The following is a 54786-nucleotide window of genomic DNA, read 5'->3' as shown; positions in this document are numbered from 1 at the left end:
AGGTGTCCCTCCTTTACTAAGATGGTAAAAGAATAAGGTTGCGCAACAAATGTACAACCCAATAAATATAAAATGTATATTTATACGAAACGTATTTTAAAACCTAAAAACGTCGTTTGTATATGAGATAGGGTTTTCGACAAAAAAAGCAAATGTGGACAACTATTTACCCACATGTGATTAAAACTGTCCACATGTTATACACAAATTGTGGATAAGATAAAGGTGTGGAAAACTTATTCAAAGTGAAAACACAACTATAATATCAAAAAAAAGTGGCTATAGCAATGAATTTAAGAAAGTTATCCACAAAATCAATACCTTGTGGAATAAACTTGTCCACAACACGATATACTGTGTAAAAGTGTGAAAAAAGTTTGTGGATATAAAAAACGTAAAAAAACATTTATCCACAAGGAAATATAGATGCTGTGAAAAAGTATGTGAATAGGTTCAAAATGAATATTTGATGAAAATTTCTAGAACCATTGACATTTTCCTAGTTGATTAACTATAATTTATAGGACTGTCTTTAACAGATATTCCTCAGGGAGGTGTCATATAATGAAAAGAACTTACCAACCAAATAAACGTAAGCGCAGCAAAGTACATGGTTTCCGCAGCCGTATGAGCACAGCGAACGGACGTAAAGTGCTAGCAGCTCGTCGTCGTAAAGGAAGAAAAGTATTATCTGCGTAGACCACTGATCGTTCAGTGGTCTTTTTTTCTAATAATAGTGAATTTCCGCTGATGAAATACAGGAGTGTCAATTGATATGAAGAAAAAACATCGTATAAAGAAGAATGATGAATTCCAGGCGGTTTTTCAAAAAGGAAAATCAAATGCGAATCGTCAGTTTGTTGTATACCAATTAGATAAAGAAGAACAGCCAAACTTTCGCATCGGCCTTTCTGTTAGCAAGAAAATAGGAAATGCAGTAGTTCGTAATCGAATTAAGCGCATGGTCCGTCAGGCTATTACAGAGTTAAAAGATGAGATAGCTTCTGGAAAAGATTTTGTTATAATAGCAAGGAAGCCTTGTGCAGAGATGACATATGAAGAAGTAAAGAAAAGCTTAATTCATGTCTTTAAACGCTCTGGTATGAAAAGAATAAAAAAGTAGCGTAAGGAAATGAATTACACTATATACATACCGATACAAGGAGGAGTAGGCTTTGAAAAAGAAATTAGGTTTACTAGCCATGGTCGTTGCATTAATGGCGATTGCCACCGGTTGTAGTGAAACGGGTCAGCCGATTACATCGAAAAGTACTGGGATTTGGAATGAATATTTCGTATATCCGCTTTCTCAGTTAATCACGTATTTTGCCGACTTATTTAACAGTAATTATGGTTTAGCAATTGTTATTACAACTCTTATCATTCGTTTTGCGTTATTACCACTAATGATTAAACAAACGAAGAGTACGAAAGCGATGCAAGCGTTACAACCGGAAATGGTGAAGTTAAAAGAGAAATATAGCTCTAAAGATCAAGCGACACAGCAAAAACTGCAGCAAGAAATGATGCAGTTATATCAAAAAAATGGTGTAAATCCATTAGCTGGTTGTTTACCAATCTTTATTCAAATGCCAATTCTGTTCGCTTTTTATCATGCAATTATGAGAACAGCTGAAATTAAACAACATAGTTTCTTATGGTTCGATTTAGGACATGCAGACCCGTTCTATATCTTACCGGTCGTTGCAGCAATTACGACATTTATTCAGCAAAAGCTTGCAATGGCAGGAACAGCTGGTCAAAATCCGCAAATGGCAATGATGCTTTGGCTTATGCCGATTATGATTTTAATCTTTGCAATTAACTTCCCAGCCGCATTATCACTTTACTGGGTTGTTGGTAATATCTTTGGTATTGCTCAAATGTACTTTATCAAAGGGCCAGAAATTAAGGCTAGCAAAGCTGGAGGCTCAAGCAAGTGAGTGTAATTACTGCTAAAGGACAAACAGTCGAGCTGGCAGTAGAGGATGCTTTAAGGCAATTAAATACATCAAAAGATCGAGTAGATATAAATATTGTCGATGAGGGTAAAAGAGGATTCTTAGGTTTATTTGGGAATCGTCCTGCAGTAGTAGAAGTTGTATTGAAGAAAGATCCAATTCAAGAATGTGAAGAATATTTAAGAAATGTTATTCACGATATGGGTGTGGAAGTTGAGATTAGTAAAATTGTAAAAGGACGCGAAATTGAATTTACAATTTCTGGTGATAATGTAGGTGTTTTAATTGGGAAAAGAGGTAATACATTGAACTCTTTACAGTATTTAACAAAACTTGTCGCGAATCGTAACACGAAGCAGTATATCGGTATTACACTAGATGCTGAAAATTATCGTAGTAAAAGAAAAAGTACGTTAGAATCACTTTCTTATCGATTAGCGAAACAAGTATTTAATACGAAAAAAAGAGTTATTTTAGAACCGATGCCATCTTTTGAACGAAAAATTATTCATCAGGCATTATCAAATCATCAAGGTATCAATACAACTTCTGAAGGAAATGAACCACATCGGCATGTTGTAATATCTCCTAAATGACCGGTTGCTCAAATGAGTGCCGGTTTTTTTGAGCGAAAAATAGATGTGGATAACTAAAAAACACTAAACTTATCCACTGTGAATAAGTTTAGTGTTTTTTACATGGGGATATAATAAAATGAGTTATTCTTCTTTTGTAGATAGGTTCGTTATGGTATCCTAATAATTTAGTGAAAGAAATAATCATGTTGAAATAGAGATAAATAAGCAAGTGAGGTGAAAGGACATGGAATTTGATACAATTGCTGCGATTTCCACAGCGCTTGGAGAGGGTGCAATTGCCATTGTTCGAGTAAGTGGGGATGATGCGGTTGAGAAAGTTAATCGTATTTTTAAGGGGAAGGATTTAATAGAGGTTCCTTCTCACACTATTCATTATGGTCATATTGTTGATTTAGATACAAATCAAGTTATTGAAGAAGTTATGGTGTCTATTATGCGCGCACCAAGGACTTTTACACGTGAAAATATAGTGGAAATTAACTGTCACGGTGGACTTGTTTCAGTAAATAAAGTATTGCAACTTATTCTAGCACAAGGAGTACGATTGGCAGAACCGGGCGAATTTACAAAACGTGCTTTTTTAAATGGACGTATCGATTTATCACAAGCAGAAGCTGTTATGGATTTGATTCGAGCAAAAACAGATCGTGCGATGAATGTAGCAATTAATCAAATGGAAGGGCGATTATCTAAATTAATTGGTCTTTTGCGTCAAGAAATATTAGAAACATTAGCTCATGTTGAGGTAAATATAGATTATCCAGAATACGATGATGTAGAAGAGATGACACATAATATTTTAATTGAGAAAGCGACGCATGTTCGTTCGGAAATCGAAAAAATATTAGAAACATCAAAACAAGGGAAAATTTTACGTGAGGGTATTGCTACAGCAATTATCGGTAGACCTAACGTTGGGAAATCATCGTTATTAAATAGTCTTGTTCAGGAGAAAAAGGCAATTGTAACTGATATTGCAGGAACAACTCGTGATGTTATTGAAGAGTACGTTAACGTGCGTGGTGTACCTCTTAAACTTATAGATACAGCCGGTATTCGGGAGACAGAAGATGTTGTTGAACGAATTGGTGTGGAACGTTCAAAAGAAATGATGAGCCAAGCGGATTTAGTATTAGTTGTTGTCAACTATAGCGAGGCTTTAACAAATGAGGATGAAGATCTATTCCGTGCGGTACAAGGAAAAGACTTTATTGTTATTGTGAATAAGACTGATTTACCGCAAGCGATTGATATGGAACGTGTTACAGAGTTAGCCGCGGGAAATCGTGTTATTACAACATCCTTAATTGAAGAACAAGGAATAGATGAACTCGAAAAGGCAATAGCTGATTTATTCTTTGAAGGAACAATCGATTCTGCAGATATGACATATGTTTCTAATGCGAGACATATTGGATTATTAACACAAGCAGGAAAAACAATCGGTGATGCAGTTGAGGCGATTGAAAATGGTGTACCAATTGATATGGTACAAATTGATTTAACAAGAACGTGGGAAATACTTGGTGAAATTACTGGGGACACAGTGCATGAAAGCTTAATTGACCAGTTGTTCTCTCAATTTTGTTTAGGAAAATAATATAGTGAAGTTGTAGAAAGATAGAGATTATTAGGAGGAATAAACAATGGGATACAATGCCGGTTCATACGATGTCATAGTAATCGGTGCAGGTCATGCAGGATGTGAAGCTGGTCTTGCGGCAGCACGAATGGGCTCAAAAACATTAATGTTAACAATTAACTTGGATATGGTAGCATTCATGCCATGTAACCCTTCTGTTGGTGGACCAGCAAAAGGGATTGTTGTTCGTGAAATTGATGCATTAGGCGGAGAAATGGGACGTAATATTGATAAAACTCATATTCAAATGCGTATGCTAAATACAGGTAAGGGACCAGCCGTACGTGCACTTCGAGCGCAAGCTGATAAATTCTCTTACCAACATGAATTAAAGAAAACAATTGAAGAAACACCAAACTTAACGTTGTTCCAAGGAATGGTAGAGCGTTTAATTGTTGAAGAAGGTGTATGTAAAGGGGTAGTTACACAAGCTGGTGCAGAATATACAGCAAAAACAGTTGTAATTACAACTGGAACATTTTTACGTGGCGAGATTATCATGGGCGACTTAAAATATTCAAGCGGTCCAAATAACCAGCAACCGTCTATTACATTATCTGAGCATTTAGAGGAGCTTGGATTTGATCTTGTAAGATTTAAAACAGGGACACCTCCTCGTGTAAACAGTAATACAATTGACTACAGTAAAACAGAAATTCAACCAGGTGATGATAAGCCACGTGCGTTCTCTTTTGAAACAACGAAATTTATTATGGATCAAATTCCATGTTGGTTGACATATACAAGTACAGAAACACACCGTTTAATAGATGAAAATTTACATCGTTCAGCTATGTATTCTGGTATGATTAAAGGAACAGGTCCTAGATACTGTCCTTCTATTGAAGACAAAGTAGTAAGATTTAATGATAAACCGCGTCATCAAATTTTCTTAGAGCCAGAAGGGCGTAATACACAAGAAGTATATGTACAAGGTTTATCCACAAGCTTACCAGAAGATGTACAACGTGACATGCTTAGAACAATTCCAGGCCTAGAAAATGTTGAAATGATGCGTACAGGTTATGCAATTGAATATGATGCAATTGTGCCAACACAACTATGGCCAACACTTGAAACGAAAAAGATTAAAAATTTATATACAGCAGGACAAATTAATGGAACTTCTGGTTACGAAGAGGCGGCCGGACAAGGGCTTATGGCTGGAATTAATGCAGCATGCCGCTCTTTAGGTAAAGAAGAAGTTGTTTTAGGTCGCGAGGATGCTTATATTGGTGTCTTAATTGATGATCTTGTAACGAAAGGTACAAATGAACCATATCGTTTATTAACGTCTCGTGCAGAATACCGTCTATTATTACGCCACGATAATGCTGATCTTCGTTTAACTGAAGTTGGTCGTAAAATTGGATTAATTAAAGAAGAGCGCTATGAGCGATTTACAAATAAAAAATTACAAATTGAACAGGAAAAGGAACGTTTAAGCAGCATTATTATTAAACCACGTCCTGAAGTTCAAGAATTAATTCGCAATATTGGCGGAAGTGAATTGAAAGATGGAATACGTGCAAGTGACTTATTACGTCGTCCAGAGATGACATATGAGCATATTCATCTTTTAGTACCAAGTGAAGTAGAATTAAGTGATGAAGTTAAAGAACAAGTTGAAATTCAGATTAAGTATGAAGGATATATTGAAAAATCTTTACAGCAAGTAGAGCGTATGAAGAAAATGGAGAATAAAAAAATCCCTGTAGATATTGATTATGATGCGATTTCTAGCATTGCTTCAGAAGCTAGACAGAAATTGAAAGATGTTCGTCCACTTTCAATGGGGCAGGCTTCACGTATTTCTGGCGTAAATCCAGCGGATATTTCCATTTTACTTGTGTATATAGAACAAGGAAAAATTGCACGCGTATCGAACCAATAAATAGTAAGGAGATATTGCTAGATGAACATAGAACAATTTCAATCTATGCTAGAAGAGAAGGGAATCACCCTCTCTTCTAGACAGTTAGAGCAGTTCAAAATCTACTTTGAAACATTAGTAGAGTGGAATGAAAAAATGAACTTAACGGCTATTACAGAAAAAGAAGAAGTATATTTAAAACACTTTTTTGATTCCATTACAGCTGCTTTTTATTATGATTTTTCAAAACCATTCTCAATTTGCGATGTTGGTGCAGGTGCTGGATTCCCAAGTATTCCTTTAAAAATTTGTTTCCCGCATTTAAAAATAACAATTGTAGATTCGTTGCAAAAACGTATTAATTTCTTAAATCACTTAGCACAAAAGTTAGAATTAAGTGATGTTGCATTTTGTCATGATCGTGCTGAAACATTTGGGAAAAAAGAAGGTGTACGTGAATCATACGATATTGTAATGGCACGTGCAGTTGCGCGTCTTTCTGTATTAAGTGAGCTATGTTTACCGCTTGTAAAAGTTGGAGGAACATTCATTGCAATGAAAGGTGCAGCAGCAAACGAAGAAATTGAAAATGGTAAGTATGCTTTAGAGGTGCTAGGCGGAGAGTTAAAAGAGATGTCTACGTTCCAATTACCGTTTGAAGAGAGTGAACGTAATATTTTATTAATCGAGAAAAAGCGCAAGACACCAAAGAAATATCCACGCAAACCGGGAACACCCAATAAATTACCTATTGAAAAATAAATCTTATTAGACGTAAGATTAAATTATATAAATGAAAACGTAAATGTTTCATAGGAAACATTTTATGGAGAATAGTCAATAGGCCTAAAAGGTGGTGGAATATGTATGAAAAATACGTTTTCTCGTTTATTTGGCTTTGGAGATAAAGAGAGCGAATTCGAATTACAAGACGAAAGCCATGAAGAGATAGATAAAAAGGTATATGAAGAAATACAAGAAATTCCGATAGTAAATATTACCCCTAACCGTTATCAACCAAGAACAGTTTTTGATGATGCGCGTATTGATGAGCTAGCATTAACAATTCGTACACATGGACTTATTCAGCCGATTGTTGTAAGGCAATATGAGGATGATAAGTACGAGATTATTGCTGGAGAAAGACGTTTTCGCGCAGCAACAAAGTTAGGTTGGGAAAAGGTTCCTGCAATTATAAAGAACTTAAATGATACAGAGACAGCTTCTGTAGCTTTAATTGAAAACTTGCAACGTGAGGAACTAACGGCAATCGAGGAAGCTGTGGCATATCAAAAGCTGATTGAGTTACATAATTTAACACAAGAAGCATTGGCACAACGACTTGGAAAAGGACAATCTACAATCGCAAATAAGTTGCGATTGTTAAAGTTGCCTGAAGAAATAAAAAGTGCATTATTAGAAAAAAGCATTACAGAACGTCACGCCCGCGCTCTCATTCCTTTAAAAAATGAGGAATTACAACTGAAGGTTTTACAGGAAATTGTGGAGAAACAACTAAATGTAAAGCAAACAGAAGAACGAATTGCGAAGCTACTAGAGGAAGCGAAACCGAAGCGTAAGGCAAAGCAAAAAGCAGTAAGTCGAGATACGAGGATTGCTATGAATACAATTAGACAATCTTTACAAATGGTTACTGAAAGTGGTTTGAATGTTAATTCTGAGGAAGAAGAATTTGATGAGTACTATCAAATTACAATTAAAATTCCAAAGAAAAAATAATAATGACGTGCTAGAGACCTTATCCTATTGGAGAGGTCTCTTTTACTATATTTTCTTGTTAAATGAAGAAGGAGTTTAGAAATAAATTTTGAAGTTTAATAAAGGACGTAAAAGAAAAAGTTTTATTTCATGTTACAATAAACGTAATTGTTACTAGAATAAGATAGAAAGGTTGAAAGTAGGTGACATCATGGGAAAAATCATTGCTATTGCTAATCAAAAAGGCGGTGTTGGAAAAACAACAACATCTGTTAATTTAGGGGCTGGATTGGCACAAGTAGGTAAAAAAGTCCTTCTTGTAGATATTGATGCTCAAGGAAATGCAACGACTGGTGTGGGAATTGAAAAATCTGAATTAGATCAATGTATTTACAACGTTCTTGTGGAAGATGCAGATGTTCAAGGGGTTATACAGAAAACCGCAACTGAAAACTTAGATGTTCTACCCGCTACAATTCAATTAGCTGGTGCTGAAATTGAATTGGTACCGACTATTTCCCGGGAAGTACGTTTGCAAAGAGCATTACAGCCAGTTCGTGATGAATATGACTATATTATTATCGACTGTCCCCCATCTTTAGGGTTATTAACGATTAATGCATTAACAGCAGCAGATTCTGTTATTATTCCTGTACAGTGTGAATATTACGCACTAGAAGGGTTAAGTCAGCTATTAAATACAGTTCGACTTGTACAAAAACATTTAAATAAAAATTTAGCAATTCAAGGTGTATTGTTAACAATGTTGGATGCCCGTACAAATTTAGGAATCCAAGTTATAGATGAAGTGAAAAAGTATTTTAGGGATAAAGTATATCGCTCGATTATTCCGCGTAATGTACGCTTGAGCGAGGCTCCAAGTCATGGGAAACCTATTATGCAGTATGACGCTAAATCAAGAGGAGCAGAAGTATATATAGATTTAGCAGAGGAAGTGATTGCAGGTGGCTAAAGGATTAGGAAGAGGAATTAATGTGTTTTTTCCTGATTTAGATGTGAAAGAAGAGGAAACAATTCAGGAGATTCTTGTAACTGAATTAAGGCCGAATCCATATCAACCGCGTAAACACTTTAATAAAGAGGCGATTCAGGAATTAGCAATTTCGATTAAGGAACACGGTATTTTACAACCATTAATTGCTAGGAAGAGTATTAAAGGATATGAAATTGTTGCAGGTGAAAGACGATTTCGTGCTGCAAAAGAGGCTGGTTTAGAAAAAGTACCTGCCGTTGTCAGACAATTAACTGAACAGCAAATGATGGAATTTGCTTTGTTAGAAAACTTACAACGAGAAGATTTAAATCCTATGGAAGAGGCAATGGCATACCAGATGTTAATGAATGAGCTAAATGTAACGCAAGAACAATTAGCGAAACGTCTTGGTAAAAGCAGACCTTACATTGCAAATTATACTAGGTTATTAAGCCTACCTTCTTTCGTACAAGATATGATTGCAAATGGTCAACTTTCAATGGCTCATGGGAGAACTTTACTTACGATAAAAGATGAAGAACAATTGAAGTCCTTATTGAAACGCATTGAAAAAGAAGGATTAAATGTTCGTCAATTAGAGAAAATTGTCCAAGAGATTAATCAACACGTTTCACGTGAAACAAAAAAAGTGAAAAAAGAGCGAAATATATTTTTCGTAGAACGTGAAACGTTCTTAAGAGAAAAGTTTGGCACAGATGTGAAAATTAAAGAGACGAAAAAAGAAAAAGGTAAAATTGAAATTGAATTTTTTAATAAAGAAGATTTAAATCGTATTTTAGAACTATTAGCACAGAAAAATTAAAAAGCAAACCATCTTATTATTTATAGATGGTTTGCTTTTTTTAATGCGGATAATTTTTGATCCGTCTCTTTTATACTTTGTGCGATTACATCAGCCATTTTCATGACTAAACTTAATCTTGTATTTTGAAGAACGAAAAACTCCATAAACCCATTTAGATTGACGATACCGTGTATGTGCAAATCACCAACTGCAGGTAATTTCTTATTCATAGCAGCTCCAGGTTTACTAGGCCCCTTTCCAGTAGTGATTGATCCGATATTTTGGGACTTTCCTAAACATGCATCAACAGCAATTATAAATGCAGTAGGATTTTCTTTCTGTATATTATGAATTTTCTCTTCTAAATTTAGCGCATGTACTGGCTCATCTAGTGTACCGAATACTTGGAGGTTTTGGATGTCTATTTGTTCAAGTTTTGTACCAACTAACGGGCCGAGTGCATCACCTGTAGAGCGATCTGTTCCGATACAAACGAGAATGATTGGTATATTAGTTTTAATAGGAATATGGGTAAGTAAGAAATTACTGATTATCTCAGAGGCTTCTAGATCTTGGTGCATAACGTTTTGAGTTTCTTTCTCAAAAAATGGTAAGCGAAAACTTCCAATATTCATGAAGCACCCATCCTTTTAATAAATTTTCAATATATGTTATATGGTGAGGAAAATGGAAAGTTATAATTGCGTAATTTTTGCAAAATGTGAATGAAAACGGAAATAATAGTACTAGTATATATATATTCGTTCCATTTTATACCTGGATATCGGGGATAAAATAGGATTAAAATCATAAAATTTTTTCAGCAATTAGGGGACTTCTGATACAATAATAAGGGTAACTAAAAAGAAATTTTAGCTAGAGAGGTAGAGGTACATGGATTTATTAGCGAAGTGGTTTAATTCTATGAAACAGTATTTATTAGATGCTGATCGTTGGGCTCATATTGGAGTTGCGACATTAAAAATATGCATTATTTTAATAATTGGTGCGGTTGTTGTGCGAATTGCAAGAGCGGTTGTACGAAATGCGTTTCGTATGGGAAGTCGTTCTCCAATTCAAATTTCAGAACGTCGTACAGTTACAGTAGCGAAATTACTTGAAAATATTGTAGCGTACGTTGTTATGTTCATTATGCTAATTGCGATTTTAGGTGTGTTTGATATTAATGCATCAGGTTTATTAGCGGGTGCTGGGGTAATTGGTTTAGCAGTCGGATTTGGTGCTCAAAGTTTAGTGAAAGACGTTATTACAGGTTTATTTATTTTGTTAGAAGATCAGTTTTCAGTTGGCGATTATGTTAAAATCGGTCAATTTGAAGGAGTCGTTTTAGAAATTGGACTTCGTACAACGAAAGTAAAGAGTTGGACAGGTGAAATTCATACTTTACCAAATGGAAGTATTATTCAAGTTACTAACTACTCAGTTAGTAATAGTGTAGCGTTTGTTGATGTATCTATTTCATATGAGGCTGATATTGCGAAAGCAGAGCAGGTTATTGAAGATTTATTAGTAGAATTACCTTCAAAGTACGAAAAAATGGTAACAACGCCTCAATTATTAGGTGTGCAAACATTAGCTGCATCAGAAGTTATATTACGTGTTATTGCTGAAGTAGAACCGATGCAACATGCAGTTATTGCAAGGGCACTTCGTAAAGAGATTAAAAATCGTCTTGATTTACATGGAATTGAAATTCCATATCCGCGTATGGTTTTATATAATCGTGAAGAATTAGTTAGTGGAAAAGCAATTTAGTATGGAGAGGAGTTTGGAGAGTGGAGCAAAAGGAATATAACTTGTATGATGTTGTGGAAATGAAGAAAGCCCATCCATGTGGCGAGAATCGTTGGAAAATTATTCGTATGGGAATGGATATCCGCATTAAGTGCGAGGGGTGTGACCATTCAGTAATGATTCCTCGAAGAGAGTTTGATCGTAAGGTGAAAAAAATACTTGTGAAGCACGAAGAATAGAGGGAGAGTAACAGTTACAGTAGGTAACTGTTACTTTTTTTCGTTTGGCGGAAACTTGTCATTTTTTTCGTTACTATCTATAATGATGAAAGATTGAGACATAGGAGTGAAAAATATGGGATTAACGGCTGGGATTGTTGGATTACCTAACGTAGGGAAGTCCACTTTATTTAATGCAATTACACAAGCAGGAGCAGAATCTGCGAACTATCCATTCTGTACAATTGATCCAAACGTAGGGATTGTAGAAGTACCAGATGAGCGTTTAAATAAATTAACGGAACTAGTAGAACCGAAAAAGACTGTTCCGACTGTATTCGAGTTTACTGATATTGCAGGTATCGTAAAAGGTGCTAGTAAAGGTGAAGGTTTAGGAAATAAATTCTTATCTCACATTCGTCAAGTAGATGCAATTTGCCAAGTTGTTCGTTGTTTTGAAGACGAAAATATTACGCACGTTTCAGGGAAAGTAGATCCAATTGATGATATTGAAACAATCAATTTAGAGCTAATTTTAGCGGACTTAGAGTCTGTTGATAAGCGTATCGAGCGTGTCGCGAAATTAGCAAGACAAAAAGATAAAGAAGCGGTATATGAGCATGAAATTTTAGTTCGTTTAAAAGAAGCTTTTGAAGAGGGAAAACCAGCTCGTACTGTTGAATTTACAGAAGAGCAGATGAAGATTGTTAAAGGCCTTCATTTACTTACAACAAAAGAAATGTTATACGTAGCGAATGTAAGTGAAGACGATGTTATCGATCCTTCGGAAAATAAATACGTACAAATGGTAAAAGAATTTGCAGCAAATGAAAATTCTCAAGTAATCGTTGTATGTGCAAAAATCGAATCAGAAATCGCTGAATTAGACGAAGAAGAGAAAAAAGTATTCCTTGAAGAATTAGGAATTGAAGAGTCTGGTTTAGATCAATTAATTCGTGCAGCATATGACCTATTAGGACTTGCTACTTACTTTACAGCTGGCGTTCAAGAAGTACGTGCTTGGACATTTAAACAAGGAATGAAGGCACCACAATGTGCTGGTGTTATTCATACAGACTTTGAGCGTGGATTTATTCGTGCAGAAACAGTTTCTTACGATGACTTAATGACAAACGGTTCTATGACAGCTGCAAAAGAAGCTGGAAAAGTACGTTTAGAAGGAAAAGAATATATCGTAAAAGACGGAGATGTTATGCACTTCCGTTTTAACGTTTAATTTAATATTTCCTAGGAAAAATAAAGATATGAGCTTGGCAAATATATTATATGTTTGCCAAGTTTTTTATGTATTGGTGAGTTGATTCATATAACTTACTATGATATAATCTAAACTCGTGAGTAATTACTATAAATTAATTGCTCCTTGCCCATTACGGGCCGTTTAGACCAAAAGGAGGTGAAAGTGTAATGAGAAAGTACGAAATTATGTACATCATTCGTCCTGGCGTTGAAGAAGAAGCTCAAAAAGCTTTAGTTGAACGTTTTGCAGGTGTTTTAACAAACAATGGTGCAGAAATCATTAACACGAAAGAGTGGGGTAAGCGTCGTTTAGCTTACGAAATCAACGACTTACGTGAAGGTTTCTACATGATCTTAAACGTGAAATCTAACGCAGAAGCGATTAACGAATTCGACCGTTTAGCTAAGATCAACGAAGACATCCTTCGTCATATCGTTGTTAAAGAAGAAGAAAAATAATTGATATATAAGGGAGAGTGGTTCGATTGATGAATCGTGTTATCCTCGTTGGTCGTTTAACTAAGGACCCTGACTTACGTTACACGCCCAATGGTGTTGCAGTAGCTACTTTTACGTTAGCTGTGAATCGCGCATTTGCCAATCAACAAGGTGAGCGTGAAGCTGACTTTATTAATTGTGTAATATGGCGTAAACAAGCAGAAAACGTAGCAAATTATTTGAAAAAAGGTAGCTTAGCAGGCGTAGATGGACGTCTTCAAACTCGTAATTACGAGGGACAAGATGGTAAACGTGTATACGTAACAGAAGTTCTTGCGGAAAGCGTGCAATTTTTAGAGCCGCGTAATGGCGGTGGGGAGCAACGTGGTTCATTTAATCAGCAACCATCAGGAGCTGGTTTCGGTAACCAAGGCTCTAACCCATTTGGTCAATCTAGTAATTCAGGTAACCAAGGTAACTCTGGATTTACGAAGAATGACGATCCATTTTCAAATGTAGGTCAACCGATCGACATTTCCGACGACGATTTACCGTTCTAATACAGTAAATTTGTTAGTTTTAACAAAGAATGGAGGGAAATAGACATGGCAGGACGCAAAGGTGGACGTGCGAAACGTCGTAAGGTGTGTTTCTTCACAGCTAACGGCATCACTCGCATTGACTATAAAGATGTTGATTTATTAAAACGTTTCGTTTCTGAGCGTGGTAAAATTTTACCTCGTCGTGTAACAGGAACAAGCGCGAAATACCAACGCAAACTTACAGTTGCAATTAAACGTGCTCGTCAAATGGCACTTTTACCATATGTTGGTGAATAATAGCGTATGAAATGCACAGTAGAGTCGGACTCTACTGTGCATTTTGCTATGCTTTTCTTTTTTGAAAGAGAGGTTAAAATGTGAAACAAGCAAGATTTATTACTGAAGGTGCCGCGTTGTTGACTATATATGTAATGTTATTGTTTATATCTATGTATGTTCCGATTTTGGGTACAGTTGTAACTTTTGCGTTGCCGTTACCATTTATACTATTAATGATAAGACATAAACTATCTAATGTGCTCGTGGTTTTTGTAGCGGCACTTTTTGTTACTATTATTGTGAGTCAACCGATGAATTTAGTGAAGACAATTATGTTTGGATTGATAGGGATTGTTTTAGGATATATGTATAAAACAAGAAAAAAGCCAGTGGAAATCTTAATAGCTGGGACGCTTGCATACTTAATTGGTTTTGTACTTATTTATGTTGCGAGTATAAAGTTTTTCAACATAGATATAATGAAGCAAATGCAAAGTATATTTAGTGAAAGTATGGCGAAAAGCGAAAAGATAGTAAGTGCTACAGGTATGCCGATTAGTAAGGAACAAAAAGAGTTACTTGCACAAATGAATGATATATTACAATCGTTACTTCCGAGTATACTTGTGCTAGTTTCAGTATGTTTTTCTTGGATTACAGTGATAATATCAGGTAGTGTTTTGAAAAAGTTAAAATATGACGTTATATCTTGGCCTAAATTTAAAGATATACAATTACCAAAGAGTATCATTTGGTATTACGTTATATTTATTTTGTTAGCAACTTTTATAAAAGTAGAACCAACATCATATTTACATATGGTATTTTCTAACCTAAATGTCATATTTGCACTATTACTTGTACTGCAAGGTCTGACATTTATCGCCTTTTTAGCGTATAGAAAAGGTTTTACTAAAGGGGTTCCTATTATTAGTTTTATTGCATGCATGTTTATTCCGATGCTGTTTCCTCTTGTGACAATCTTAGGTATAATTGACTTAGGGATTTCATTGCGTTCTAAAATAGGGGGATAAAATAATATTCCTTATACTATTTTAATCTGTTTAACTAACTGGAAGGTGAGTTAGTTTTACTTTATAGGAGTTGTATACATGCCTGAATTTGATAAGAAACAGTGGTTTTTATATCCTGTTTATGTATTGGCATTTTTTGTGTTTGTGCTCATTTCAATTCTCTGTTATTTTCATTTAATTATGGGGATAGCTGCTTTTGTCATTTTTTGTATCGTATTCTTTATCGTTATACGATTTGAACTTAATTTTCAAAGGAATTTCGAAAAGCATACGACAGATATGATTACAAGAGTAAAGAAAGTAAGTAATGAAGCATTTAACCAAATGCCGATTGGTATTTTGTTATACAATAAGGATTATGGGATTGATTGGGCAAATCCTTATTTATCTTCATGTCTGGGACAGCATGCATTAGCTGGATGGCACCTTTACGATGTATCAGAAACATTACTTCTTTTCATTAAAGGAGAAACTTCTGATGATATAGTCTCTTTAAATAATCGAAAGTTTCGCGTTTTTGTAAGGAAAGAAGAAAAGTTAATTTATTTCTTTGATGTAACGGAACAAACAGAAATCGAAAAGATGTACGAGGATCAAAGGACTGTTTTAGCTGTCATCTATTTGGATAATTATGATGAAGTTACACAAGGATTAGATGATCAATTACGTACGAATATAACAAGTCTTGTGACATCGCGACTAAATGAATGGGCACTTAAGTATGGTGCGTATTTAAAACGTGCATCTTCAGAAAGATTCTTCGTTGTGCTAAATGAAAGTATTTTGACGCAGATGGAGAAAGGGAAATTTAGTATTTTAGATCAGGTGCGTGAAGAAACATCTAAAAGGAATATACCACTTACATTAAGTGTGGGTGTCGGATCAGGTGATTTACCTTTATCAGAGCTTGGAGCAATGGCTCAATCTGGTTTAGATCTTGCGCTTGGGCGTGGGGGAGACCAAGTAGCTATTAAACAAGCGACAGGTAAAGTTAAGTTCTATGGAGGTAAGACAAATCCGGTTGAAAAACGTACCCGTGTACGCGCTAGGGTCATTTCGCATGCGTTAAAGGATTTAGTATTAGAAAGTAGTAATGTCATTATTATGGGGCATAGGGCTCCCGATATGGACGCAATTGGTGCTGCGATTGGTATTTTAAAAGTGGCTCAATTAAATGAGCGTAAAGGATATATTGTGTTAGATGAAAATGATTCCGATAAAGGAATTAAGCGTTTGATGGACAAAGTGAAACAAAATGAGGAGTTATGGTCTCGTTTTATTACTCCAGAGCAAGCGATGGAATTTGCAAATGATGATTCGTTACTTGTTGTTGTCGATACGCATAAACCTTCGATGGTGATGGAGCAAAAACTGTTACATAAAATTGAAAATGTAGTAGTTATTGATCATCATCGCCGTGGAGAAGATTTTATTGAAGACCCATTGCTAGTTTATATGGAACCATATGCTTCTTCAACAGCAGAATTGGTTACAGAATTACTTGAGTATCAACCTAAAAATTTAAAGATGACAATGTTAGAAGCGACGGCATTGTTAGCGGGTATTATTGTCGACACGAAAAGTTTCACATTCCGGACAGGGGCTCGTACATTTGATGCTGCTTCTTATTTACGCTCACATGGTGCAGATACTGTACTTGTACAAGAACTTTTAAAGGAAGATATGGATCAGTATTTACGGGTTGCAAAAGCTATAAAAAATGCGTACATTTATAAAAATGGAATTGCGATTGCTAAAGTTGATAGTGATGATTACTACGATCAAGTGCTTATTGCGCAATCGGCAGACACGTTATTAACAATGACAGGGATTATTGCATCATTTGTTGTTGCGAAACGTGGCGAGAATCTCATTGGAATTAGCAGCAGGTCTTTAGGTGAAGTGAATGTGCAGCTAATTATGGAAAACTTAGGCGGTGGCGGGCATTTGACGAATGCAGCCACACAGATGAAAAATGTTACAGTAGATGAAGCTGAGGAGAAGCTTCGATTTGTTATTGATGACTATTTACAGGGAGGCACACAATCATGAAAGTAATTTTTCTAAAAGACGTAAAAGGTAAAGGTAAAAAAGGAGAAGTAAAAAACGTACCGGATGGCTATGCAAATAACTTCTTACTAAAACAAGGATTAGCTGCTGAAGCAACAAATAGCAGTATGAAAACTTTAGAAGCTCAAAAGCGTAAAGAAGAAAAAGATGCAGCAGCAGAGCTTGAAAATGCAAAAGAGTTAAAAGAGACTTTAGAGAAATTAACTGTAGAATTAAAGGCGAAATCTGGAGAAGGTGGCCGTTTATTTGGTTCTATCACAAGCAAACAAATCGTGGATGCAATGCAAAAATCACACAAGATTAAGCTTGATAAACGTAAATTTGAAATGGACGATGCAATCCGCGCGTTAGGTTATACAAACGTTACTGTGAAATTGCATCCACAAGTAACAGCAACAGTAAAAGTTCATGTTAGTGAACAATAAAAATAAATTAAGCAAGGAGGATTGCGTATGAGTGATGTACTTGCTGATCGTACCCCTCCGCATAATATAGAGGCTGAGCAGGCGGTTTTAGGGGCCGTATTGATTGATCAAGATGCGTTAACTTCAGCATCAGAGTTATTGGTACCTGATTCGTTCTATCGAACGAAACATCAAAAGATTTTTGAAGTCATGCTTGGGCTATCTGATAAGGGAGAGCCGATCGACTTAATAATGATGACATCAGCAATGGCTGATCAAGGATTATTAGAAGAAGTTGGTGGGGTTTCTTACTTAGCGGAGTTAGCAGAGGTTGTGCCAACTGCAGCTAACGTAGAATATTACGCACGCATCATCGCTGAAAAGGCGCTTTTACGTCGTTTAATTCGCACGGCGACTCATATTGTATCGGATGGATATGAGAGAGAAGATGATGTGGATGGTCTTTTAAATGAGGCTGAGAAAAAAATATTAGAAGTATCCCATCAAACGAATGCAAAAGCATTCCAAAACATTAAAGATGTTCTTGTAGATGCTTATGACAAAATTGAACTTTTGCATAATCAAAAGGGTGAAGTTACTGGGATACCAACTGGGTTTACTGAATTAGATAAGATGACAGCAGGTTTCCAACGAAATGATTTAATTATCGTGGCAGCACGTCCATCAGTAGGGAAAACGGCATTTTCATTAAATATCGCACAAAACGTAGCGACGAAAACGGATGAAAATGTAGCGATTTTTAGTTTAGAGATGGGTGCTGATCAGCTTGTTATGCGTATGCTTTGTGCAGAAGGGAATATTGATGCACAAAGACTTCGTACTGGTTCATTAACTTCCGATGATTGGGCAAAATTAACAATGGCAATGGGGAGTCTCTCAAATGCTGGTATATATATTGATGATACGCCAGGTATTAAAGTAAATGAGATTCGAGCAAAATGTCGTAGATTAAAGCAAGAACAAGGTCTTGGTATGATTTTGATCGACTATTTGCAGCTTATTCAAGGAAGTGGGAAATCAGGAGAAAACCGTCAGCAGGAAGTATCTGAGATTTCTCGTACCTTAAAAGGGATTGCACGTGAATTGCAAGTGCCTGTTATTGCTTTATCACAGTTATCTCGTGGTGTAGAATCTCGTCAAGATAAACGCCCGATGATGTCTGATATTCGTGAATCTGGAAGTATTGAGCAGGATGCTGATATTGTAGCTTTCCTATATCGTGAAGACTACTATGATCGAGAAACGGAAAATAAAAATACAATTGAAATTATTATTGCAAAACAGCGTAACGGTCCAGTAGGTTCAGTGGAACTTGCATTCGTCAAAGAGTTCAATAAGTTCGTTAACTTAGAACGTCGTTTTGAGGATGGACATGCTCCGCCGGCATAAAGGCAGTATAAAAAAGAAACACATTTCTTATAATAAGATGTGTTTCTTTTTTTTTATAAGAAAGATAAGGCTTTCATAAGTTAAATATATAATTCTTACGAACGAAAAAGTTTTTTTATGAAAAAATGTTCGCTTTTCGGTTGACTTCTTTTTCGGTTTTGGTACAATTATATTGTTTGAATAGATCGTTTGAAAATTGCGGAGGTGCTTTAATAATGTCTTCAGTAGTAGTTGTAGGAACACAATGGGGCGACGAAGGAAAAGGTAAAATCACTGATTTTCTTTCTGAGCATGCGGAAGTAGTTGCAAGATATCAAGGTGGAAATAACGCGGGACATACAATTGTTTTCGGCGGAGTTAAATATAAATTACACTTAATTCCATCTGGTATTTTCTATAAAGAGAAAATTTGTGTAATCGGAAACGGATTAGTAGTAGATCCAAAAGCATTACTTGAAGAGTTAAAATACTTACACGATCGTGGTGTAAGTACTGATAATTTACGTGTAAGTAACCGTGCACATGTTATTTTACCTTACCACTTAAAGCAAGATGAGTTAGAAGAAGCAAGTAAAGGTGATAACAAAATCGGTACAACGAAAAAAGGTATCGGTCCTGCATATATGGATAAAGCTGCTCGTATTGGTATTCGTATGGCTGATCTTTTAGACCGTGAAGCATTTAAAGAGAAGCTTGAGCGCAATTTAGTAGAAAAAAATCGTTTATTTGAAAAAATGTACGATACAGAAGGTTTCACTGTAGAAGAAATTTTCGAAGAGTACTTCGAGTACGGGCAACAAATCGCGCAATATGTATGTGATACATCTGTTGTATTAAATGATGCATTAGATAATAATCACCGTGTATTATTTGAAGGTGCGCAAGGTGTTATGCTTGATATTGACCACGGTACGTACCCGTTCGTTACATCTTCTAACCCAATTGCTGGTGGTGTAACAGTTGGAACTGGAGTTGGTCCTGCGAAAGTTACTCGCGTTGTAGGTGTATGTAAAGCATATACAAGCCGCGTTGGTGATGGTCCATTCCCTACTGAGCTTCATGATGAAATTGGTCATCAAATTCGTGAAGTTGGTCGCGAGTATGGAACGACAACTGGTCGTCCACGCCGCGTAGGTTGGTTCGATAGCGTTGTTGTAAGACATGCACGTCGTGTTAGTGGTTTAACGGATCTATCATTAAATTCTATCGACGTTTTAACAGGTATTCCAACTCTTAAAATTTGTGTTGCTTACAAATACAATGGTGAAGTTATTGATGAAGTTCCAGCTAACTTAAACATTTTAGCAAAATGTGAGCCTGTATATGAAGAGCTTCCAGGTTGGGAAGAAGATATTACTGGTGTAAAATCATTAGATGAACTTCCTGAAAATGCACGAAAATACGTAGAACGTGTTTCTGAGTTAACAGGAATTCAAATATCTATGTTCTCAGTTGGACCAGATCGTAACCAAACAAATATTGTTCGTAACGTATACGAAGCTTAATTAATAGTGTTTAGAAAAAACTCATGTCCGCATGAGTTTTTTCTTATTCTTTTATAAAAAAACGAAAAAAGTATTGCAATAAATACAGAATACATGTTATGATACATCTTGTCGTCACGAAAATATGACGTTGGTGAGTATGAGCCATTAGCTCAGTTGGTAGAGCATCTGACTTTTAATCAGAGGGTCGAAGGTTCGAGTCCTTCATGGCTCACCATTTTATTTTTCGTGGCCCGTTGGTCAAGTGGTTAAGACACCGCCCTTTCACGGCGGTAACACGGGTTCGAATCCCGTACGGGTCATGTTTTTTTTTGCTTATTTTTGGTCCCGTGGTGTAGTGGTTAACATGCCTGCCTGTCACGCAGGAGATCGCCGGTTCGACCCCGGTCGGGACCGCCACTTTTGTTTATACCACCATTAGTGGTTTTATATATAGTTTTGGCTCGGTAGCTCAGTCGGTAGAGCAGAGGACTGAAAATCCTCGTGTCGGCGGTTCGATTCCGTCCCGAGCCACTCTCAGGATATTAAGTGGGCCCACTTAATATCCTTTTTATTTATGTAATTTTACAAAACTGAGTAGTTATTTTAAAATAGAACGAGGAGCCTCTAGCAGTTGAAGCTAGAGGTTTTTCTATAGATCGTATAGGATGCCGTGTAAAAGTGGATCATACATGAGTCTATGAGAATAGAGGAGAAAATACTTAAACAAAGGATGCGGTCATATAGGACATACTATGTAAACATCAATATGTTTAGGGATTATTGACCATATTTTTATAAGGAGGAAATAGACGATGATGGGAAAGAAAATTTTAGTAGTTGATGATGAAAAGCCGATTGCAGATATTTTGAAGTTTAACTTAGAAAAAGAAGGTTTTGAAATAGTAATGGCGCATGATGGTGATGAAGCAATTGAAAAGGCTAATGAAGAGCAACCAGATATGGTTTTATTAGATATTATGCTACCAGGTAAAGACGGCTTAGAGGTTTGCCGTGAAATACGTAAAAGCTCAGAAATGCCGATTATTATGCTTACAGCAAAGGACTCTGAGATTGATAAAGTATTAGGGCTTGAGCTTGGGGCAGATGATTATGTAACGAAGCCATTTAGTACAAGGGAATTACTTGCTCGTGTGAAGGCGAATTTACGCCGCCATCAACAAGGTGGTGCTGCGGAAAAAGAAGAAAATACAGAAATGGTTATTGGACCAATTGTGATTAATCCAAATGCATATAGTGTAACGAAGCGCGAGGAAAATATCGAGCTTACACATCGTGAATTTGAGTTGCTACATTATTTAGCGAAACATTTAGGACAAGTTATGACACGCGAACATTTATTACAAACAGTTTGGGGTTATGACTATTTTGGAGATGTGCGCACAGTAGACGTTACAGTACGTCGTTTGCGTGAAAAAATTGAAGATAATCCAAGCCATCCTACTTTAATTGTAACTAGACGTGGAGTAGGGTATTACTTGCGTGACCCAGAGCAGGAATAGTATATGAAGAAAGTTGGTTTTTTTCAATCTATTCATTTAAAATTTGTGCTTATATATATGCTATTAATATTAATAGCGATGCAAGTTATTGGAGTATATTTCGTAAGGGAATTAGAGAAGAGCTTAGTACAAGGTTTTAGGGATTCTTTAACGCAGCAAACAAACTTATTATCATATAATTTGAAGCAAGAGTTTAAAAAAAGTTATACAAAAGCAGAAACAGAGTCAACAGATGAAACGATTAAAACTTCAATTCGAAAATTTGCCTCTGATCAGAAGAAAGTTATACAAGAGGTAAGTGTATTTGATTCGCACAGAAAGTTACTGGCTATTTCAGATGAATCAAAGCAGAATAAGGTGAATCGAACATCAACTGATATAGCTGTTCAGCGAGTGTTAGTACAAAAAAAGCCAGAAGTGAAAATTGAGAAGGATGGTAGTACAGGGCATCGTGTTCAAGTTATGCTTACTCCGATTCTAGATGATAACGGTAAGGATGCGCTTGGTGTTATTTACATTGTGGCATCTATGGAAGATGTATATAAACAAATGAAGGATATAAATCAAATTTTTGCTACGGGAACAGTAATTGCTTTATTAGTAACGGCCGTACTTGGGATTTTATTGGCTCAAACAATTACAAGACCAATTTCAGATATGCGGAGACAAGCAATCGAAATGGCAAAAGGAAATTATTCCAGAAAAGTAAAAGTGCATAGCCATGATGAAATTGGACAACTGGCATTATCCTTCAATAATTTATCGAAAAAATTACAACAAGCTCGTTCTTCTACAGAAAGTGAAAGGCGTAAATTATCATCTGTTTTATCACATATGACAGATGGAGTAATTGCTACTGATCGAAAAGGGGATATTATTTTACTAAATGACCCTGCGGAAAAGATGTTAAATGTTTCTCGTGAAACAGCGCTCGATCAATCTGTTTTAGAGGTATTAGGGATACAGGAAGAATTTACGCTCGATCATTTATATGAAGAGCCAGATTCTGTTTTATTAGATTTTAGTACGAGAAACGAACCATATATTTTACGTGCTAGTTTCTCTGTTATTCAAAAAGAAACAGGGAAGGCAAACGGCTTAATTGCTGTACTATATGATGTAACAGAGCAGGAACGTATAGAACGGGAACGCCGTGAGTTTGTGGCAAATGTCTCTCATGAATTAAGGACGCCATTAACGACGATGCGCAGTTATTTAGAGGCACTTACAGATGGAGCATGGCAGGATCCAAATATTGCACCACAATTTTTAACGGTTACACAAGAAGAAACAGAAAGAATGATTAGACTTGTAAATGCGTTGTTACAGCTATCTAAACTGGATAGTACAGAGCATCGTTTAATGAAAGAATGGGTCGACTTTACTGATTTCTTTAATAATATTATTGATCGCTTTGAAATGTCTAAAGAGCAAAATGTAAGTTTCAAACGATCTTTCTCTAAGAAATCTAGATTTATTGATATGGATACTGACAAAATTACTCAAGTGCTGTATAACATTATTTCTAACGCATTAAAGTATTCACCAGAAGGTGGAACAGTAACATATCGTTTACGTGATCGCGGTGATTTATTAGAAATTAGTGTAAGTGACCAAGGAATGGGTATTCCAAAAGAAAACGTTGATAAAATCTTTGAACGTTTTTATCGCGTAGATAAAGCTCGTTCAAGACAAATGGGTGGTACGGGACTTGGATTAGCAATTGCAAAAGAAATGATTGAGGCACATGGTGGCTCTATTTGGGCGAAGAGTGAAGAAGGAAAAGGGACAACTATTTATTTCACGTTACCAATGGCAGCAGATGAAGAGGACGATTGGGAATGAGTATGGAAAACTTTAAAACAATAGTTTTAATTAACCTAGTTGTAATTAGCCTATTTCTTACTTTTAATTTATGGACGTATGTGCCAGATTCTACATCCATGCAAAACGCGAAATTTGTACAGGGGAATGAAGGAATGAACCAAACTAAAATTTCCGATGTTGTCCGTCCTACTTCTATCATCGTGCATAAAGATAAAAATCATTATGGGAGCAAAAGAGAGGCAGATATAGAATCAATCTATAAGCCTCTGGAAGTAGGGGAACTATATGATTTTAGAGAGATATCAATCACTAAGGGTGATTTCCTTTCATATGTGCATGGTGAAGGGAAAGTTGAACTTGTTTTCCCTACCGATATCCCATTTGATGCAGTTAAATCCATGTTTAACATGAAAGAGAAAAGTACAGGTAAGCCTAAACATTTTAATCGTATTCTCCTTGATCCTTCTAGAAGTAAGGATCAAGAAATTAAAATTAACTTTGTTTCTGATGGTGATAACTTTAAAATATACGAGGCAAAATTAAGTGGCTTGTATTTAAAAGATATTGTAAATGCCCAAAATCAATTTATAGTATCAGCAAAACCTTATTTTGATTATCAACTCAATGATATGAAAAAATTATTTTTACCAGATGGAACGACAGAGTTAAGCAATATAACATATATTTCATCTAATTTAGCAGTTGATACGTTTAAGAATGCTCTGTTTAGTGATCCTCGTTATTTAAGTCCGATTACCGAGATGTCGAAAGAAACATTTACAGATGGTATTAGATCCATGGAAATTGAAAACGATCGTCACATGCTAAAGTATAAAAACTCTTCTGTCTTAACTGAGAAAACGATAGATAATTTAATGCTTTTACAAAAAAGCTTTGAATTTGTAAGTGGTCACAGTGGGAGTTTGGATTCATATCGTTTGGACTATATGAATAAAGGAGAGACAGTATTTCGCTTAAATGAAGATGGATATCCAGTATTCAATGCAGATGGATTAGCGGAATTAAGACAAGTATGGGGATCAGAAGAAGTAATGGAATATGAAAGACCGTTGCTGTCTTTAAATACTAAAGGTATAGAACAGAAGGTTACTCTTCCGTCAGGGCATGTTGTAATAGCATCCCTAGAAAATAATCCAGAGATAAAGAAACAAGTAATTAAGGATATTGGCATTGGATACAAGTTATCACTAGATGGGCAAGTGGTTCGACTACAACCAATTTGGTATGTAAAGCTTGTTGAAGATGAAACAGGTAAACAGAAAATCTATGAGTGGAGTGAGGGAGGACTAAATGGATTGGGATCGGATTAAAACCATATTTATTGTGACCTTTTTTGTTTTGGACCTCTTTCTCATTTTCCAATTCATTCAAAAGCAAGATAGTAATCAATTGGAGCTTATTGCAGAAACAAAGATAGATCAAGAATTAAAAGCAAATAAAATTACGATGGGAAATATCCCTAAAGAACCGAAAAAAGAGTCATTTATTAGAGCGGAAAATAAAGCCTTTAAAGAAGAAGATATACAGTCTTTGAAAAATCAAACGGTGCATATACAAAATATGTACAAGATAGAAAGTAAGCTAAAAGAGCCTTTTTTAAATACGAAATCATTATCAAAAGATAAGTATAATGAATTTTTGAAGAACTATGTATTGGATGGACAAAAGTATGAATTTGGAGCGGTGAAAGACTCTAAAATTTATTTCTTCCAAAAATATAAAGATAAGCCTATTTTCTATAATAATCAGGCGATGATTGTTGTGGAATTAAATGAAAAAAATGAACTTGTTTCATATACGCAGACAATGCTAACTGATTTAAAAGAAATGGGCGAAGGTGAAAAAACGAAAGAGCAAGAAATTATTACGGCTCAAACAGCTTTAGAAAATTTGTATTTAAAAAATAAAATTCATGGAAATACGCATGTTAAAGAAGCGCAAATTGGTTATGCCACTCTTACCGCATCTACTTCTAATAACCAAGTACTTGCTCCAACGTGGAATTTAAAAACGGAGCAGAAGCAGGACTTCTTTGTGAATGCAATTGAAGGACAAGTTATGGAATTAGGAGAAAAGGAAAATCAAGTGGTTGATGAACATACTGGAGTGAGAAAGAATGGGGTTGCATTTTAGCGTACTTGCAAGTGGAAGTACAGGAAATATGCTATACGTAGGAACCGATGAAAAAAAATTACTAGTCGACGCAGGTTTAAGTGGTAAAGCAACAGAGGCTTTATTTAAACAAGCAGAACTAAATATAAATGATGTATCAGGTATTCTTGTAACGCATGAGCATAGTGATCATATTAAAGGATTAGGTGTATTGGCACGTAAATATGATTTACCTGTTTATGCGAATGAGAAAACATGGAATGCAATGGAACATTTAATAGGAAATATCCCAACTGAACAAAAGTTTATTTTCTCAGTTGGTGATGTGAAAACATTTGGTGATATTGAAGTCGAGTCATTTGGAGTTTCTCATGATGCGGCAGAACCGATGTTTTATGCTTTCCATAACAATAATAGGAAATTAGCGCTTATTACAGATACGGGATACGTAAGTGACCGTATGAAGGGCGTTATTAAGGGAGCTAATGCTTTTGTATTTGAAAGTAATCATGATGTAGAAATGCTTCGTATGGGACGTTATCCATGGAGCATTAAACGACGTATTTTAAGTGACGTTGGGCATGTTTGTAATGAGGATGCTGCATTAGCGATGGCAGATGTAATTACAGATGAGACAAAGCATATTTATTTAGCCCATTTAAGCTTAGATAATAACATGAAAGAACTAGCGCGTATGTCAGTATCACAAGTACTAGAGGAAAAAGGATTTGGAGTGGGTGAATCCTTTGAAATTCACGATACAGATCCAAAAATGCCTACAAAAATTCAATACGTATAATTCTTCATTTTAGTAAACAATAAAGGTGAATATAGTTGTTTTCAGGAAGATAGGTGAACAAATATGTCCTTTATTGATGAAGAAAGTTATCGTATGAAACGTGCAGGAAAAAAGAAGCACAAAGGTATAGTTCTTTCGAGTATAGCGGGAACAATTGTAGGAGCTTCTTTATTTGCGTTTGGAGCGCCTTTATTTTCGAATTCTGCTGATACGCTTCCGCAAGCTGAAGCAAGCGGAAGTAATATGGCTGAAGCTCAAGGGATTAAACAGATTAGCTTTGTAGATGCTGTTGATCGTGCATCTGAAGCTGTTGTGGGTGTTATTAACATTCAACGAGATAATTTTTCAGAGGCAGATTCAGAGGCCGGTACAGGATCAGGAGTAATTTATAAAAAGACAGATGGTCAAGCTTATATTGTAACGAATAATCATGTTGTAGCTGGAGCGAATCGTATTGAAGTAAGTCTAAGTGATGGTAAGAAGGTTCCTGGAAAAGTATTAGGAACCGATGTAGTCACAGATTTAGCTGTATTAGAAATAGATGCAAAGCATGTGAAAAAAATAATTGAAATTGGCGATTCTAATACTGTTCGCAGAGGAGAACCAGTTATTGCGATTGGAAACCCACTTGGACTGCAATTTTCTGGAACAGTTACACAAGGTATTATTTCAGCTAATGAACGTATTGTCCCTGTAGATTTAGATCAAGATGGACATTATGATTGGCAAGTAGAAGTGTTACAAACAGATGCAGCGATTAATCCGGGGAATAGTGGTGGTGCGCTTGTAAATGCAGCAGGACAATTAATTGGTATTAATTCAATGAAAATTGCTGCAAAAGAAGTAGAAGGAATCGGCCTTGCTATTCCGGTGACTAGAGCTGTTCCGATTATGAATGAACTTGAGAAGTATGGAAAAGTAAGAAGACCGTATGTTGGGATTGAACTTAGGTCATTAAATGAAATCCCAAACTATTATTGGTCAAAAACATTACATTTACCAGGTACTGTAACAGAGGGCGTTTGTATTTTGGATGTGAAAAGTCCTTCGCCAGGTGCGGATGCTGGTTTAAGAGAACATGATGTTATTGTGGCAGTAGATGGAAAACCGATTCGCGATATTATTGGATTCCGTACGGCCTTATATGATAAGGAAATTAATGATAAAATGACTCTTACGTTTTATCGTGGTACAAAAAGAGTAACAACAACAGTGAAATTAGGCATTCAAAAGTATTAAAAACAGGAGGGCCTACCTCCTGTTTTCTATTGTAGAAAAGTGAGGTGTAGAAAATGAATTTACCTTGTTGTTTAGAACATGTTGAATTAGCGTTAGATATTATTGTGGATGAGTGTGAAGTTGCACCAGTTATCAACAATGTGGATAACTCGAGAAAAGAGAAAAAAACATGTGAATTTTGTCAAAATGAGGCGACATATGTTGTATCGAACACAGATTCTCACACAATATGTGGGTAGTATTTGTGGATATGTGGATAAGTTTTGTGGATAACATGTTTGTAAGGTGGAGGATACGTGTGAATATCTCGATTATTTCAATTGGGAAATTAAAAGAAAAATATTTGAAACAAGGTATAGCAGAATACTTAAAACGATTATCTGCATACGCAAAAGTAGAAGTAATTGAATTGCCTGATGAAAAGGCGCCAGAAAATTTAAGTGAAGCAGAAATGTTAATTGTAAAGGAAAAAGAAGGTATACGTATACTGGATAAAATTTCTGATGACACGCATGTGATTGCATTAGCTATAGATGGAAAGCAAAAGTCATCAGAAGAATTTGCGGTAAGTCTAGATCGCCTTGCTACATACGGAAAGAGTAAAGTCGCATTTGTAATTGGTGGATCACTTGGACTAAGCTCAGAAGTGATGAAGCGTTCAAATGAATCACTTTCTTTTTCAAAGATGACATTGCCACACCAATTAATGCGATTAGTGTTGCTTGAGCAAGTGTATAGAGCGTTTCGGATTAATCGTGGAGAACCGTATCATAAGTAATGTATTCTATGTAAAACACTGATATTATCATATTTATTTTATTATGCCTATAATTGGAGGCTATGTGAATGGTAAGTGATCAGACGAGATATTCTAGACTCGCAAATATAACAAAAATAATAAATACGAAATTAGAACTACGTGACGTATTGCAGCGTGTGACAATGGCGATATCAGAGGAAATTGTTAGGTGCGATGCTGTTGGAATTTATTTACCCCAGGAAGATGGAACATTTAGAGGGTTTGCAGGAAAACCAGAGACTATAAATGGCGTAACGCTCGATACTCAAGTAATTGATCCTGAAATAGACTTACTGGCAAAAGAGGTTATTGAAACGAAAAAAACCATCTATATTCCTGATACCTCAAAGGATCATCGACCAGATCCGAGACCGGTTAATGCATTCAAAATTAAGTCCTTATTAGCTCTGCCTATCTCATTTGGGCAAGAGTTATTTGGTCTAGTTTTTTTATTTGATTATGGAATTCCGATGAACTTAACAGATTCAGAAATTCAAAGTGTTGAAGCTTATGTAAATATGGCTGCGGTTGCAATTCAAAACACAAATAATTTAAAACAAAAGGAAAACCTTATTGCTGAGAAGCAGCTGTTACTAAATGTTACACGTGATTTATCAATGTGTTCCTCGATACAGGAGAGTTTTGATAAATGCTTTTTTTACCTAGAACAGATTTTAGAGAGTAAAAATATGACTGCCCATCTTCTAGATCCGCTAGATAAAACAACAATTAAAACAACGAAATTAAGTAAGGGCTGTCATTGGACAAAAGCGGATTGGACAGAGAAAAGCTATGAAGCCAAGATTCAAGAAGTTATTCAAACAAAAAATATAGATAGTAAGGGTCTATTGATGATTCCATTGGTTTCAATTGGAGAAGTATTAGGGGTAATCGTCGTTGGCAAAGAAGGAAAAGCTCACAATTATGATCATTCTCAACTTCAACTAGCAAAATCTATCGTTGATGCCACAGCCCCTACGTTTTCGAATTTGTCATATATGGATCAACTAGAAAGCATAGTGGAAGAGCGAACGAGAGAGCTAGCTGCTGCTAATGAAAAAGTTACAAGTGTGATTGAATGTATTACGGATGGATTTTTTATTTTAAATAATAAATGGGAATTTACGTACGTAAATAAGCACCAATATTTTCCGCAAAGAAAAACAGCAAAAGATGTATTAGGAAAGAATATATGGGATGTTTTCCCGAGTGAAATCGACACAGTTATGTATAAGGAATTTCATCGTGCGATGTCAGAGCGAACTACAGTTCATTTCGAATTTCTTTCTACTGCAGATGAATATTGGCACGAAGTTATTGCATACCCGTATGATGATGGTATTTGTTGTATTTTTAAAAACATAACGGAAAAAAAGAAATATGAACAGGAATTGAAAAGATTATCCAACATAGATTTAATAGGGCAAATGGCAGCAGGTATCAGCCATGAAATTAGAAATCCAATGACAACAGTACTAGGATTTTTACAGTTATTAAAAGAAGAGAATACCTATGAGAAACATAATAAATACTTTCATTTAATGATTGAAGAACTTAACCGTGCCAATTCTATTATTACTGAATTTCTCTCAATGGGTAATACAAGGAAATCGGATTTGCAGATGTTAGATTTAAATTCAATTATCCGCGATATTATTCCTTTAATAAAGATTGATACGTACAATCAAAATAAATATATTCAAGTCGATACAAATGACATTCCAGAATTACTTTTAAATCGTAATGAAATACGGCAATTATTAATGAATCTATATCGTAATGGCTTAGAAGCGATGAATACAGGGAAAGTTCTAACCATTAGCACTTACAAGGAAGGTCAAAATTGTGTGGTGCTTGCAGTGCGGGATCAAGGAAAAGGTATCAGGCCTGAAGTATTAGAGAAACTGGGTACGCCGTTTTACACGACCAAAGATAATGGAACTGGATTGGGGTTAGGTGTATGTTATGCCATTGCTGCCCGCCATAATGCAAAAATAGAAATTCAAACAGGATCGGAAGGCACTACCTTTTTTGTTAAATTTAATTATGAAAATAATAAAAAATAACCTTATTTAGAATAGTTACGATGAACCGTATCATAAATAAATTTATTCTTTGCATATAAAAGGATAAAAAGACCATTGGACAAAAATTACCGATGGTCTTTTAAATATTATTAGATGGTATGTAGATTTCCTAAAATAAGTATGTTTCTATTTCCATAAAAATATGCTGTAATATGAAGAGGAAAAAGTATAAGTAGTTAGAGAAGTGAGGAATTAAAGGTGAAGAAGTTTAAGAAGTTTTACTTGGAGATTACGAGTGTATGTAATCTTGCGTGTAGCTTTTGTCCGCCGACGGAAAGGCAGAAGCAATTCATTTCTGTAGAGGATTTTACTAAAAGATTAGACCAAATTAAACCTCACACAGACTACATTTATTTGCACGTGAAGGGTGAGCCGTTGCTCCACCCGAAAATAGATCAACTATTAGACTTAAGTCATGAAAAAGGGTTTAAAGTTAATATTACAACGAACGGAACGTTAATTAATAAGAGAAGACATAGGCTGTTAAATAAGCCTGCGTTAAGACAAATGAATTTTTCACTGCATAGTTTTGATGGACATCCAGGTTCGCAAGATAAAGAGGGCTATGTAAGGAGTATACTTTCCTTCATTAGGGAAGCGACAAGTCAATCAGATTTAATTGTATCGTTAAGGTTATGGAATTTAACTCAGGATAATAAAACGAATGCTGAAATCCAGAAAAATAGAGAGTTATTATCTATAATTGAAAATGAATTTGATCTATCTTATCAAATTGAAGAGAAGCTTACACCAGGAAAAGGTATAAAAATTGCAGAACGTGTCTTTATTAATCAAGACTATGAATTCCAGTGGCCAGCATTACATGAAGAAGAGGATGATGGGAAAGGATTCTGTCATGGACTTCGTAATCAAGCGGGTATTTTAGCGAATGGAACAGTTATTCCTTGTTGTTTAGATGGTGAAGGGATTATTAACCTTGGGAATATTAATAATGATTCATTTTCTAACATTATCGAAGGTGAAAGAGCAACAAACATTGTCGATGGATTTTCGAAAAGAGTTGCGGTTGAAGAACTTTGCAGGAAATGTGGATATCGCAAACGGTTTGGGAAGTAAATATGAAATAAGCCCTCATAAAGCGAGGGCTTATTTTTTATACTTGATAAGAATGCTCTAATTTATCAATTAATGAACCAACGTAAGAAACAGCTTTACGGATTGCATCTGGTTTTGACATATCTACTCCGGCATGTTTCATTGTACCACCAGCGATCAATAGCATGTTGTCCTTCCTCTTTAATCATTTGAGCTACTGCAGTGGATGCAGTGTGTGCTGCCTTTTTTGTAGTATTTCTAGTAACGATTTACGGAAAGGTTCAAGTTTTGTTTCTTCAGTTAAATATTTTTCAATTGTTCCTTCGCCGAATATGAGAATTTCATTATGAATAAAGGATAGTGCAGTATGTACTTTCGTCCATAAAGCAGAAATTTTGGAAGAGTTCGCTTGAATACTTGGATTTGTACGATCAGTAGATTCTTTTAAATTTGCATATGAGTACAGTTTTGTTAACGTCATTAAAAGTTCTTCTTCTAAAAGTAGGCAATTTAATAAAGTGTGGGAGCTAGTATGTAAATGTCCTTTAAATGAATCAAGTTTCTGTATATCATTTTCCAATGCGTTTAATGCAGTATGCTATTTGGTATCAGAATTATACAAATCGGATAAATCCCATGTTAGTTCAGCAGGTACCTCTACGCGATTAAGGCGATTTTCCATTACATTTTTCAAGTCGTATATCCTCCTTATTAAGACTATCTAAAAATATAACAATAGAAAATTCAGTTAAATCAAAGTATTTTACATTTTTATATACAAAAAAGAAGGACAAGCATGAAAATGCTTGTCCTTCAAGTTAATTTAAGAATTAATATACTTTGTCACCATTGAAAATCGAGTTTTTCACGACAACATAATCTACAGTACGAATAGCATCTAATTTTGTTCCACCAGCGTAAGAGATAGAAGATTGAAGATCTTGTTCCATTTCGATTAACGTATCTTCTAAAGAACCTTTATGCTCAACGAACATTTTCTTACCTTCAACGTTTTTCTTCTCACCCTTTTGGAATTCAGAAGCAGAACCGAAGTATTCTTTATAAAGTTTGCCATCTCTTTCAATTGTTTCCCCTGGAGACTCTTCGTGACCAGCGAATAGAGAACCGATCATGACCATAGTTGCCCCAAATCGTATAGATTTAGCTACGTCGCCGTGTGTACGAATACCACCATCAGCGATAATTGGCTTACTTGCAGCTTTTGCACACCAGCGAAGTGCAGCTAGCTGCCAACCACCAGTTCCGAAGCCTGTTTTAATTTTAGTAATACAAACTTTACCAGGTCCAATACCAACTTTTGTTGCATCGGCACCAGCATTTTCTAATTCTCTTACCGCTTCTGGAGTTCCAACGTTTCCAGCGATAACGAAGCTCTCTGGTAAATGTTTTTTAATATGTTGAATCATGTTGATCACAGCATTAGAATGACCGTGTGCGATATCAATCGTGATATATTCAGGTGTCAGTTGCTCAGCAGCTAATTGTTGTACGAATTCATATTCGTCCTCTTTTACACCAACGCTGATAGAAGCGATTAATCCACGTGATTGCATATCTCTAATGAATGAGATTCGTTTCTCTGGTTGGAAACGATGCATGATATAAAAGTAGTTGTTCTCAGCTAAATAAGTTGCAATTCTTTCATCAATAATCGTTTGCATATTTGCAGGTACGACAGGTAATTTAAATTTATGTTTTCCTAAAGTGACAGTTGTATCACATTCAGAGCGGCTATTTACAATACATTTCGCGGGAATTAATTGAATATCTTCATAGTCGAATACGTTTTCCATCATTTACACCCCTAAAATACGAATATTTTATTTTTATTAATCAAAAATGTTCGTCCATAGGATAATTTACATTATTTTTATTAAGAAGTCAAAGGATTTCTTAACATTTTTTGAAAAAGTAGATTTTATATCTGAAAAACAACGTTAAAAACGAATTTAAAACGTTTTTTTATTTTTATTGTTCGTTTATGAAAAAGGTTGAAAAATTAAGATAATTATACAAGGTTGTATGTATTCTTTTTATTTTTTTGGAGTGGATGTAGGATACTATGAAAAGGTTAATGCTAACAATACGAGCAAAAGATGTTATCAAGTAGTTGAACATTATATGAAATGATAAGGTTTATTTCTATATAAAAAGATGAATCTGGCATGATCCACCTTTTTATGTGAGGTTTCAAGTATAATAAGTAGGGTGATAGTAATGTATACAAAAGATAAAAAAGAAAATAATACAAAATAAAATGAGGTTAATATATGAGTAAAAAAAGTTTTTCTGATTATAAACTAAGTACGGAAATCGTAAGGGCACTTACTGGGTTAGGATATAATCATCCAACAGAAGTACAAGGTGAGGTTATTCCAGTTGCATTAGAAAAGAAGGATCTTGTTGTGAAGTCCCAGACTGGAAGTGGAAAAACGGCTTCATTTGGTATTCCACTTTGTGAAATGGTGGAGTGGGAAGAGAATAAACCACAAGCATTAGTTTTAACACCAACGAGAGAGCTTGCGGTACAGGTAAAAGAAGATATTACAAATATAGGTCGATTCAAAAGGATTAAGGCTGCGGCAGTTTATGGGAAATCTCCATTTGCACGTCAAAAATTAGAATTAAAGCAAAAGACACATATTGTAGTTGGTACTCCTGGTCGTGTGTTGGATCATATTGAGAAGGGTACCCTTTCTTTAGAGTGTTTGAAGTATTTAGTTATTGATGAAGCAGATGAGATGCTAAATATGGGCTTTATCGATCAAGTAGAGGCAATTATTGATGAATTACCTACAAAAAGAATGACGATGTTATTTTCAGCAACACTTCCAGAAGATGTTGAGAAATTGTCTCGTACATATATGAATTCACCAATTCATATTGAAATTAAAGCAGCTGGGATTACGACGGATAAAATTGAACATACTCTTTTTGAGGTGATAGAAGACGAGAAGCTTTCACTACTTAAAGATGTAACAACGATTGAGAATCCTGATAGCTGTATTATTTTCTGTCGTACACAAGAAAATGTAGATCATGTATATAGACAATTAAAACGAGCTAACTATCCTTGTGACAAAATACATGGTGGTATGGTACAAGAAGATCGTTTTGAAGTCATGGATGATTTTAGAAAAGGAAAATTCCGTTATTTAGTAGCAACAGATGTAGCTGCGAGAGGAATTGATATTGATAATATTACACATGTTATTAATTATGATATTCCACTTGAAAAAGAAAGCTATGTACATCGTACTGGAAGAACGGGACGAGCTGGAAATAGTGGAAAAGCTATTACATTTATAACACCATATGAAAATAGATTTTTAGAAGAGATTGAGGAGTATATTGGATTTGAAATTCCAAAGGCAATTGGACCTTCAAAAGAAGAAGTTATGAAAGAGAAAGCTGCATTTGAAGAAAAGATACATGCTAAACCAATTATAAAGAAAGATAAAAATGCAGATATCAACAAAGGCATTATGAAGCTGTACTTTAATGGCGGGAAGAAAAAGAAAATTAGGGCGGTAGATTTCGTCGGTACAATTGCTAAAATTAAAGGTGTTACAGCAGAAGATATAGGTATTATTACGATACAAGATAATGTTTCTTACGTTGAAATATTAAATGGAAAAGGACCACTTGTCTTGAAAGTCATGAAGACTACAACGATTAAAGGGAAACAACTAAAAGTTCATGAAGCAATTAAGTAAATAAAAAACTATCCACTTTAATAGGTGGATAGTTTTTTATTTATGATTCTTTTAAATCATCCACTAGTTGCTCCGCTAAACGTCTATACATATTACTCATAGTGACGAAGGATGTTAGTAGTAGAAATTTTTCTAGCTTTGTATCTTCTAAGGAAGAAATCTCATTTACTTCTGTAACACGGTTATTTACGTCTTGTTTAAAGCTTTCGACATTGCTTTCAGTAAGAGCAAGATAATTTTTGTATAACGTATTTAATTCGAATGAATCATCATTTAATAAGGAGTCATTTATAGTTTCTAATGAACTTTTTATGTCGTTAATGGAGAGAGCTCCCTTTAATTGATAAATTAGGCTAATTAAAATCATATGCTCTTTTGAATACTTTTTATTTTTGATAGGGATGAATAGTTTCCCTTTTGCGTAATTATTAATCATCGTTTTTGTTAATACTTTTTCATCATCAGTTCTCGTTGTATCTGCATAAGTATTCTCAAATAGTTGGACAACTTGGTCTACATATAAGTCAACATTTGGAATATCCTCAAGTTTAATGTTTTTTTCTAAATGTAATGTCTTAAGTAATTCATTTATATTTTCCACGTAGAATCCCTCACTTTTATAACTTAGTGGAACTTAATGTTTAATATATCTTTAAATATGGTATTACGAAACAAATGAATTGTAAATGTTGACCTTAAAAAGAAATGTGCATATAATTACATGTAGTTATCAAAACTACATGTAATTATATGAGGGGTGTTATTATGAATACTTATGTAAGGGAACCAGTTAATGCATTTACTCACTTAGGTGGAGCGATATTATCATTTATTGCGTTATTAGCTATGCTTGTGAAAGTTTCTATCAAGATGCCATCATTTGCTGCAATTACAGCTGTTATTTTGTTTGGTATTGGAATGATGGTCCTTTATACGGCGTCAGCTGTATATCATAGTGTTGTGGCCAATGAACGTGTTATATACTTCTTTAGGAAGCTAGATCATTCTATGATTTTTATATTAATTGCAGGTACATATGCACCCTTTTGCTTAATTACATTAAATTCAGCAAGTGGTTTGCTATTATTTTGTTTAGTCTATGCAACTGCGATTTGTGGCATTGTATTTAAAATGTTTTGGTTTAATTGTCCAAGGTGGTTATCGACAGCAATTTATATTACGATGGGTTGGTTAATTGTTTTATTCTTTGCGCCGTTAGCTGAGAATTTAAGTACAGGAGGCATTATTTTCTTAGTACTTGGTGGCATTTTTTATACAATTGGTGGATTTATTTATGGAACAAAGCCAAAATGGTTAGAGTTTAAATATATGGGGCATCATGAAATTTTTCATGTTTTTGTATTATTAGGTAGTCTTGCGCATTTTCTAAGTGTATATTGTTACGTAATTTAATAAAAAAACGTCACATAATTTTTATTATGTGGCGTTTTTTTATTACCTGATTAGAATCGTATATGTTATAAAATTATTATGGGATAAAATGTAAGTTTTTGTGTTCGCATGTTAAACATAGGATAAGAAATATGTGATATACTTTGAGAAGTTTATAATGAATGAAATATGGAGGACTATAATTATGGCAATACTTGTAACAGGTGGAGCAGGATATATTGGTAGTCATACATGTGTAGAATTACTAAATAGCGGTTACGAAGTTATAGTAGTGGATAATCTTTCGAATAGCTCGGTAGAATCTATAAATCGAGTAAAAGAAATAACAGGAAAACAATTTAAGTTTTATAAAGAAGATGTTTTAAATCGCGAAGCGCTTGACGCAATTTTTGAAGAAAATTCAATTGAAGCAGTTATTCACTTTGCAGGATTTAAAGCTGTAGGGGAGTCAGTAGCGATTCCATTAACATATTATCATAACAACATTACAAGCACGTTAGTGCTATGTGAAGTAATGCAGAAACATAATGTAAAGAAGATAATCTTTAGTTCATCTGCAACTGTATATGGTATCCCGGAAACGTCACCGATTACGGAGGAGTTTCCATTAAGTGCAACAAATCCATATGGTCAAACGAAATTAATGATTGAGCAAATTATGCGTGATGTAGCATTTGCAGATCCAGAATGGAGTATCGCATTACTTCGCTATTTCAATCCATTTGGTGCACACGAAAGTGGGCGTATCGGAGAAGATCCAAATGGAATCCCAAATAACTTAATGCCATATGTAACGCAAGTAGCGGTAGGTAAGTTAAAAGAATTAAGCGTATTCGGAAATGACTATCCAACGAAAGATGGAACAGGAGTCCGTGATTACATCCATGTTGTGGACTTAGCAAATGGTCACGTAAAGGCGCTTGAGAAAGTACTGAGTACAACAGGAGTAGATGCTTATAACCTGGGCACAGGCATGGGCTATAGTGTACTAGAGATGGTTGAAGCATTTGAAAAAGTTTCAGGCAAGAAAGTTCCTTATAAAATTACAGAGCGTCGCCCAGGTGATGTGGCAGTATGTTTTGCTGATGCATCGAAAGCAAAGCGTGAATTAGGCTGGGAGGCAACACGCGGATTAGAAGAAATGTGTGCTGACTCTTGGAAATGGCAATCAAATAATAAAAATGGCTATCTAGAAGTTTAATGGTGAATATACAAAAATGACCTTTGCATAAAAGCAAGAGGTCATTTTTTATATTCATTTTCTACTAAGTTTATTAGCGAACCTAGAAAAGAACGTTCGCTGTTTTAAATGATATGATTTTACAATATCTTATGCTACAAGGTAGTAGAATGAGATAGAGTAATGTATTATTTTATTGATTTTTTATGGGAATTGAAAGCGTATTATTGAAATGTATTCCAACACTTGTATCATTGCTAGAGTACGTTTATAATCAAGGAATCCTAGTTCATGTTTTGATAGGATTATTTATTATTGAAAGCGTTTTAAGTTCACTCCTTTTTTGAGGTAGGAGGTCTGACTTATTTAGATGAAAAATTATGTATGTAGTTTTAAATGGGAAGAAAAATAATATAAGTATCATTTTATAGTGTGGGGAGGTTAAAAGTGTGAAAGGTAAAGATTTTCACACGAATATATATGGGTTATGTAGGATTATTACTTTCAGGGGCAGCTTTATTTTTAAATAGTCTTGTTATATTAGGGAAAGCAGAGATGAAAAGTGCGGGTGTTTTTAATTTATTTGTGGGTGCACTACAAATTATTATTCCGTTTTATTTGATTATGATTTCTGACCAAAGCAATTGGACAGTGTATTCATATGCGGCTACTTTCTTATTTGGATTAACTTATTTATATGTAGGTGTTACTTTTATAAAAGGAATGGATAGTAGTGGTCTAGGATGGTTTTGTATTTGGGTAGCAATTATAGCCTTATTCTATATGGTTGTTTCATTTGTTCAATTCCATGATGTTGTTAATGCGTTAACGTGGTTTATGTGGGCATTACTTTGGTATTTATTCTTTGTATTAAATACACAAAAGAAGAACATTAATCAATATCTTGGAAGGATTGCCTTCGTACAATCATGGGTAACATTGACTTTACCTTCACTCTTTTATTTTATGGGAGTGTGGGGAGAGGGATTTGTATATGAACTATGGGTTTATGTATCAGTAATTTCTATTTTGTACTTCTGTTATTGTATTTATAAATATCGAGTCCGTTAATATATTATCTGTATAAAGGCATGGAATCGTTAAACGAATTCCATGCTTTTTATATGTTAGCACTTATAATAGAGAGGTAGTATTTTACAATTTGCTAAAGTGGGGATGATGAAGTTGAAAAAAGTATTGGTGCTAGGGGGAACAAGATTTTTTGGTAAACATTTAGTAGAAGCACTTTTGCAAGAGGGGCACGATGTAACGATTGCGACGAGAGGAATTACGGAAGATTCTTTTGGCAGTAGAGTAAAAAGACTTATTGTAGATAGGGAAGATGAAAAACAACTAGCAGAGCGTCTAGAAGATAAAAGTTATGATATTGTATACGATAATTTATGCTATAGCTCGAATGCAGCGAAGGGAATATGTGAAGTGTTACGAGGGAAAACGAAGAAATATGTTATGACATCTTCAATGGCCGTCTATGAACCTGCCCTAAGCTTATCAGAAGAAGACTTTAATCCGTACGAGTATGCAATAGCGTATGGAGATAGGAATGACTTCAATTATGGTGAAGGAAAGAGATTAGCTGAAGCCGTTGTATTTCAACATGCAACATTCCCAGTCGTTGCAGTGCGTTTTCCAGTTGTTATTGGAGAAAATGATTATACGAAAAGGTTACAATTTTACGTTGAATGTATTGTGAACCAAAAACCTATCGTTGTGGATCATGTAGATGGAACTTTGTCATTTATACATGAAAAAGAGGCAGGAAAGTTTCTAGCTTGGTGCGGAATGGCAAATGTGAGAGGACCAATTAACGCCTGTAGTAACGGAGTAGTTTCTATGGAAGAAATTATTCATTTCATAGAAGAGAAGACGGGAATAAAAGCACTCATTCAGAAAGCTGGGGGAAATATAGCTCCTTATAATGAGGTAACTAACTGTACGTTACATAATGGAAAGGCTCGTGAATTCGGATTTTTGTTCCGAGAGCTGAAACTAGAAATAAAAAATATTTTAAAACATTATATAAATACAATGAAGTAATCATAAATCCCCCGGTGGCAATCCGGGGGATTCTGGAGGATTTCGACAATACTGATTTTACATTACCAAATTTACCTTATACGTACGACTAATGTTTTTGTGATTGAATTGCTTGTAAATACTTCTCGTTTACTTGGTCCCAGTTTACTGTATGCCACCAGTTGGTAACAAACTCTGGGCGCCTATTTTGATACTTTAAATAATAAGCATGTTCCCATACATCAATTACGAGTAAGGGGATTTTCCCTTCTTGCAAAGGCGTATCTTGATTTGGTGTACTCATAACAGAGAGTTCCTCACCGTCAAGAACAAGCCATCCATAGCCACTTCCAAAACGACTAATAGCTGCTTTGGAAAGTTGATCTTTTAAGTTGTCAAAGGTATTGAAATAATAATCAATTACTTTTGCAACGTCTCCATTAGGCTCACCGCCACCTCGTGGGCTCATCACTTCCCAAAAAAGACTATGACAATAGTGACCACCACCGTTATTTCGTACAGCTGTAACAATTTCCTTCGGTAAAGCATCTAAATTACATAGCAATTCTTCTAAAGATTTATTATGTAATTCAGTATAATTTTCTAAAGTAGCATTTAAATTGTTTACGTATGTCGCATGGTGCTTTCCATGATGAATGGAAAGTGTATTGCTATCAATATGTGGCTCTAGTTCATCATAGTCATATGAAAGCTTTGGCAATTGAAATGAAGACATAACATTACCTCCTTTCCATTTAAAAAGTTGGTCTAGGTAAAAATACTTTACCTGAGTCAAAAATACACCCATTTTCCATATAAGTCAATAGTAAGTCCATTAATTTTCTGAAAAATATTACAATAAAAGTAACACTCTCACTTTCATTTGTGACTCCTATCCTTTTTGCTTATACTGTAAAGTAGCAGGGTTTTGTTGAAATAGAAGGAGATTGTTTATGAGTAAAACGAAACAATTAATAGAGGAAGCAAGTAATTTTATTACGATTTGTTATAAGGAGCTTCATAAAGAACAATTGATAGAAGAACGTATAAAAGAAATTCAAATTGAGATAGAGAAGACAGGGACATATGAGCATACATTTGAAGAACTTGTTCATGGTTCACGAATGGCATGGCGTAACAGTAATAGATGTATTGGAAGACTATTTTGGAGTAAGATGCACATATTAGATGCGCGCGAAGTAAATGATGAAGAGGGTGTATATAATGCATTAATTCATCATATTAAATATGCAACGAACGACGGAAAAGTTAAACCAACCATTACGATTTTTAAGCAATATCAAGGTGAAGAAAATAATATAAGAATTTATAATCACCAATTGATTCGATATGCAGGATATAAAACAGAAACGGGAGTGATTGGTGATTCTCATTCCGCTACATTTACGGACTTTTGTCAGGAGCTTGGTTGGCAAGGAGAAGGTACGAATTACGATGTATTGCCACTTGTGTTTTCTATAGATGGAAAAGCGCCTATATATAAAGAAATTCCGAGAGAAGAAGTAAAAGAAGTGCCAATTGAACACCCAGAATACCCTATTTCATCACTTGGAGTAAAATGGTATGGTGTTCCAATGATTTCAGATATGCGTTTAGAAATTGGCGGTATTTCTTATACAGCCGCTCCGTTCAATGGATGGTATATGGGAACAGAAATTGGGGCGCGCAACTTAGCAGATCATGATCGTTATAATTTACTTCCGGCTGTTGCGGAGATGATGGATTTAGATACATCGAGAAACGGTACCTTATGGAAAGATAAGGCGCTAATTGAGTTGAATATTGCCGTACTACACTCCTTTAAAAAACAAGGAGTTAGTATTGTTGATCACCATACTGCTGCACAACAATTTCAGCAATTTGAGAAGCAAGAAGCTGCTTGTGGTCGTGTTGTAACAGGTAATTGGGTATGGCTTATTCCACCATTATCTCCAGCTACCACCCACATTTATCATAAACCGTATCCGAATGAAATTTTGAAGCCAAATTTCTTTCATAAATGATATTTAGTATAGGTTTTTTCTGTGAAATATAATTTTTTTAAATTACTGTTATGTAGCAAATGGAAGCCTTTACTCTCGGTTATTTTTGGAAGAGGCTTTTTGAACCAAGGAGTTCCTTATGTTATAATCAAATTTCTGTTTCGAAGACCTTATAGAAATATAAGGTCTTTTGTTTTGCTTTTTTATGTAAGAGGAAGAGATTCTTTCTTTTTAATAAGGGATTTGGCATATTTTTAGGGACAACATAAGTATGTGGGAAGTCGATAAAATGTTATGCATATATAATTATTGTGTTTTGGTTTTAAACAATAAAACATAATAAAGTTGTTTTTTTAGATTGCTGAGGAAGGAGGAAGTGTAAATGAGGATGAAGAGTCGAAAAACTGATTGGCCTGTATTTATTATTAGTGGTGGTTCACTTTTATTATTTGTAATTGCAGTTTTTTTGAACAAGGATTATGTAGAGAGTGCGATTAATAAAAGTTTCGCTTTTTCAATTAAATATTTCGGTGCCTTCTGGCAAGTTTTATTATTAGGTACATTTATTGTTGCGATGTGTATGGCGTTCTCCAAATATGGGAGAGTTAAGCTTGGAGGATTAGAAAAACCTGAGATTAGTACGGCAAAATGGCTTGCTATTATTATGTCTACATTACTTGCCGGAGGTGGCGTTTTTTGGGCAGCAGCAGAGCCAATGTATCATTTGATGACGGTGCCACCAATACATGATGGTATATCTGCTGGAACGAAAGAAGCAGTCATGCCTGCTTTAGCACAAAGTTATATGCATTGGGGATTTTTAGCATGGACGATTTTAGGTACAATTAGTGCGGTAGTTATGATGTATGGACATTATCATAAAGATATGCCGCTAAAACCTCGAACGCTTTTATATCCTATTTTTGGGGAAAAATTAAGAAAGAGCCTGCTTGGAACGATAATTGATGCAGCTGCAATTATTGCAGTAGCTGCAGGTACAATTGGCCCAATTGGATTTTTAGGTTTACAAGCAAGTTATGGATTACAAGAATTATTTGGAATTTCTGATGTGTTTACTACTCAATTAGCAATTATTGTTTGTGTGGTGGCCGTGTCTACCATATCGGCAGTAACAGGTATTGATAAAGGGATTCAAATTATAAGTAATTTAAATGTTAGATTAGCAATTGTATTAATGGCATTCATATTACTATTTGGGCCAGGAGGATTTATTATTGATTCGTTTGTTTCTTCGTTTGGATTTTATGTAAATGAGTTTATACCGATGAGCACATACCGTGGTGATACAAGTTGGTTAGGATCTTGGACAATCTTTTTCTGGGGATGGTTTATTGGATACGGACCAATGATGGCAATTTTAGTGAGTCGAATTTCAAGAGGGAGAACGATTCGAGAAATCATCGTTGCAATTGGAATTATCGCACCTATTATTACAACGTTTTGGTTTACTATATTAGGTGGATCAGGCGTGTTTTATGAGTTGATGAATCCTGGGTCTATCTCGGACGCATTAAGTGAATCTGGTATGCCGGCAGCTATGATTGCAATTACAGGACAATTGCCACTTTCTAATATTATTGGACCAGCATTTCTTTTATTAACAATTTTATTTGTAGTGACAACAGGAGATTCAATGGCGTATTCCATTTCAATGGCAGTGACTGGAGACGGAGATCCTAGAATTAGTTTGCGAATTTTTTGGTCGCTTATTATGGGCGCAGTTGCAGCAATTCTTTTATATATGGGTGAAGGAAGTATTAATGCGCTACAATCGTTTATCGTGGTGACGGCAGTTCCGGTATCAATTTTGTTATTCCCGATGCTATGGTTAGCGCCTAAAGTTGCGGGAGAATTAGCATTAAAACAAGGTATTGTAAAAGAAGAAGATAAAACTGCATTCTTATTTCAGAAGGCTAGTAAATCAAAATAAATAAAAACGTAAAAGAGGAAGCATCTTAAATGAGATGCTTCCTCTTTTACGTTTAATCTAATACTTTTCCCTTTGTTTCTGGTACACATAGTAGCATTGTAATTAACCCGATTGGGTAGATGATAAAAATTAAGGACAATGCTCCAAGTAGGTTGCCACCTGTAGCGAGTAAGCCAATAATAACAGGCCCAAATCCAGCTAACCCACGTCCTGTACCGAAAATAAAGTTTTCAGCGGTAGAGCGAGCTTCAGCAGGATAGTTTTCAGCTAAAATTGCTCCAAACCCTCCCATCATTCCATTTGCAAAGAATCCAAGCAATGCACTTCCCCATAATAATAATGTTGAATCTGTGAATAAGAAGAAGTAAATGAGACAGTATACTGTACCGCCAATATAATAGATTGCAAAAGTTTTACGGCGACCAATTTTATCAGCCAGAATACCAAAGATTGCAATTCCAATTAGCATACCGATGGTAGAAATGAACATCCAGCCACTTGCTTTTGCTAATGTATAGTTATATTTATTTGCTAAAATAGTGGGCATCCATGTGAAGATTCCGTAATATCCGAAGTTTTGGATAAACGACATAATAATAAGACCGATTGTTGTAATTGTTACTTTTTTATTGGCAAATAACTTTCGAAGTGGGAATTTTTTTATATGTTTTAGTTGTTCTGCTTCAGTAGTTGTTAATTTACCTGCAGCTTCTTTTTGCAATAGTTCCTTTTTGTAGCGTTGTTTTTGCTCCCATATTTTCGGTTCACTTAAACTTTTACGGACATAGACAGCTAGTAAAGCTGGAATTAATCCAAATAAGAAAACGGCTCTCCATCCAAAGTGCGGGACAATAAATGCTGGAAGGAGTGAAGCAACCAGTACACCAAATTGCCATCCAAGTGCAACAACAGATGTCGCTTTAGCGCGCATTTCTTTAGACCATGTTTCTGTTACAATGGCCATTCCGATTCCGAATTCACCACCAACCCCCATTCCAACTAAAAAGCGCAGAATTAATAATTGCCAGTAGTCTGTTGCGAAATAAATGAGTGCGGTTGCTAGTGAAAACAGTAAGATTGTGAAGGCCATTGTACGAATACGGCCAAATAAATCAGCAATAAATCCAAATAAATAAGAACCAATTAACATCCCTATTGTGGTAGCTAATGTTAAGTTTCCACCTTCAACAGGACTTAAGTGAAACTCTTTTAAAATATAGACAAGTACGAAAGATAATAGCAACATATCTAAACCTTCTGCTGCATATCCTAGCGCAGAACCAAATAATGTTTTATATCTTTTCGCTTTCGTCTCCTCTGTTGCTTGTTGTACATCAGTAGTGACGTTCATTATTACTCCTCCTTATTTTCTACAGTCGCTATGGAAGAATAACAAAAGGCCTTCTCACCTGATATGATGAGAAGGCCAAAAAAGCATACGTATCCCCAAAAAAGAACATACGTATATTGTATTCCGACTTCCTTCTCAACCTCACGGGGTTGGGTTAAAGGACTGTATTATATTACTTTATTTTTAGCACTCTTCTATTGTATTGTCAAATAAAGAGGAAGTTATTATGTGTAAAATATTTCAAAAAACATTTCGTTCTTCTTGACGCCGACTTCATTATTTTCCCATAATAAAACTAACTAAATAAAAAGGAATGAATCAAAGATGCTAAATTTAGTACTCATGATGATCGAACGAGTCGGACTTATAGTTATTTTAGGATTTTTACTCTCTCATATTAAAACTTTCAGACGCCTCCTTCATAAACAGGATGGCTATGTAGATAAGCTTAAGCTTATTTGTATTTTTTCGGTATTTACAATTGTAAGCAATTACACTGGGATTGAAATAGCAGGAAATACGATTATGAATGAAAACTGGTTACAAGGTGTTTCTTCTTCAAGTACAATTGCGAATACGCGTATTATGGGTGTTGGTATTAGCGGCTTACTTGGTGGCCCTATTGTAGGGGTTGGAGTCGGATTTATTGCTGGTATTCATCGTTATATGCTTGGTGGTACGACAGCGCTAAGCTGCGCAATCTCTTCTATTTTAGCTGGGATTATAACTGGTTATATCGGATATATTTTCAAAAAATATAATCGTACAATTACTCCTAAATTTTCAGCAGTTTTAAGTGTTTTTATCGTATCTTTAGAAATGCTTATGATTTTATTAATTATAGAGGATGGAATTAGCGTTGTGAAAACAATAGCGATACCAATGATTCTTGTAAATAGTTTTGGAAGTTTTATTTTACTTTCTATGATACAAGCTATTTTGCGTCAGGAGGAGAATGCAAAGGCACTTCAGACTCATAAAGTATTACGTATTGCAGATAAAACGTTACCGTATTTCCGCCAAGGCTTAACAGAAGAATCATGTAAGCATGTGGCACAAATTATTCACCGTTTTACAGGAACAGATGCGGTATCCTTAACAGATACAGAGAAAATATTAGCTCATGTTGGATTAGCATCAGATCACCATATTCCTTCACATAGTTTAATAACCGGTTTGTCGAAAGAAGTGTTAAACACAGGGAAAATAATGAAAGCGAAATCACGTGAGGTTATTAATTGTCAACATGAAGGCTGCCCTTTGCAAGCGGCGATTGTAATTCCACTAACTTCGCATGGAAATACGATAGGGACATTAAAACTCTATTTCAAAAATCCTAACCAGTTAAGTCGTGTGGAAGAGGAATTAGCAGAAGGGTTAGCAAAAATATTCTCCACGCAGTTAGAGTTAGGAGAAGCTGAGTTGCAAAGTAAATTACTTCAAGATGCGGAGATAAAAGCATTACAAGCGCAAATTAACCCACACTTTTTATTTAATGCGATTAATACAGTATCAGCTTTATGCCGAACAGATGTAGAAAAAGCAAGGAAGTTATTATTACAGCTTAGCGTATATTTCCGTTGTAATTTGCAAGGGGCACGTCAGTTATTGATTCCACTAGAACAAGAATTAAACCATGTACAGGCATACTTATCACTAGAACAAGCAAGGTTCCCAAATAAGTATGAGGTAAAGATGTATATTGAGGATGAGCTAAAGACAACTTTAGTACCACCATTTGTTCTTCAACTATTGGTTGAAAATGCATTGCGACATGCTTTTCCGAAGAAGCAACCAGTATGCGAAGTAGAAGTGCATGTTTTTGAAAAAGAGGGTATGGTTCATTTTGAAGTAAAAGATAATGGACAGGGAATTGAGGAAGAACGTTTAGAACAATTAGGAAAGATGGTAGTTTCGTCAAAGAAAGGGACTGGAACAGCTTTATATAATATTAATGAACGTCTTATTGGATTATTTGGAAAAGAAACGATGCTTCATATCGAAAGTGAATTAAATGAGGGGACAGAGATTACTTTTGTTATTCCAAAAAAAGTAGGGGAGGAAGAGCAGATTGTTAAAAGTACTAGTAGTTGACGATGAAATGTTAGCACGTGATGAACTAAAGTATTTATTAGAGAGAACGAAAGAAGTTGAGATAATTGGTGAGGCTGATTGTGTGGAAGACGCATTAGAAGAACTAATGCAAAGTAGACCAGATATTGTGTTTTTAGATATTCAATTATCCGATGATAACGGATTTGAAATCGCGAATATATTAAAGAAGATGAAAAATCCACCTGCAATTGTATTTGCTACTGCCTATGATCAATATGCGCTGCAAGCATTTGAAGTAGATGCGTTAGACTACATTTTAAAACCATTTGATGAAGAGCGTATTGTGCAGACATTAAAGAAGTATAAAAAACAAAAACAAGCGCAAATAGAAACGAAGCACGAAATAAAGGGGACAGATGTAACAGCAGAGATGCATAAATTAGCATTACCAATTGAAGAATCAATCGTACTTGTGAATATTGAAGATATTATATATGTAGGGCTTGTAGATGGGAAAGTAACAGTAAAAACAACGAGGGAAACGTATGTAACACATGATACACTTGTAATTTTAGAGAAGAAGTTACCACAAGCAAGCTTCATGCGCGTACACCGTAGCTTTATTGCGAATATTAATCATATTACTGAAATTCAGCCATGGTTTAATTCTACTTATAATTTAATCATGAAAGAAGGATCGAAAGTACCTGTTAGCCGTACATATGCAAAAGAACTCAAGAAGCTGCTTCGTATTTAAGAAGCAGCTTTTGTATTTCATCCTTTTATATTTGTAACTGATTCTGTATATTTGACGTTCTGTTATGTAAACGCTTACTTATGCGTTTGTATCCTATACAATAAAGGTACCAAATCGAAAGAGGTGGCCAAAATGAGTACGAAAAAAGTATATAGTTTCTTATCACAAGCATTCATATTCTCAGCTATTATGTTAATTTCTAATATTATTGCAACACATTTACCAATTCCAATGCCTTCATCGGTAATCGGGTTAGTTATTTTATTTAGTCTATTATGTTTAAAAGTTATTAAATTGGAGCAAGTTGAATCACTCGGAACAGCTTTAACAGGTATTATTGGATTCTTATTCGTCCCATCAGGTATTTCAGTTATTAATTCTCTTGGTGTAATGGGGCAATACTTTGTACAAATTTTAACTGTAATTGTTGTAGCAACAGTTATTTTACTCGCTGTAACAGGGTTATTTGCACAATTTATTTTAGGAAAAGATGAAAAAGAAACAGAAGATACAAAAGAATTGAAAGTAGTAAATAAAGGACGCAAGCACGGAAAGGTTGCGTAACCATTGCATTTATATATTGTTAGGAGGTAATGAACATGGCAAGCACAATGACTCCATATTTCGGAATCGTCGTTTCATTAATCGCATACGGAATCGGAACATTATTATTCAAGCATTCAAAAGGGTTCTTCCTATTTACGCCATTATTCGTAGCGATGGTATTAGGGATTGTCTTTCTAAAGGTAGGTAACTTTACTTTTGAAGAATATAATACTGGCGGAAAAATGATTAGTTTCTTCTTAGAGCCAGCAACAATTGCATTTGCTATCCCACTCTATAAACAAGTTGATAAGTTGAAAAAATATTGGTGGCAAATTTTATCAGCTATCGTGGTTGGATCTATTTGCTCAGTAATTGTCGTGTTCATTGTTGCAAAAGCAATCGGTTTAGATACAGCAGTAATGAATTCAATGCTACCACAAGCAGCAACAACAGCAATTGCGTTACCAATTTCAGAAAGTATTGGTGGTATTCCAGCAATTACATCGTTTGCAGTTATTTTCAACGCAGTTATCGTATACGCATTAGGAGCATTATTCTTAAAAACATTTAGAGTGAAACATCCGATTGCAAAAGGTTTAGCACTTGGAACAGCGGGTCATGCATTAGGAGTTGCGGTAGGAATTGAAATGGGTGAGGTAGAGGCAGCGATGGCAAGTATTGCTGTAACAGTAGTTGGGGTTGTAACAGTAGTTGTCATCCCAATGTTCATACCATTCATTGGATAGTAAAACTTACTTAAAAAACAAGAAAAGCAAGCTATTTGTAGGACAGATTTCTACTGATAGCTTGCTTTTTATGTTACAGTAGTGGTAAGACCTATTTAAAAAAATATAAGTTTCCTTAAATCTTCATTAATACTATGTAGAATACGTTTTGAATTAGGTCATTGTATTGTAAAATAAGAAGTAAGCTACTATATACCTGTTAAGGTAGGCATATAATGAGTTTATAAAAATCTTAATATGAATGAATAATTAAAAGTAGAAAAGAGAGAGAAATCTACTTATTAACGTTTTAGTTTATAGGACAGGAGAGAGTATTCGTCGATTATGCAAATAAAAAACCTGTTTCAAAGTAAAGGATTTCAGAGGTTACTCGTATTAGTAATACTTGCTCTCGTGTTATACGGGCTGCAAAGTATGTTGAATTTAATATTAATTACGTTTATTCTCACGTATTTAATGGATCGATTCCAAAAGTTTATTTCCCGCAAATTAGATCATTTCATGCCTATTAATCGAAAAATTATTATAGCATTTCTATATGTAATGTTAATTGGTGGAATTGCTATTACGCTATTTAAATATTTACCAGTATTGACGATACAAATTTCACAACTGATTTACCAATTCAATGTATTTTTAAGAAACCCACCAGATAGTGAACTAATTAAGTATGCAGTTAATGCTGTCAATCATATGGAGCTTTCTAAATATGTAGGACAAGGCGTAGACATTTTGTATAAATCGATTACGAATGTTGGTAAATTTGGCCTTCAAGTTTTACTTTCTTTAATTTTGAGTTTGTTTTTCTTATTAGAAAAATCTCGTATTGTTGGTTTTACTGCAAAGTTTAAAGAAAGCAGGCTTGCAATTTTCTATACTGAAATTGAGTACTTCGGAAAGAAATTTGCACGTTCATTTGGAAAGGTAATCGAAGCACAATTTTTAATTGCTGTTGTTAACTGTGTTCTTTCAGTTATCGCATTATGGATATTAGGATTCCCGCAATTATTAGGTTTAGCATTAATGATTTTCTTGCTTGGATTAATTCCAGTAGCGGGGGTTATCATTTCGTTATTCCCACTTTGTATGATTGCTTACAATATTGGCGGTATTATGTACGTTGTTTATATTTTAGTTATCGTAACAGTGATTCATGCGCTTGAAAGTTACGTATTAAATCCGAAGTTTATGTCGCAAAAAACAAATTTACCGATTTTCTATACTTTTATGGTATTAATTTTCTCAGAGCACTTCTTAGGTGTATGGGGACTGATTATCGGTATTCCAATCTTCATTTTCTTACTAGATGTTTTAGACGTGACAAGTGATGAAATGGAGAAGGATGTTGGAAAAAATAAAGTGAAGTAAAGAAAAAGCATCGATGTTCGATGCTTTTTCTTTTATAACATTATGTTTCTTATGCCATACTGTAAGGAGAATATAGAATAGGGGTGAAGTAATGGCTGTAAATGAAAAGGTAGAGTTAGCTACATTTGCTGGAGGGTGTTTCTGGTGTATGGTTTCTCCATTTGAAGAGATGGAGGGCATTATACAGGTTATTTCAGGTTATACAGGCGGTCATAAAGAGGACCCAACGTATAAAGAAGTGTGCTCAGAAACAACAGGACATTATGAAGCGGTACAAATTACATTTGATGCAAATAAAATGTCGTATGAGGAATTGTTAAATATATATTGGAGACAAATTGATCCGACCGATATTGGAGGACAATTCCACGACCGCGGACAGTCTTATGAAACAGTGATTTTTTATCATAATGAAGAACAACATAAAAAAGCAGAAGTCTCAAAAGAAGAACTTGAGCAGAGTGGGCGCTTTTCAAAACCAATTGCGACAAAAATACTACCAGCAGCTACATTTTATCCAGCTGAAGAATATCACCAAGGATATCATAAGAAAAACACATTCCGCTATGAGTTATATCGTAAAGGCTCAGGACGAGATGCTTTTATTAAGCAACATTGGCCAAAGGATAATGCTCATTTAAAAGAAAAACTCAATGAGATGCAGTTTTATGTAACGCAGGAAAATGGTACAGAACCACCATTTCGAAATGAGTATTGGAACCATAAAGAGGAAGGTCTTTATGTAGACATCGTTTCAGGTGAGCCGCTATTTACTTCTCTAGACAAATTTGATAGTGGATGTGGATGGCCTAGTTTTACAAAACCAGTTATGTCAGCAAGTGTGAAAGAAAAGATGGATGTGAGTCATAATATGACGCGTACAGAAGTGAGAAGTAAGGAAGGAGATTCACATCTTGGGCATGTATTTCCAGACGGTCCAGGACCAAATGGACTTCGTTACTGCATTAATTCTGCAGCCCTTCGATTTATTCCAAAAGAGGAATTAGAGAAAGAAGGCTATGGTGATTTTCTAGTCTTGTTTGGAAATAAAAAATAACCTCGCAGTTAGCGAGGTTATTTTTTATTATTTTGTTTTTTTCTTTTTAAATTTGCTTAATACTTCATAAACGATTGGAACAATAAGAAGTGTTAATAACGTTGAACTTGTTAATCCACCAATTACCGTTACACCAAGTCCTTTAGAAATTAAGCCACTACCTTCAAATCCTAATGCAAGCGGGATAAGAGCACCAATTGTTGCAATTGCAGTCATTAAAATTGGACGAAGGCGTGTTGCACCAGCTTCTAATAAAGCTTCACGTGTTGATAGTCCTTCATTTTCTTTATGAATAACGCGGTCGATAAGCACGATTGCGTTTGTTACAACGATACCGATTAACATAAGCGCCCCAATCATTGCAGATACACTTAATGTTTCACCAGAGATTAATAAGGCAACAAGAGCTCCGATAATTGTAAATGGTAGCGAGAATAAAATTGCGAATGGTGCAAGGGCACCACCAAATGTAACGACAAGAACGAAGTATACAATGGCAATCGCAGCTAACATCGCTAAGCCAAGTTGCTTAAATGATTCTTCAATATCTTTTGTAACGCCGCCCATAGAAACATCTACGCCAGAAGGAAGATCCATTTTATCTACTTCTTTTTGAACAGCGGCAGATGCTTTTGAAACGTCATCAGATGTTAGTTTTGCACTTACTTCTGCATAAACACGGCCATCGCGGTGTTTCACTGTATTCGAAGTTTCACCTTCTTTTACAGTCATAACATCTTTCACAGCCACTTCAGTACCAAGTGGTGTTGTAATTTTACGATTTGTTAAGTCATCGATTGTTGCATAATTTTGTTTTTCAGCTTCGACATATACGTTGACATCTTTACCGTCTTTTTTAATTGTTGTCAGAACAGGTCGATCATGTTGATTAGAAAGTCCCATTCCAATTTGAGCAGCCGTTAAGCCCATTTTACTCAGCTTTTCTTGATCTGCGACTAAAGTGTACTCTGCATATGTTTTTGCAATACTAGAATCTATATCTTTTAAGTCTTTATTTTTCTTCATGATATTTTGAATATCTTTTACGACAGGCTTAATGTCTTCTGAGCTATCTCCGTAAACGTATAGTTTAATTTCGTTACTACCGCCACTTGCTCCGAAGTCTTGGTTTTTCCATTCGCCTTTGCCAGACATCTTCTGTAAATCTTTAACGACTTGTTCTTTCTCTTTTTCAAAGTTTTTCGTGTCGTTATCATATTGCACGAAGAACATTGCTTGGTTTGATTGACCAGGACTCATTGGGTTTTCGCCACCTAATGAGAATTGAATTGTTTTGACGTCTTTATTATTTTGGAAGTGCTTCTCAGCTTTTGTTGCAATTTTTTCAACGTCTTCTAACGTTTGACCTGGTTCAGGGTTGTATGTTGCGATAATCATTTTTTCTTCTTCAGAAGGTAAGAAACTTACACCGATAACTGGTACAAGTGCAAGACTACCAACTAATAGAAGGACAGCGATACTTGATGTAATAATTTTGTGATTTAAAGCCCATGCAAGTATGCGTTTATACCCATTTGCTAATTTACTTGGTTTTTCTTCATGATGTACTTCTTTTTCCCTCATGCTCTCTTTCTTAAATAAGGAATGAGCTAGCATCGGTACGATTGTAACTGCTACTAGTAATGATGCTAATAAAGCGAAGACGATAGTTAAGGCGAATGGTAAGAACATTTCACCAATCATACCTTTTACTAGTCCAAGTGGTAAAAATACAGCAATTGTTACGATGGTAGAAGACATAATTGGGATAAACATTTCTTTCGTAGCTTCACGAATTAAATCTTTTCCGCGCAATTTCTCTTCTGATAACGACATACGTCGGTAAATATTTTCAATAACAACAATTGAGTCATCGACAACGCGGCCTATAGCAACGGTCATTGCTCCAAGTGTCATAATGTTAAGCGTAATATCCATTTGCTTTATGACTAAAACAGCAATTAATAAAGAAAGTGGTATTGAAACGACAGAGATTAATGTTGTTCGAATATTTCGTAGGAACAGCATAATAATAACGATCGCAAAGATAGCACCGAAAATTGCTTTGCTCAGCATTGTTTCTACTGATTTTTCAATAGGTGCACCTTGATCGAATGTTGAAATAATCTCTAAGTCTTTATACTTTTTCTCAAGTTCTTTTACTTTATCTTTTACTGCATTTACAACATCAACTGTATTTGCATCAGAGGCCTTCACAATTTGAATTCCAATTGCTTCTTTTCCATTTGTTCGAGAAATGGATTCTGCTTTCCCAACTTCTTTAATGTCAGCAATTTCATCTAATGTAACTGTTGGAATCCCGTTCATAGCGGCTGGATTCATTTGTGGCGTTTGTGCACCAGTGCCAGCATTTTGACTACCTTGACCGTTAGGTGAGGAAGGTATAGCTGGGATTTTAAGTTCTTTTAATGTTTTAATCGTTGTAATATTGCCATCTACAACAACTGATTTTTCCGTGTCTTTAAATGTGTATAAGCCAAGTGGTAAAGATACATCCGATCCTTTAATCACATTTTTTACAGTATCTTCACTTAGTCCTAGTTCTTTCATTTTATCTTTCTTAAAGATGAGCTGTACTTCATCTACTTGTTGACCAGCAATTTGAACAGATACA

Annotated in this window: 51 protein-coding genes, 4 tRNA genes and 1 pseudogene (1 of these 56 running past the window's edge); 48 read left to right on the top strand and 8 right to left on the bottom strand. The window is 35.1% G+C overall.

Annotated features, from left to right (window positions below):
* Positions 1-564 precede the first annotated feature (564 nt).
* From rpmH to spo0J, 10 genes are all read left to right on the top strand, one after another.
* Complete coding sequence (gene rpmH, locus MHB52_RS28125; RefSeq protein ID WP_000831901.1) at positions 565-699, top strand: 50S ribosomal protein L34; 135 nt, start codon at positions 565-567, stop codon at positions 697-699.
* Between the two features lie 76 nt (positions 700-775).
* The gene (gene rnpA / locus MHB52_RS28120) at positions 776-1123 is read left to right on the top strand and encodes a ribonuclease P protein component (protein WP_000726619.1); all 348 of its coding nucleotides are present in this window, start codon (positions 776-778) and stop codon (positions 1121-1123) included.
* Between the two features lie 52 nt (positions 1124-1175).
* The gene (spoIIIJ, locus tag MHB52_RS28115) at positions 1176-1943 is read left to right on the top strand and encodes a YidC family membrane integrase SpoIIIJ (RefSeq protein WP_000727737.1); all 768 of its coding nucleotides are present in this window, start codon (positions 1176-1178) and stop codon (positions 1941-1943) included.
* Entirely contained in the window at positions 1940-2557 is a 618-nt protein-coding gene (gene jag, locus MHB52_RS28110) for an RNA-binding cell elongation regulator Jag/EloR (protein ID WP_000111516.1), read from the top strand. Before spoIIIJ ends, jag begins: the two co-directional genes overlap by 4 nt.
* A gap of 226 nt (positions 2558-2783) precedes the next feature.
* Positions 2784-4160: a tRNA uridine-5-carboxymethylaminomethyl(34) synthesis GTPase MnmE gene (gene mnmE / locus MHB52_RS28105; protein ID WP_061664369.1), complete on the top strand. Its 1377-nt coding sequence runs from the start codon at positions 2784-2786 to the stop codon at positions 4158-4160.
* 46 nt (positions 4161-4206) lie between these two features.
* Positions 4207-6096 (top strand): tRNA uridine-5-carboxymethylaminomethyl(34) synthesis enzyme MnmG, encoded by a 1890-nt coding sequence (gene mnmG / locus MHB52_RS28100; RefSeq protein WP_000541055.1) that lies wholly within the window; start codon positions 4207-4209, stop codon positions 6094-6096.
* 21 nt (positions 6097-6117) lie between these two features.
* On the top strand, positions 6118-6837 hold the full coding sequence (rsmG, locus tag MHB52_RS28095) for a 16S rRNA (guanine(527)-N(7))-methyltransferase RsmG (RefSeq protein WP_001019625.1): 720 nt from the start codon (positions 6118-6120) through the stop codon (positions 6835-6837).
* 105 nt (positions 6838-6942) lie between these two features.
* On the top strand, positions 6943-7815 hold the full coding sequence (noc, locus tag MHB52_RS28090; protein ID WP_000799016.1) for a nucleoid occlusion protein: 873 nt from the start codon (positions 6943-6945) through the stop codon (positions 7813-7815).
* Between the two features lie 190 nt (positions 7816-8005).
* Positions 8006-8767 (top strand): sporulation initiation inhibitor protein Soj, encoded by a 762-nt coding sequence (soj, locus tag MHB52_RS28085; RefSeq protein ID WP_000516114.1) that lies wholly within the window; start codon positions 8006-8008, stop codon positions 8765-8767.
* Positions 8760-9611 carry a stage 0 sporulation protein Spo0J gene (gene spo0J, locus MHB52_RS28080; protein WP_001051832.1) on the top strand — a complete coding sequence of 284 codons (852 nt, stop codon included), beginning with the start codon at positions 8760-8762 and terminating at the stop codon, positions 9609-9611. Before soj ends, spo0J begins: the two co-directional genes overlap by 8 nt.
* Before the next feature lie 20 nt (positions 9612-9631).
* Here spo0J and yyaC read toward each other — a convergent pair whose 3' ends face one another.
* Positions 9632-10228, bottom strand: coding sequence for a spore protease YyaC (yyaC, locus tag MHB52_RS28075; protein WP_001020707.1), 597 nt, complete (start codon positions 10226-10228; stop codon positions 9632-9634).
* A 259-nt stretch (positions 10229-10487) separates the two neighbouring features.
* Here yyaC and MHB52_RS28070 point away from each other — a divergent pair, with 259 nt between their 5' ends.
* The 25 genes from MHB52_RS28070 to MHB52_RS27950 all read left to right on the top strand — a co-directional run bounded on the left by MHB52_RS28070 (position 10488) and on the right by MHB52_RS27950 (position 31971).
* Positions 10488-11369, top strand: a complete 882-nt coding sequence (locus MHB52_RS28070) for a mechanosensitive ion channel family protein (RefSeq protein ID WP_000364809.1) — start codon at positions 10488-10490, stop codon at positions 11367-11369.
* A 20-nt stretch (positions 11370-11389) separates the two neighbouring features.
* Complete coding sequence (locus tag MHB52_RS28065) at positions 11390-11587, top strand: DUF951 domain-containing protein (protein WP_000435485.1); 198 nt, start codon at positions 11390-11392, stop codon at positions 11585-11587.
* Positions 11588-11702: 115 nt separating this feature from the next.
* On the top strand, positions 11703-12803 hold the full coding sequence (gene ychF, locus MHB52_RS28060; protein ID WP_000524667.1) for a redox-regulated ATPase YchF: 1101 nt from the start codon (positions 11703-11705) through the stop codon (positions 12801-12803).
* Between the two features lie 191 nt (positions 12804-12994).
* On the top strand, positions 12995-13285 hold the full coding sequence (gene rpsF / locus MHB52_RS28055) for a 30S ribosomal protein S6 (protein WP_001233778.1): 291 nt from the start codon (positions 12995-12997) through the stop codon (positions 13283-13285).
* Positions 13286-13311: 26 nt separating this feature from the next.
* Entirely contained in the window at positions 13312-13824 is a 513-nt protein-coding gene (gene ssb / locus MHB52_RS28050; RefSeq protein WP_000981966.1) for a single-stranded DNA-binding protein, read from the top strand.
* Positions 13825-13869: 45 nt separating this feature from the next.
* Positions 13870-14103 (top strand): 30S ribosomal protein S18, encoded by a 234-nt coding sequence (gene rpsR / locus MHB52_RS28045; protein WP_000918873.1) that lies wholly within the window; start codon positions 13870-13872, stop codon positions 14101-14103.
* A gap of 80 nt (positions 14104-14183) precedes the next feature.
* Positions 14184-15119 carry a YybS family protein gene (locus tag MHB52_RS28040; protein WP_016118982.1) on the top strand — a complete coding sequence of 312 codons (936 nt, stop codon included), beginning with the start codon at positions 14184-14186 and terminating at the stop codon, positions 15117-15119.
* Positions 15120-15197: 78 nt separating this feature from the next.
* Positions 15198-17171, top strand: coding sequence for a DHH family phosphoesterase (locus tag MHB52_RS28035; protein ID WP_001113787.1), 1974 nt, complete (start codon positions 15198-15200; stop codon positions 17169-17171).
* Entirely contained in the window at positions 17168-17614 is a 447-nt protein-coding gene (rplI, locus tag MHB52_RS28030) for a 50S ribosomal protein L9 (protein ID WP_000864228.1), read from the top strand. The genes MHB52_RS28035 and rplI overlap by 4 nt, the downstream gene beginning before the upstream one ends.
* 27 nt (positions 17615-17641) lie before the next feature.
* Complete coding sequence (gene dnaB, locus MHB52_RS28025) at positions 17642-19003, top strand: replicative DNA helicase (protein WP_001286149.1); 1362 nt, start codon at positions 17642-17644, stop codon at positions 19001-19003.
* Positions 19004-19218: 215 nt separating this feature from the next.
* Positions 19219-20508 carry an adenylosuccinate synthase gene (locus MHB52_RS28020; RefSeq protein WP_000100238.1) on the top strand — a complete coding sequence of 430 codons (1290 nt, stop codon included), beginning with the start codon at positions 19219-19221 and terminating at the stop codon, positions 20506-20508.
* 141 nt (positions 20509-20649) lie between these two features.
* A tRNA-Lys gene (locus MHB52_RS28015) sits at positions 20650-20725 on the top strand.
* A 13-nt stretch (positions 20726-20738) separates the two neighbouring features.
* Positions 20739-20810: transfer RNA gene (locus MHB52_RS28010), tRNA-Glu, on the top strand.
* A 21-nt stretch (positions 20811-20831) separates the two neighbouring features.
* Positions 20832-20907 (top strand) — tRNA-Asp (locus MHB52_RS28005).
* 41 nt (positions 20908-20948) lie between these two features.
* Positions 20949-21021 (top strand) — tRNA-Phe (locus tag MHB52_RS28000).
* Positions 21022-21302: 281 nt separating this feature from the next.
* A complete protein-coding gene (walR, locus tag MHB52_RS27995) occupies positions 21303-22010 on the top strand; it encodes a cell wall metabolism DNA-binding response regulator WalR (protein WP_000971865.1) in 708 nt (235 codons plus the stop codon).
* A gap of 3 nt (positions 22011-22013) precedes the next feature.
* Positions 22014-23855 carry a cell wall metabolism sensor histidine kinase WalK gene (gene walK / locus MHB52_RS27990; RefSeq protein WP_000755367.1) on the top strand — a complete coding sequence of 614 codons (1842 nt, stop codon included), beginning with the start codon at positions 22014-22016 and terminating at the stop codon, positions 23853-23855.
* A complete protein-coding gene (locus MHB52_RS27985) occupies positions 23852-25168 on the top strand; it encodes a YycH family regulatory protein (RefSeq protein ID WP_016118981.1) in 1317 nt (438 codons plus the stop codon). Before walK ends, MHB52_RS27985 begins: the two co-directional genes overlap by 4 nt.
* On the top strand, positions 25149-25991 hold the full coding sequence (locus tag MHB52_RS27980) for a two-component system regulatory protein YycI (protein ID WP_000383740.1): 843 nt from the start codon (positions 25149-25151) through the stop codon (positions 25989-25991). The genes MHB52_RS27985 and MHB52_RS27980 overlap by 20 nt, the downstream gene beginning before the upstream one ends.
* Positions 25975-26769, top strand: coding sequence for an MBL fold metallo-hydrolase (locus tag MHB52_RS27975; RefSeq protein WP_000522837.1), 795 nt, complete (start codon positions 25975-25977; stop codon positions 26767-26769). Before MHB52_RS27980 ends, MHB52_RS27975 begins: the two co-directional genes overlap by 17 nt.
* A 63-nt stretch (positions 26770-26832) precedes the next feature.
* Positions 26833-28008 (top strand): S1C family serine protease, encoded by a 1176-nt coding sequence (locus MHB52_RS27970; RefSeq protein ID WP_000008042.1) that lies wholly within the window; start codon positions 26833-26835, stop codon positions 28006-28008.
* Between the two features lie 53 nt (positions 28009-28061).
* Complete coding sequence (locus tag MHB52_RS27965; RefSeq protein WP_001052832.1) at positions 28062-28247, top strand: CxxH/CxxC protein; 186 nt, start codon at positions 28062-28064, stop codon at positions 28245-28247.
* A gap of 59 nt (positions 28248-28306) precedes the next feature.
* Positions 28307-28786: a 23S rRNA (pseudouridine(1915)-N(3))-methyltransferase RlmH gene (gene rlmH, locus MHB52_RS27960; protein WP_001026998.1), complete on the top strand. Its 480-nt coding sequence runs from the start codon at positions 28307-28309 to the stop codon at positions 28784-28786.
* A 68-nt stretch (positions 28787-28854) separates the two neighbouring features.
* Positions 28855-30873, top strand: coding sequence for a GAF domain-containing sensor histidine kinase (locus tag MHB52_RS27955; protein ID WP_061664260.1), 2019 nt, complete (start codon positions 28855-28857; stop codon positions 30871-30873).
* Positions 30874-31092: 219 nt separating this feature from the next.
* The gene (locus tag MHB52_RS27950) at positions 31093-31971 is read left to right on the top strand and encodes a radical SAM/SPASM domain-containing protein (protein WP_061664261.1); all 879 of its coding nucleotides are present in this window, start codon (positions 31093-31095) and stop codon (positions 31969-31971) included.
* 37 nt (positions 31972-32008) lie between these two features.
* Here MHB52_RS27950 and MHB52_RS27945 read toward each other — a convergent pair whose 3' ends face one another.
* From MHB52_RS27945 to guaC, 3 genes and pseudogenes are all read right to left on the bottom strand, one after another.
* A complete protein-coding gene (locus MHB52_RS27945) occupies positions 32009-32137 on the bottom strand; it encodes a hypothetical protein (protein ID WP_016118980.1) in 129 nt (42 codons plus the stop codon).
* A 36-nt stretch (positions 32138-32173) separates the two neighbouring features.
* Positions 32174-32644: pseudogene (locus MHB52_RS27940) on the bottom strand (oligoendopeptidase F); the annotation flags it as partial.
* A 136-nt stretch (positions 32645-32780) separates the two neighbouring features.
* Complete coding sequence (guaC, locus tag MHB52_RS27935) at positions 32781-33764, bottom strand: GMP reductase (protein ID WP_000432447.1); 984 nt, start codon at positions 33762-33764, stop codon at positions 32781-32783.
* 477 nt (positions 33765-34241) lie between these two features.
* On the opposite strand from guaC, the gene MHB52_RS27930 reads away from it, so the two are divergent.
* The gene (locus MHB52_RS27930; RefSeq protein ID WP_000039354.1) at positions 34242-35687 is read left to right on the top strand and encodes a DEAD/DEAH box helicase; all 1446 of its coding nucleotides are present in this window, start codon (positions 34242-34244) and stop codon (positions 35685-35687) included.
* A gap of 40 nt (positions 35688-35727) precedes the next feature.
* Here the strand turns inward: MHB52_RS27930 and MHB52_RS27925 are convergent, their stop codons facing one another.
* Complete coding sequence (locus MHB52_RS27925; protein ID WP_000427884.1) at positions 35728-36288, bottom strand: DUF1836 domain-containing protein; 561 nt, start codon at positions 36286-36288, stop codon at positions 35728-35730.
* Positions 36289-36452: 164 nt separating this feature from the next.
* Here MHB52_RS27925 and trhA point away from each other — a divergent pair, with 164 nt between their 5' ends.
* The 4 genes from trhA (at position 36453) to MHB52_RS27905 (ending at position 40338) form a co-directional block, all read left to right on the top strand.
* Positions 36453-37100 (top strand): PAQR family membrane homeostasis protein TrhA, encoded by a 648-nt coding sequence (gene trhA / locus MHB52_RS27920; protein ID WP_001099728.1) that lies wholly within the window; start codon positions 36453-36455, stop codon positions 37098-37100.
* A 184-nt stretch (positions 37101-37284) separates the two neighbouring features.
* Complete coding sequence (galE, locus tag MHB52_RS27915; protein ID WP_016118979.1) at positions 37285-38301, top strand: UDP-glucose 4-epimerase GalE; 1017 nt, start codon at positions 37285-37287, stop codon at positions 38299-38301.
* Positions 38302-38760: 459 nt separating this feature from the next.
* A complete protein-coding gene (locus MHB52_RS27910) occupies positions 38761-39351 on the top strand; it encodes an AmiS/UreI family transporter (RefSeq protein WP_000542569.1) in 591 nt (196 codons plus the stop codon).
* A gap of 105 nt (positions 39352-39456) precedes the next feature.
* Entirely contained in the window at positions 39457-40338 is an 882-nt protein-coding gene (locus MHB52_RS27905) for an NAD-dependent epimerase/dehydratase family protein (protein WP_080451678.1), read from the top strand.
* Positions 40339-40426: 88 nt separating this feature from the next.
* On the opposite strand, the gene sodA is transcribed toward MHB52_RS27905, so the two are convergent.
* A complete protein-coding gene (sodA, locus tag MHB52_RS27900) occupies positions 40427-41053 on the bottom strand; it encodes a superoxide dismutase [Mn] (RefSeq protein ID WP_000094037.1) in 627 nt (208 codons plus the stop codon).
* 217 nt (positions 41054-41270) lie between these two features.
* Here sodA and MHB52_RS27895 point away from each other — a divergent pair, with 217 nt between their 5' ends.
* Complete coding sequence (locus tag MHB52_RS27895; RefSeq protein WP_000047625.1) at positions 41271-42341, top strand: nitric oxide synthase oxygenase; 1071 nt, start codon at positions 41271-41273, stop codon at positions 42339-42341.
* Positions 42342-42702: 361 nt separating this feature from the next.
* The gene (locus tag MHB52_RS27890; RefSeq protein ID WP_001242442.1) at positions 42703-44271 is read left to right on the top strand and encodes a BCCT family transporter; all 1569 of its coding nucleotides are present in this window, start codon (positions 42703-42705) and stop codon (positions 44269-44271) included.
* Positions 44272-44323: 52 nt separating this feature from the next.
* Here MHB52_RS27890 and MHB52_RS27885 read toward each other — a convergent pair whose 3' ends face one another.
* A complete protein-coding gene (locus tag MHB52_RS27885) occupies positions 44324-45622 on the bottom strand; it encodes an MFS transporter (RefSeq protein ID WP_001103402.1) in 1299 nt (432 codons plus the stop codon).
* Between the two features lie 324 nt (positions 45623-45946).
* Here MHB52_RS27885 and lytS point away from each other — a divergent pair, with 324 nt between their 5' ends.
* The 6 genes from lytS (at position 45947) to msrB (ending at position 52151) form a co-directional block, all read left to right on the top strand.
* Positions 45947-47716, top strand: coding sequence for a two-component system sensor histidine kinase LytS (lytS, locus tag MHB52_RS27880; protein ID WP_000933589.1), 1770 nt, complete (start codon positions 45947-45949; stop codon positions 47714-47716).
* Positions 47694-48434 (top strand): LytR/AlgR family response regulator transcription factor, encoded by a 741-nt coding sequence (locus MHB52_RS27875; RefSeq protein ID WP_000921841.1) that lies wholly within the window; start codon positions 47694-47696, stop codon positions 48432-48434. Before lytS ends, MHB52_RS27875 begins: the two co-directional genes overlap by 23 nt.
* Positions 48435-48566: 132 nt before the next feature.
* Positions 48567-48998: an antiholin-like murein hydrolase modulator LrgA gene (gene lrgA, locus MHB52_RS27870; RefSeq protein ID WP_000104901.1), complete on the top strand. Its 432-nt coding sequence runs from the start codon at positions 48567-48569 to the stop codon at positions 48996-48998.
* 35 nt (positions 48999-49033) lie between these two features.
* A complete protein-coding gene (gene lrgB, locus MHB52_RS27865; RefSeq protein ID WP_000168868.1) occupies positions 49034-49726 on the top strand; it encodes an antiholin-like protein LrgB in 693 nt (230 codons plus the stop codon).
* Between the two features lie 324 nt (positions 49727-50050).
* Complete coding sequence (locus MHB52_RS27860; RefSeq protein ID WP_001166010.1) at positions 50051-51094, top strand: AI-2E family transporter; 1044 nt, start codon at positions 50051-50053, stop codon at positions 51092-51094.
* Between the two features lie 91 nt (positions 51095-51185).
* Entirely contained in the window at positions 51186-52151 is a 966-nt protein-coding gene (gene msrB, locus MHB52_RS27855; RefSeq protein WP_016118975.1) for a peptide-methionine (R)-S-oxide reductase MsrB, read from the top strand.
* A gap of 27 nt (positions 52152-52178) precedes the next feature.
* Here msrB and MHB52_RS27850 read toward each other — a convergent pair whose 3' ends face one another.
* A protein-coding gene (locus MHB52_RS27850) for an efflux RND transporter permease subunit (protein WP_061664263.1) crosses the window boundary here: on the bottom strand, positions 52179-54786 show its 3' portion. It continues 509 nt past the right edge of the window; the window shows 2608 of its 3117 coding nt (coding positions 510-3117); the start codon falls outside the window, past its right edge; it ends in the stop codon at positions 52179-52181.

The sequence above is a fragment of the Bacillus sp. FSL K6-0073 genome (assembly GCF_038006085.1).
Classification (GTDB): domain Bacteria; phylum Bacillota; class Bacilli; order Bacillales; family Bacillaceae_G; genus Bacillus_A; species Bacillus_A cereus.
Note: the sequence above shows the minus strand (reverse complement) of the source record. Positions and strands in the feature narration are given on the sequence as shown.

Excerpts from the sequence above, each read along its gene's own strand:
- MHB52_RS28020 (WP_000100238.1), top strand. The coding sequence starts at position 19,219 with ATGTCTTCAGTAGTAGTTGTAGGAACACAATGGGGCGACGAAGGAAAA.
- MHB52_RS27910 (WP_000542569.1), top strand. The coding sequence starts at position 38,761 with ATGGGTTATGTAGGATTATTACTTTCAGGGGCAGCTTTATTTTTAAAT.
- MHB52_RS27980 (WP_000383740.1), top strand. The coding sequence starts at position 25,149 with ATGGATTGGGATCGGATTAAAACCATATTTATTGTGACCTTTTTTGTT.
- mnmE (WP_061664369.1), top strand. The coding sequence starts at position 2,784 with ATGGAATTTGATACAATTGCTGCGATTTCCACAGCGCTTGGAGAGGGT.
- MHB52_RS27970 (WP_000008042.1), top strand. The coding sequence starts at position 26,833 with ATGTCCTTTATTGATGAAGAAAGTTATCGTATGAAACGTGCAGGAAAA.
- rnpA (WP_000726619.1), top strand. The coding sequence starts at position 776 with ATGAAGAAAAAACATCGTATAAAGAAGAATGATGAATTCCAGGCGGTT.
- ychF (WP_000524667.1), top strand. The coding sequence starts at position 11,703 with ATGGGATTAACGGCTGGGATTGTTGGATTACCTAACGTAGGGAAGTCC.
- yyaC (WP_001020707.1), bottom strand. The coding sequence starts at position 10,228 with ATGAATATTGGAAGTTTTCGCTTACCATTTTTTGAGAAAGAAACTCAA.
- guaC (WP_000432447.1), bottom strand. The coding sequence starts at position 33,764 with ATGGAAAACGTATTCGACTATGAAGATATTCAATTAATTCCCGCGAAA.
- MHB52_RS27945 (WP_016118980.1), bottom strand. The coding sequence starts at position 32,137 with ATGCTATTGATCGCTGGTGGTACAATGAAACATGCCGGAGTAGATATG.
- MHB52_RS27885 (WP_001103402.1), bottom strand. The coding sequence starts at position 45,622 with ATGAACGTCACTACTGATGTACAACAAGCAACAGAGGAGACGAAAGCG.
- lytS (WP_000933589.1), top strand. The coding sequence starts at position 45,947 with ATGCTAAATTTAGTACTCATGATGATCGAACGAGTCGGACTTATAGTT.
- MHB52_RS27965 (WP_001052832.1), top strand. The coding sequence starts at position 28,062 with ATGAATTTACCTTGTTGTTTAGAACATGTTGAATTAGCGTTAGATATT.
- MHB52_RS27895 (WP_000047625.1), top strand. The coding sequence starts at position 41,271 with ATGAGTAAAACGAAACAATTAATAGAGGAAGCAAGTAATTTTATTACG.
- MHB52_RS27955 (WP_061664260.1), top strand. The coding sequence starts at position 28,855 with ATGGTAAGTGATCAGACGAGATATTCTAGACTCGCAAATATAACAAAA.
- MHB52_RS27860 (WP_001166010.1), top strand. The coding sequence starts at position 50,051 with ATGCAAATAAAAAACCTGTTTCAAAGTAAAGGATTTCAGAGGTTACTC.
- soj (WP_000516114.1), top strand. The coding sequence starts at position 8,006 with ATGGGAAAAATCATTGCTATTGCTAATCAAAAAGGCGGTGTTGGAAAA.
- galE (WP_016118979.1), top strand. The coding sequence starts at position 37,285 with ATGGCAATACTTGTAACAGGTGGAGCAGGATATATTGGTAGTCATACA.
- MHB52_RS27905 (WP_080451678.1), top strand. The coding sequence starts at position 39,457 with ATGATGAAGTTGAAAAAAGTATTGGTGCTAGGGGGAACAAGATTTTTT.
- noc (WP_000799016.1), top strand. The coding sequence starts at position 6,943 with ATGAAAAATACGTTTTCTCGTTTATTTGGCTTTGGAGATAAAGAGAGC.
- walR (WP_000971865.1), top strand. The coding sequence starts at position 21,303 with ATGATGGGAAAGAAAATTTTAGTAGTTGATGATGAAAAGCCGATTGCA.
- trhA (WP_001099728.1), top strand. The coding sequence starts at position 36,453 with ATGAATACTTATGTAAGGGAACCAGTTAATGCATTTACTCACTTAGGT.
- rpsR (WP_000918873.1), top strand. The coding sequence starts at position 13,870 with ATGGCAGGACGCAAAGGTGGACGTGCGAAACGTCGTAAGGTGTGTTTC.
- MHB52_RS28070 (WP_000364809.1), top strand. The coding sequence starts at position 10,488 with ATGGATTTATTAGCGAAGTGGTTTAATTCTATGAAACAGTATTTATTA.
- walK (WP_000755367.1), top strand. The coding sequence starts at position 22,014 with ATGAAGAAAGTTGGTTTTTTTCAATCTATTCATTTAAAATTTGTGCTT.
- rpsF (WP_001233778.1), top strand. The coding sequence starts at position 12,995 with ATGAGAAAGTACGAAATTATGTACATCATTCGTCCTGGCGTTGAAGAA.
- lrgB (WP_000168868.1), top strand. The coding sequence starts at position 49,034 with ATGGCAAGCACAATGACTCCATATTTCGGAATCGTCGTTTCATTAATC.
- lrgA (WP_000104901.1), top strand. The coding sequence starts at position 48,567 with ATGAGTACGAAAAAAGTATATAGTTTCTTATCACAAGCATTCATATTC.
- MHB52_RS27985 (WP_016118981.1), top strand. The coding sequence starts at position 23,852 with ATGAGTATGGAAAACTTTAAAACAATAGTTTTAATTAACCTAGTTGTA.
- dnaB (WP_001286149.1), top strand. The coding sequence starts at position 17,642 with ATGAGTGATGTACTTGCTGATCGTACCCCTCCGCATAATATAGAGGCT.
- MHB52_RS27930 (WP_000039354.1), top strand. The coding sequence starts at position 34,242 with ATGAGTAAAAAAAGTTTTTCTGATTATAAACTAAGTACGGAAATCGTA.
- MHB52_RS27975 (WP_000522837.1), top strand. The coding sequence starts at position 25,975 with ATGGGGTTGCATTTTAGCGTACTTGCAAGTGGAAGTACAGGAAATATG.
- rpmH (WP_000831901.1), top strand. The coding sequence starts at position 565 with ATGAAAAGAACTTACCAACCAAATAAACGTAAGCGCAGCAAAGTACAT.
- MHB52_RS28035 (WP_001113787.1), top strand. The coding sequence starts at position 15,198 with ATGCCTGAATTTGATAAGAAACAGTGGTTTTTATATCCTGTTTATGTA.
- rsmG (WP_001019625.1), top strand. The coding sequence starts at position 6,118 with ATGAACATAGAACAATTTCAATCTATGCTAGAAGAGAAGGGAATCACC.
- msrB (WP_016118975.1), top strand. The coding sequence starts at position 51,186 with ATGGCTGTAAATGAAAAGGTAGAGTTAGCTACATTTGCTGGAGGGTGT.
- MHB52_RS27890 (WP_001242442.1), top strand. The coding sequence starts at position 42,703 with ATGAGGATGAAGAGTCGAAAAACTGATTGGCCTGTATTTATTATTAGT.
- mnmG (WP_000541055.1), top strand. The coding sequence starts at position 4,207 with ATGGGATACAATGCCGGTTCATACGATGTCATAGTAATCGGTGCAGGT.
- rplI (WP_000864228.1), top strand. The coding sequence starts at position 17,168 with ATGAAAGTAATTTTTCTAAAAGACGTAAAAGGTAAAGGTAAAAAAGGA.
- sodA (WP_000094037.1), bottom strand. The coding sequence starts at position 41,053 with ATGTCTTCATTTCAATTGCCAAAGCTTTCATATGACTATGATGAACTA.